Raw genomic sequence first — 57,671 nt, forward strand, 5'->3', positions numbered from 1 at the left:
CAGGGCGCGAGCACACTTTGTTCAATTTATAACCCAAAGAAGACTCGTGCCCGATAATCATCGTTCCAAGCAGCCTTCTTCAACTTCACTTTTTGGCTTGGTGCACCACATTCGCATTGCTTCAGCATGTTCATCACAAAGCGTCTAAACAACGCTATATTTTCTACAGCACCATCTAGCGTGATCCGTGAGTAATCCTCTTTAAAAACAACATCTAATACGTAATGCTGGCTGTTTTCAATACGCCAATGCTGACGAATGTAGTGGCCTAGCATTTTGTGATTCGGCGACATAGAGCTTATGTAATATGAGGTGTCTACACTTCCTTTTCCGTTGATCACTCGATGCCGCTCCACCGCAATGATGCTTCGTACTGTCGGCCATTTCTCCGCAAGCTCTTTAGGTAACTTAGCCTTTAACTGAAATACATATCTTTCTTCACTGCGGCCATGGTGCTTCTCTTTGATTTCGGTAACTATTTTCTCTTTACCTGCTTCAAAGACAGCTTGAAATTGCTCCACAATAGCCACTCTCAATTTGGGCTGGTTGTTCTTCACTTGAACAACAACGTGAGCCTTTTTCTCTGCAATTTTCTCGAGCGTATCGCGCTGACAATGCAGGGCATCAATGGTGATGACACTGCCTTTTACGTTAATAACATCAAGCATTTGGCGTACAACGTTGATCTCGCCATTTTTGCTCTCAGTCGGCTTTTGACTCAAAACGAGGCCACGTTCAGTGTCGTAGGCGGTAACCAATTGTAACGCTGTTTTTTTGTCATTTCGGTATGAGCCACGCAGCACTTTTCCATCGAATGCGATTATCGGCTTGTGTTGACTAGTGCGTTGCTCGTTAATCCACAGGGCTAATGCCTCTAGCAAAGATTCTGCGACAACTGAACGTAAAATACGGGCTATTGTATGCCGACGTGGAATACCATGTTCAAATGTTCTGTATTTTCTCAGCCAATCTAGTTTGTCTTTCCCAAACAATTCAATATCTTGCCATCCTTCACATCCAGATGCGATGGCGCTAATTACAAGGAACATGACATCGATAAGATCATGCTTCTGATTAATGTCTGACCGAGTGTCTTGGACGACTGATAAGTGTTCGATTAAGTTCAAAATGGCTGTTTGATTGTGGATTTAGCACTATTAGATCATATTTGTTAACAAAGTGCGATCCCGCCCTGTACTCGGCAGCAAGCCGATTAATGCACGTCCAAGGGTCGATTTACCTGACCCTGATTCACCCACAATGCCTAGCGTTTCGCCTTGTTTAAGATTCAACGAAATGCCTTTTACGGCTTCGAAATACTGACTTTTACTCTTGATGAAATGTGATTTAACCAAGAATTGAACTCGGATATCGTCAGCACATAATAGTTCTGGAGCTGACGCCTCAACAGGAACCTTAGCGCCTTTAGGAATCGAGTTAATCAGCATGCGTGTGTAATCGTGTCTTGGATTCTCGAATAAGGCTTGAGTCATCCCTTCTTCAACTAGCTCACCTTTGCACATCACCAGAACACGGTCGGCAAAATGTTTTACTACGCCAAGGTCATGGGTGATGAACAAAATTGCCATGCCCATTTTGTTTTGGATTTCTTTGATAAGAGAAAGCACTTCCGCTTGTACGGTCACATCCAATGCGGTGGTAGGTTCGTCGGCAATCAAAATATCGGGCTCGTTGATCAAAGCCATCGCAATCATGATGCGCTGTAATTGACCACCCGAAAATTCGTAAGGGTACTTGGTGTACGACTTTTCTGGCATTGGCAAGTGCACAAGATTAAACAGCTCAATCACTCGCTGTTTGGCTTGAGACTTTGACACTTTACGATGCCACATAATAGCTTCTGCCACTTGAATGCCGACGCGCAGGTATGGGTTCAAAGATGTCATCGGCTCTTGAAAGATCATGCCGATTCTGTCGCCACGAATCGACTGCATTTCACGCTCTGATTTTTCGAGAACAGACTCGCCTTCAAACTCAATTTGAGACTGCGGATCAATAATGGCGTTGTCTGGAAGTAGACGCATCAGTGCGTTGGAAGAGACAGATTTACCAGAACCTGATTCACCAACAATGGCCAAGGTTTCGCTGGATTTAAGGGTAAAGTTAACCTTTTTCACCGCATCAACGATTCCATCGTTGGTTTTGAAGCTAACGGAGAGGTTATTGACTTTAAGAAGAGCCCGGTCCGACATGATATATCCTTATCAATTTAAGACATTAGGTGAAGATTGAACTTCTGACGTTGTTTTAAGTTGCCCAAAATGGTGATGAGCACGTTGAATTTGTTCTAGTTCGAGCATCCAATGCGAACTGCGCTGAGCGCTGCAAAAAGCGATCAGGTGATTGAGCAAACCTTCGCTCTGCTTTTCCAATAATCCAAAGGTACGTTGAATCAGCTCAGTGTTCTCCAGAGAGATAAATTGCATCAGAGCGTAAGATTGATTCAAGGTATCGAAGGCTTGTTGGTGCTGACCTAATTGGTTGAGTATCTCTGATTGAGCGACGCTCGCGTCTCTTAACCCGGCAAGCAAGCAGGCCAATTGGCAAGGCTTGATATCGCTTTGGTATGCTGCATCTTGGATGTGATGAGGAAGTGAGGTTAGAACATCACCATAAAGGCGTTGTGCTTCTGGCCAGTGACCTTGTTCCATTAACTGTTCAGCTTTTAGGTAGTGCATCCAGCATCGTTCAATTTCCATATCCACATCCTCAATTTATAATATCAGAAAATGTTAATGATATTTATTATCAATTGCAAATTGAAATCATTCACATGTTAAGTTGGTGAATTAAATGACGAGCTATTCCTAAAAATGGCTTAAATTGTGTGTTATTTGTTCAGTTGAACAGCTGTGTAGCGTAAGTCACTAAATTTGTAGGAAATTACATCTACACTGATTTTATCTACACCCAAGTAATGAAGGACTAAGGAGGCGGCGATGGCGATGCAAAGACTCAATACAGAACAGCTGTATCAGGTAGCGGATTTAGATAAGCTACCATGTAAGTCGACCAAAGAACTGGCTCCAATTGACGAAATCGTCGGGCAGGAACGGGCACAAAAAGCCGTTGAGTTCGCGATGTCAATCAAGGAAAAGGGTTACAACATTTATGCGATAGGGCGAAATGGTCTGGGTAAACGCACCATGATCTTGCGCTATCTGAACCGTCACCCTCAAGAAGTGCAGGAGCTTTTTGATTGGTGTTATATCGCGAACTTTGAAGATATTCGTACACCTAAGGTACTGAAATTACCTCGTGGCGTTGGCAGCAGCTTAAAGCAAGATATTGAAAAGCTAATGCGTAAATTGCTGAAAGGTATGCCTCTAGCGTTTGATAACGAGATGTACTTTAGCCGTGCTGATAGGCTTAAAAACCAATTAGCAGCTAAGCAACAAGCCGCGTTAGAAAGCATTAGCCAAGAAGCGAAAGACAAGGGCATTAACCTGACGATCACCACTCAGGGTGATTACCAGTTTGTGGCCATGAATGGGGATGATCTTCATACCGAAGAGAGCTTCGATCTGCTTTCGCCAGAAGAGCAAGACCAGTTCGATAAAACCATTGATGGATTGGAAGTCGGTCTGCGAACCATTTCTCGTGAGTTGACGGAACTTGAAGAAACGTACACTGAGAAAATTCAAAAACTGAATGATGATACGGCGCGAGACGTGATCACGCACTTCATCAAGCAATTGAAGAAGGATTACAGCCAATATCCAGACATTAAAAAGTACCTAACGGCACTGCGTAAAGACATTGTCGACAACGCTGACATCTTCTTAGAAGAGAGCACTGAGCAAGCCGAAGTTGCAACCGCTTCTTTGGATAAGAAAATGCCGCGTCGCTACAAGGTTAACGTGATTGTGAGCCAAAAGGAGGAGACTCTGCCGATCGTGGTGGAAGAGAATCCAAATTATCACTCTCTGTTTGGCTATGTAGAAACGGCAACGTTCAAGGGCACTGTCTTTACAGACTTCTCATTGATTCGTGCAGGTAGCTTACACAGAGCTAACGGTGGCGTATTGCTGATGGATGCGGTGAAGGTACTTGAGCAGCCGTACGTTTGGGAAGGCTTGAAACGAGCGCTGCGTTCACGTCAATTGAGCTTCACTTCATTAGAGAAAGAGGTGACCTTAACGGGCGCGGTATCGCTTGATCCAGAGCCGATTCCATTGGACGTCAAGATCATCCTGTTTGGCGACTACCGAACTTACCAACTGCTGCAACACTACGATGCAGAGTTTGGTGAATTGTTCCGTGTGACGGCCGATTTTGAAGATGAGATGAAGCGTACTCCCGATTCTGAAATGCACTACGCGCGCTTTATTTCGAGTATCGTGCACGACAACAACATGCTGCATTGTGACCGTAAAGCGATCGCTCGCATCATTGAGCACAGCTCTCGTCAGGCGGGTGACCAAGGTAAGTTGTCGCTGCACTCGGCACACATTGCTAATCTGCTTCGTGAGTCAAACTACGTGGCGAGAGGTTCAAAGTCGAACCTGATTCGAGCAACACACGTCGACCAAGCGTTATCTAACCAACAGATGCGTGTCGGACGACTGCAAGACAGTGTGATGGAGACGTTTACCAACGGCACAACACTGATCCATGTTGATGGTCAGGCGGTTGGGCAAGTGAATGCTCTGTCTGTATTAAGCACCACCGATCACATGTTCGGTGCGCCAAACCGAATTACTGCCACCACCGCTTACGGCGATGGTGAAGTGATTGATATCGAAAGAAACGTAGACTTAGGTGGCAGCATTCACTCAAAAGGCGTGATGATCTTGTCGGCTTACCTTTCTTCCGTATTTGGCAAGACAGCCAAAGTCCCGCTCACCACTAACATCACCTTCGAACAATCGTATGGTGGCGTCGATGGTGACAGTGCGAGTATGGCTGAGTTCTGTGCGGTGGTGTCAGCGTTTTCTAAGCAGCCAAACCGTCAAGACATCGCGATTACAGGCTCGATGAACCAGTTTGGTGAGTCTCAGCCTATTGGTGGTGTGAACGAGAAAATTGAAGGTTTCTTTGATGTGTGTGAAATCAAAGGGCGTTCAAACGAACAAGGGGTGATCATCCCGCGTTCAAATGTTCACAACCTGATGCTGCGTAGCGATATCGTGAAAGCGGTTGAAAAGGGCGAGTTTAATATCTGGGCGATTGACCATGTAACAGAGGCGATTGAGCTGTTCACAGGCAAAGCCGCTGGTGAAGCAAGTGATGAGGGTAGCTATCCAATTGATACTATCTTTGGTATCGCCCAAGCTAAACTGAACGCACTGCGCAAATAGTTTGAATATCTAGATAGCTAAACAAATAAACAAACAGCTAAAACGCAAAAGCCATCGATTCTAGAGTCGATGGCTTTTTTGTTGGTTACGATTTGGTTTACCAGTGAGCTATTTGTAGTTGGTCAGCTTGCTGTATTCGGTGAAAGTCGCGTGTTAAAAGGCGTTACCCATTTCGTAAGCAAAGCTTGGTGCCATCGAACTTCAGTTTTGCCAACAAGTGTTTGGCGTTAGCTCGGCCAATATCATCAAATTCGACACCGTATCGAGCGTAGTGTGTCGATTTCTGTAGATTGCAGACGATGCCTCGCAATGGCGGAATCAGTGGTCCGTTGTAGTTCTCAGGGGTTATCTCAATAGACACGCGATCGGCAATCTGAATCGCACGAGAGGTTGGTGAGGTAACGAAACGACAACCACTTTTCGATAAGTCTCTTATCTCACAGTTTGCTCGCTGGTCGTTGAAGATGATTCTTGAAGCCAGATTCACTTCATAGCGTGTTTCTTTACGCAGCTGAGTCACTTGCATCGTGCTTGGTGTTGAAAGTACAAGAATAGGGAAGGGTTCACCAATCTTATGGTGAATTTGGCTTCTAAAGTGGATAAGCGCGCCTTCACCTCGTAGAGAATACGCACGAGCGGTCATCCAAAAACCTTCTTGAAAGAAAAAGTTCAGATCTTCATTGGATACCTCGGGAACCTCAACCACAATACAGTTATCACTGTGCGTTCCGATAAACCTGGTGGTGGCGAGAAACTTCGTGCCAACGGGAGTCGAGACATTTAATGTCAGCTCACTGCCGTGCTCAATCATGGCCAGCGCATCAGTGCTATTGATGGTGGAAACGGTTCGATTACGAGGGTCTTGAAGTGCCTGATTATGCTCCAAAGGCTTCTTCAGGGGTGCGTTCATTATATGTTCTCCATGCGCCAACATGCGTCTGTTAGTTATATTGGTAACTTGCTAACAAGGGGTTATTACGTGCTAGATTTAGTAGGTGTACTAACGCAATTTATAGAGTGCTTTTAATTGGTTTGAATTTTATTTATAACCACACGCTATAATAATATTTTCTTTGATTGTAAGTACTTAGTTTTATTTATATGCACTTGCGTTAGTCTATTACAAGGAATTCATACTTCAAACTTTAATTGTTTGTCGTATCCATTATTTGCAGGAGTTGAGAATGCAGGCAGTTAAATGGGATCAAGATGTGAACCAGATCACGGTTGAGTTAGAACCAGATCAGTTTGCGGTAGTTAAGTATAAAAAGGATGGCGATGTACTGCATATCACCTCAACTCGAATCCCTGATGAACTGCAAGGCAAGGGCTTTGGTAAGGCGATGATGGAGTCGGTATTGCCTGAAATTGAACAAGCGGGCTTCAAAATTGTGCCGGTTTGTAGCTATGTGGTTCACTACATGAATAGGCAGCCACAGTGGTCACACCTTCTATCCGATAAAGCATAACAACGAGTAATATGTCTCAATCAATATCGTCGAATAATCGAGCTCAACCTGAAGCGGGTTCAAGTCAAAATCAGCCAGAGCTTTATCAACAAGAGTTTTATCAAAATGAGCTTTATCAAAAAATAGCGACCTCGCTGGGTTGTCATGAAGGGTTTGATGTCCAAGTGATTCAACGCCTATGGGGTGGATATGGCGAGTTAGTTCGCTTAGTCTTTTCTCAAGAAAGCAGTGCGGAACTCAAGAGTGTGATTGTTAAACATGTCGCGTTGCCAGATAAAGCTGAACACCCAAAGGGTTGGAATACCAAACTCTCTCACCAACGAAAGGTACACTCTTACCAAGTGGAAACAGCTTGGTATCAGTCATTCACCCAACAATGGGACGAGCGCTGCCCTGTACCTGTTGGGCTGCAATGTGAACTAGAAGAGAATGAGTGGCTGATAGTGATGCAAGACTTAGCGGATATTGGCTTCCCGTTGATCTCTCAGTTTGATGTGCTTGCTGCTTCTGACTATCAGGCATCTAGTTACACAAGAGAAGAGCAAAAACAACGTAATGCTTGCCTTAAATGGCTTGCTAACTTTCACGCAAAGCACATCAATATCAATCAAGAGCAGTTGTCATCATTGTGGCAAGTCGGTACTTATTGGCATCTAGATACACGCCCTGATGAACTCAATGCCTTGGCTGATTTACCATTGAAGAACCAAGCCAAGCACATCGACCGTTTATTAAAAGAATGTCCATATCAAACCTTAGTCCATGGTGATGCTAAGCTCGCCAATTTTTGCTTTGATTCGAAAAGCGAACGCGCGGCTGCGGTCGATTTCCAATATGTGGGTCACGGCTGTGCGATGAAAGATGTCGCCTTGTTCATGAGCAGCGCGATTAGGCCACAAGATTGCGCAGAGCTTGAATCAGAAGTACTAGGTGCTTACTTCCAGCACTTGAAAGAAGCATTAGCGCACTATCAACCACAGCTTTCATTTGATGAAGTCGAAGCCGCATGGCGACCAATGTTTTACGTGGCATGGTCCGATTTCCAACGCTTCGTAAAAGGTTGGAGCCCAGAGCACTGGAAGATCAACCCTTATACTGAGCAGTTGACCTTACGAGTGCTCACTCAATTAGACGAACAGGAGTCCGTCAATGTTCGATAGAACCGCGAGCTGGAAAACGCCGCAAAACTTCTTATTACTGATTTCGATTGTTGTCCCTATCGCGTTTTCGAGCTGGATGGCTCTGCTTAATAACTTCGTGATTGAGAAAGCGAACTTTGATGGCGCCGATATTGGTTTGTTGCAAAGTGTTCGTGAGATCCCAGGCTTCTTAGCGTTTACCGTGGTGTTTGTTTTAGCCTTCATTCGAGAGCAACGCTTTATGTTGATATCGCTGGCGATGCTGACCGTGGGCACGGCGATAACCGGTTTATTCCCTTCACTCACAGGCTTGTTGCTGACTACGGTTTTGATGTCGACGGGTTTTCACTATTTTGAAACGCTGAAGCAGTCTCTGTCACTGCAATGGTTGAGTAAAGAAGAAGCGCCCGAGATGCTGGGTAAAATGATCTCCGTTGGCGCGTTGGCATCCTTAATCACTTACGGATCTATCTGGGTGATGCTAGAACAGCTGAAGCTCGACTTTGCTTGGGTGTACGGTATTACTGGCGGTATTGGTTTTATTCTGGTTTTGGTGATGACCTTTGGTTTCCCTGAATTTCAAACCAAGACGCCACAGAATAAGAAGTTGGTGCTGCGAAAGCGTTACTGGCTCTACTACGCGCTAACGTTTATGAGCGGTGCGAGAAGACAAATCTTCACTGTGTTTGCAGGCTTCTTGATGGTAGAGAAGTTTGGTTACTCGGCTGCCGACGTCACATTGTTGTTCTTGGTTAATTACCTATTTAACTTCTTGTTTGCGAAGCGCATTGGTCGATTTATCGGTGTGGTTGGCGAGCGTAAAGCGTTGATCTTCGAGTATGTTGGCTTGATTGGTGTGTTTGTCGGTTATGGTTTGGTGCAAAGCGCGGAATGGGCGGCGGCACTTTACGTGATCGATCACCTGTTCTTTGCATTGGCGCTGGCGATCAAAACTTACTTCCAGAAAATCGCAGACCCGGCAGACATGGCATCAACTGCTGGTGTCTCTTTCACCATCAATCATATTGCAGCGGTCGTTATTCCAGTGGTGTTTGGTGTGATTTGGTTGTCTTCTCCTGCAACGGTTTTCTATATTGGTGCAGTGATGGCCGTGGTTTCTCTAGCGCTATCTTTAAACATTCCGAAGAAACCTGAAGAGGGCAACGAAGTGCGAATGTTTAGCTGGCGCTAATGTTGGTCTCGATATTATGAAATAAGCAAAAAGCTCCAATAGTGATATTGGAGCTTTTTGTTTATGTGGGATATGTATATCTAATCCGCAAAATAGGTTTCACGCGGATCAGTTTCTTACGGTTTTTAATTCGGTACGCAGCTTGAAGATTCCTTTAGGTGCCTTGGTCAGCAAAATGCCACAAAGTAGAGGGATCATCATAAGGAGAGACTGTTCAGATAGAACCTCACCATTGATGTAGCAAGAGATCAGTAGCGCAACCACTGGGAAAATCAGGAAGCAGATAGATGCTTGGAAAGGCGTCGAAACTTGTCCTAATTTAAAGTAAGCCACAATGCCGCCAACACTCGCTACAAAGCCTAGATAAACCACGGCTGAGATTGAATCCCAAGTGAAGGATTCAACATTCACGCTTTCACCCATCGCTGAAACTGCGAACAAGAATAGAGAAGCAATTAAGCTCGGAACGGCGTTGTAGGTAAGTACTTCGATGCCTTTACAGTGCTTTTGAACTAAAACATACATCACTGCGTGAATGGCAACAGCAAGGCCTAAACAAACCGTGCCAATAAGGTAGTCATCACCACCCATTTGCATTTCATTGCCAAGGATTAAACATAGGCTCACAACAGCTGTGACTAAACCAAAGATTTGATGTTTCGCCAATCGTAGGCCTAAGAATAAACCCGACATCAGCATGACAGCGACTGGCATGTTGGCGAAGATGATCGATGCTAGACCAGAAGAGATGTATTGCTCACCATAGATCATCAAAGTGAACGGAATAGCAAAATACATCAGTGCCACAATGAGCAACCATTGACGCTTACCCTTTGGAAATAGCAAAGGTTGTTTAAAGACTTTCGCTAATACCGCGAGCAACGGTGCTGCAAGTAAAAAGCGTAACGCAGTGGCAAAAATAGGTGGGATAGAATGCAATGCCACTTCCATAGCGAACCAAGTGGTTCCCCAAATTAAGCAAACAGAGACAAAAAGCAAGATAGTTAGCGACTTCGAATTCATGGTGACTACTCATTAATAATTATTTAAATCATAGGCTTGTGGCGCCTTAATGACGTGGCACAGTATAGAAAGGTAGTCGGAGAAAAGTTTTGCCTTTTTATCTCTAATTTGAGTTTTTTGTAGGAATAAAATCTCTAATATAATTATTTTATAGGAAATAAACTCACTATAGATAGTCTAAGTAAAGTCATCATTCTTTGTGAGGTCTAATTTTGCTCAGGAAGTAATCAACTCGCGAGCATGGCTGTTGGGTTATTGCTATCAGCATAGCAACAAAAAACACGCCTACAATTAGGCGCGTTTTTGCTCAATACGTTTAAGAGACGGTATCTACTGCGTAACAGGCTTAACTTGTTTGGACTGTCTTACTGCCAGAATAAGTTGTGGTAGCAGCGACATCACTATCATACCGGTCATTAGTGAATACTGGACTGCAGTGAATGATTCCCCCATCAACACCATACCGGTCACGATGCCCGCAACTGGGTTTGCAATGCCACCGAAGGTGAAATCAACCACCGACATACGTTGCAGTAACCATACGTACATGCCGTAACCCAGTGCTGTATTTAGACCAATAACCCAAACCAAGCCCATCGCATTGCGAGTATCGAAATGAGTCACAGCGTTAACATAAGGCTGCGGGTCGATGAATGCATGAACGCCAGACGCGACAGACAAAATAGTACCGCCCAGAATCAGTTGCCACGTTAATACCTTCCACCAGTGCATGCGGTTACCCAGTGACTTGGTAATGCTGCTGCCGATAACGATACACATGATCGCAGCGAACATTGCGCCTAAACCTATTGGGTTCAGAGCAATTTGGCTTGGGTTAAAGAGCACCCACGCCAACGTGATCAAGCCAATACCTGAAAGGGCTTGAATCAGATGTGGGCGCTGTTTTTTCACTACCCAGTGGAAGATCATCGCGAACACCGGCACAGAGATCATACCCACGCCAGAGATCGCCGAAGGTAGCGTTAGCGCCATTACGAAGATCAAGCCAAAGAAGGTCGCAATATTGATAAGGCCCAATGTGAAAATGATCTGCCACTCGCCTTTTTTAGGCAGCGTTGGTTTTACCGCTAGCAATAACAAACCAGCAGGTAATGCACGCAAAGCACCCAATAATAATGGTGGCCACTCCTGTAGCGTAAATTGCGTCACTGCATAGGTTGTTCCCCAAAAGAACGCGGGGATCATTGCTAATAATATGTTCATCTGAAATATCTTTACGTTAAGATAACTATTGTGTGAACTGTATACTGAGAACTAGTGGTTGTAAAGTATCTTTATGTTAAACTAGTTTGAAGTAATCAGACTAATAACGGAGCGAGATCGCAAATGGATGCTATCGACCGCGTAGTAGAGCAATGGGCAAAGGAAAAGCCTGAGCTAGAAACTGAGCCTATGGCAATGATGGGCCGGATTATGCGTATTGCCAAGTATATGGAGACGCAAGTTGCCGAGCTTCATAAAAAATACGACATGAAGCTGGGTGAGTTTGATGTGCTGGCGACGTTGCGACGTTCTGGAAAGCCTTACCGACTGACTCCGTCAGAACTGATCGGGTCGATGATGCTGACATCAGGCGCGATGACCAATCGCCTTGATAAGCTAGAAGCCAAAGGGCTGATCAGTCGTGAGCACAGTAAAGAAGATAGACGTAGCGTGAGTGTTCAGTTAACCAAAGATGGTCTCATTCTGATTGATCAAATGATGACAGAGCATGTCGAAACGCAAAAAAAGCTCGTTAAATCACTGTCTACTAGTCAAAAGAAGAATACTAACCAGTTGCTTAAAACATGGCTGAGTGCTTACGAGTAATTGACTGGCTGGATCGGCTTGCTGAATTTATTGAACTGAGCTAACTCAAACTGATTTGAAAACCGAAGTGATGAGCTTCGGTTTTTTTGTGTTTGTTAAACGGGGTTATTTCTCTGACTCATTTAGATGGCTTAGGCTGAGCCGAGGCTCTCCAGCACTTCTCTAACTTTTTCAAAGCAAGTGCTTCAATGAATTTAAGGCAATGGTAACAGCATTGAGGTTGTTCAATCTTCGGATTTAGTCAGTAATTTGTATGCGAGTATGTCTACTAAAATTTCAAACAAGTTGTTCTATTTTTCTCGTTATCATCTTAATGCTAAGTCGAATAACCTATCGGCAATGAAACTTATCAAGGCTTAGAACTATGAACACTAGATTGAACGACACACTGACTTTTTTCGCTCGTATTTTATTGGCTTACTTGTTTATTCAAGCGGGTTGGGGAAAGCTATTTAGCTATGAAGGAACGGCGGGATACATGGCATCTCAAGGCGTCAGCGCTTACTTGTTGCCTTTGGTTATCTTGCTTGAACTCGGTGGTGGACTTGCGATTCTAGCTGGATTTATGACTCGCTTTACTGCGTTGTCGATTGCGTTTTTCTCTTTGGTTTCCGGTGTTATGTTTCACTTCGACCCAAGTTCGTCGGGTCAAATGATTCATTTCTATAAAAACGTCTCAGTTGCTGGTGGATATCTGGCGTTAGCGGTACTTGGCGCAGGATCGTTTAGTGTTGATTACTGGCTGTCTAACAAGTTGAAGGAAGACGCTAAATGGACGCGCTTAATGGTTCTTGTACGTTAGCGTTCTTTGTCTAATCACACGTTATTCGTTAGTGTTGTTGGCGCAACTTATGAATAAAAAACCGAAGCCTAATCGCTTCGGTTTTTTTGTTCCTGTCTAAGAATTTCAAGTACAGCGAATTGGCGAGTTAAGCTTGTAGCATCTCGTCACTGAATAGCTCAGCACAGCCAATACCATTAATGGCGCAGCTTTCATCAATGTCTGAAATGTCACCGCTCACGCCGATAGCACCTAATACCGTTTTATCCTTGTCTCGAATCAGTAGCCCCCCTGGCACTGGCACCATGTTTCCGTGTGCCAGCACGTTTACGGCGGAGATGAATGCTGGTCGGTTGTCAGCATCTTGGGCGAGTTTTCTAGAGGAACAACCCAGTGCGAGTGCCCCCCACGCTTTAGCAATCGCGATGTCTGGTCGCATCATGCTAGAGCCGTCTTGACGTTGCAGAGAAATCAGCTTGCCACCGCTGTCTAAGACGGCGACCGTCAAAGGATCAGTGTGGATCTTGTTTCCTGCTTGTAAGGTGCCATCAATGATGGTTAACGCTTGTTGTAGAGTCAAACTTCCCATGTTATCTCCTAGTTTTTCAAGGGGCCGTGTACCAAGCTAAGTCAGCCAATCATGACTCTTGTTGGTGAGCATCATTGACTGATTCAGTTCGGTACAAGAGTCCTAACTGGACTCTTGTAATAGCCCATAGCTGGGTAAAGTTAGGAAGGCAGCGAACTCTTCGGCTGTAGAAAGTTGATAGAAAAGATCGGCTGTCTCTTCAAATCGACCTGCTGCATAGCGCGAGTCTCCGACTTCATGTTTTATGGTGTCTAGCTCTTGGTAAAGCCAAGAGTGGAATAGTGATTTGGTAAAGGTTTGGCCGTCATCAAGCGTGACGCCGTGGTGGATCCATTGCCAGATATTGGCTCTCGAGATCTCAGCGGTGGCGGCATCTTCCATTAGTCCGTAGATAGGCACACAACCGTAGCCTTGGATCCAAGCTTCGATGTAATACAGCGCGATGCGTATATTCTTACGTACTCCTGCTTCGTCGCGGCTGCCTTCACAAGGTTTTAGCAGAGAGTCTGCATTGATCACATGCTCTGGGCTTTGGAAGTCCATTTGGTTTACTTTGCCATCGAGGTGCTTATCAAAGATCGACATTGCCAAATCAACCAGTGCAGGGTGCGCGACCCATGTGCCATCGTGTCCGTTTTGAGATTCTCTCTGCTTATCTTCGATAACCTTGGCGGTGACACGCGCCATCTCTTGCGGATCTTTCGCTGGAATAAAGGCAGACATACCACCCATCGCCAGTGCGCCACGAGCGTGACAAGTGCGAACCAACAGTTGGCTATAGGCGTTGAGGAATTCTTGATCCATGCCGATGCCGTGACGATCTGGCAGGATACGATCTTGATGGTTCTTCAGCGTTTTGATGTAGCTGAAGATGTAATCCCAACGACCACAGTTCATCGCAACGATGTGATCACGCATGGCGTACAAGATCTCTTCCATTTGGAATACGGCTGGTAGTGTTTCGATCAATACTGTCGCGCGAATGGTGCCTTTTGGTACATGGAAATAGTTTTCGGTGAAGCTGAAAATATCGTCCCACCACTGTGCTTCTTCCATGCTCTCAAGTTTTGGAATGTAGTAGTAAACCCCTAAACCTTGTTGTGCTCGTGATTGATAGTTATGGAAAAAGTACAAAGCGAAGTCCATCAAGCAACCGCCGATAGGCTGATTGTTGAATTGGATGGATTGCTCAGGAAGGTGGATCCCTCGTGGGCGAGCGATCAGCAGTGCAGGATCGTCGTTTAATTGGTAACGCTTCTGCTTCTTCTCATCGAAATGGCTAATGGTGCCAAGGTTGGCGTCTCTTAGGTTGATTTGCCCTTCGACCATATTGGCCCAAGTCGGGGAAGACGCATCTTCAAAGCAGCACATGAAGACTTTCGCGCCTGAGTTTAGCGCGTTGATCACCATCTTTCTTTCGATAGGCCCGGTGATCTCTACTCGGCGATCGAGTAGCTCTGGTGGCGGTGTCGCCACTTTCCACTCTTTATTCTGGCGAATGGAAATGGTGTCCTTTCTGAAATTGGGTAACTCACCCTCGTCATATTGAGCTTGTTTTACGTCGCGGTCACTTAGCAGGGCATGACGGCGATCTCCAAACTTATTGACGAGAGCTTCTAAGAATTTTAATGCATCTTTAGACAAGATCTCTTTGTACTCGGAGTTGTCCATCTTCCCAAGTACCTGCATACATTGTACTTCTTCTCTCTCTTTTATGTCATTCATCATTGTTGTCTCCTTTAAACAATACGATGCCACTTTGTATACAAAATGCTCTTTTTAAGGATATTTATATTGTAGAAATTGTAAACAAGCAAACGGTATTTAACATTTATTTATCATTTGATCTTTTTGTAATTTATTTTCACGTAAAGATATTTTATGTAAAGCAATGAATTGTAAGCTTTTCAGGATGAGTGCGTACTTAATGTGATGGGTTGATGTAACGAAATTGTTTCATTCTGGGGTTGATAAATAGCGAGGATGGTTCATAGTACACAAAAGTTAGTTTAATTGTATACAATCTGAACTGGAGGTTCGAATGGCAATTATGAAAGCGATTGAAGCAGCGGTAGAAGTGCTTAAACGTGAAGGTGTAGACATCGCATTTGGTGTTCCCGGCGCAGCAATAAACCCTATGTATGCGGCTATGAAAAAGCTCGGAGGAATCGACCACGTCTTAGCTCGTCACGTAGAGGGTGCATCCCATATGGCTGAAGGGTACACGCGTACTAATCAAGGCAATATAGGTGTGTGTATTGGTACTTCTGGTCCTGCGGGAACGGACATGATCACGGGTCTTTATTCTGCGTCTGCTGATTCGATTCCAATTCTATGTATCACAGGCCAAGCGCCCCGTGCTCGTCTTCATAAAGAAGATTTCCAAGCGGTCGACATTGAATCTATCGCTAAACCAGTCACTAAATGGGCAACCACGGTGCTGGAACCTGCACAAGTGCCACGCGCATTTCAAAAAGCCTTTCATTTGATGCGTTCGGGTCGCCCGGGGCCAATCCTGATAGATCTACCGATTGATGTTCAGCTGGCTGAGATTGAGTTTGATATCGATACCTATGAACCGCTAGAACCTTACAAACCGCAAGCAACTCGCGCGCAGGTTGAGAAAGCATTAACCATGATGTCTCAATCGGAGAAACCGCTGATTGTATCGGGCGGTGGCGTGATTAATGCTGGTGCGTCTGAATTGTTGCAACAGTTTGCCGAGATCACTGGAGTTCCTGTGATTCCAACCTTGATGGGTTGGGGCTCGATCCCAGATGATCATGAATTAATGGCAGGCATGGTAGGGCTACAAACGTCTCACCGTTACGGCAACGAAACCATGCTCAACTCTGACTTTGTGTTTGGTGTCGGTAACCGATGGGCAAACCGTCATACCGGCTCTGTCGATGTTTACACCGAAGGCCGAAAGTTTGTTCACGTTGATATTGAACCGACCCAGATCGGTCGCGTGTTCTGCCCAGATTTAGGCATTGTCTCTGATGCGAAAGCAGCGCTAGAGCTAATGGTTGAAGTGGCGCAAGAGTGGCGTGACGCTGGCAAATTGCCGAACCGAAATGCTTGGGCAAGCGAGTGTCAGGAACGCAAATCGACCATGCTGCGTAAAACCAATTTCGATGAAGCACCAATGAAACCGATGCGTGTTTATGAAGAGATGAACAAGGCGTTTGGTCGTGATACTTGCTATGTGAGCACCATTGGTTTGTCGCAAATCGCTGCGGCTCAGTTCCTGCATGTTTATAAGCCGCGTAACTGGATCAACTGTGGTCAAGCTGGCCCATTGGGTTGGACAACGCCAGCCGCATTAGGCGTACGAGCTGCTGATCCAGATCGCGATATCGTTGCTATCTCTGGAGATTACGATTTCCAATTTATGATCGAAGAACTGGCGGTAGGTGCGCAGTTCAACTTGCCATACATTCATGTGTTAGTGAACAACTCGTACTTAGGTTTGATTCGCCAAGCGCAGCGCCAATTTGATATCGATTATTGTGTACAACTGGCGTTTGATAACCAGAACGCGCCAGAGCTTGAAGGCTACGGTGTTGACCATGTCGCGGTTGTTGAAGGTTTAGGCTGTAAGGCGATTCGAGTTCGTGAACCAGAGCAAATTGCCGCTGCGTTTGAACAAGCCAAAGAGTTGATGAATAAGCATAAAGTACCGGTTGTTGTTGAGCTAATTCTTGAGCGAGTAACCAACATTGCGATGGGCGTTGAGATCAATGCTATTAATGAATTTGAGCCACTTGCCGAAAGCCGCGGCGATGCCCCAACGGCGCTGGCGTACAAGTAATCATTAAGTCATGTGTATCCGTAGAGCTGAGGCTTAGCTCTACGGAAAAGCCTCCAATAGAGCGAGGCTCTACTACAAATAACTAGATTTTCAAAAATAAAGAATAAGGACAGAGTCATGGCAAAATTTGCAGCAAACTTGTCAATGTTATTCACGGAAGTTGATTTTATGGACCGCTTTGAAGCTGCCGCAGAAGCGGGCTTTCAAGGTGTGGAATACCTTTTCCCTTACGCCTTTGATGCTCAGGCAATCAAAGCAAAGCTCGATGCTAACAACTTAGAGCAAGTGCTATTCAACCTGCCTGCGGGTGATTGGGATGCTGGCGATCGTGGTATCGCGGTCGACCCAGCACGAGTTGAAGAATTTCAAGCGGGTGTACCTAAAGCCATCGCTTACGCAAAAGCGCTCGGTTGTACTCAAGTGAATTGCTTGGCGGGGATTGTTCCGCAAGGTGTGACCCAACAAGACGCGCAATCGGCGTTTGTGATTAACCTGCATTACGCGGCGAACGCGCTAGCAGCAGAAGGCATCAGCTTAGTGATAGAAGCGATCAATACACGCGATATTCCGGGCTTCTTCTTAAACACCACAGAGCAAGCTAAAGCGATCATCAAAGAGGTAGGGAGCGATAACCTTTCTATCCAATACGATATTTATCACATGCAAATTATGGAAGGCGATCTTACGCCGACCATGCAACAAAATATTGGCCAAATCGCACACGTGCAACTGGCGGATAATCCAGGCCGACACGAACCGGGTACTGGCGAAATCAACTACCCATTCGTGCTCAATTATCTTGATGAGCTTGGCTATCAAGGCTGGGTTGGCTGCGAATACAAGCCAAAAACAACAACGACAGAAGGCCTTGGTTGGCTGCACCAGTACCGTTAATTGAGTCTGGTAACCCTCAAACGTTAAGGAGAACAACATGTCTAAAATTGCATTTATCGGAACTGGCATCATGGGTAAACCTATGGCGAGTAACCTTCAAAAAGCAGGTCACGATTTGATTCTGTCGGATCACTTTAATGCAGCACCTGCCGACCTTGTGGCAGCGGGCGCAACGGTCTGTCATTCACCAGCGGAAGCGGCTGAAGCAGCAGATATCGTTATCTTAATGGTGCCGAATACACCACAAGTTGAAGATGTCCTGTTTGGTGACAACGGCGTCGAGAAAGGCCTAACGGCGGGTGGCGCAACGGGGAAACTGGTTATCGACATGAGTTCGATCTCGCCAATCGCGACCAAAGCAATTGCAGCGCGAATCAATGAAGGTGGTGCTTCATACCTTGATGCACCGGTATCAGGTGGCGAAGTAGGCGCTATTAATGCAGCGCTGACTATCATGGTGGGCGGTGAGCAAGACGCCTTTGACAAAGCACGTCCGCTATTTGAAATCATGGGTAAGAACATCACGCTGGTGGGTGATAACGGTGCAGGTCAAACCTGTAAGGTCGCAAACCAAATCATCGTTGCTCTGAATATCGAAGCCGTGTCTGAGGCGTTAGTCTTTGCTTCAAAAGCTGGTGCTGATCCAGCACGAGTTCGTCAAGCGCTATTAGGTGGCTTTGCTAACTCTAAGATATTGGAAGTGCACGGTGAGCGTATGGTTGAAGGCACATTCGACCCGGGCTTTAGAATCTCACTTCACCAAAAAGACCTCAACTTAGCGCTAACGGGCGCACAAGAGCTAGGGGTTGCACTACCTAATACGGCTAACGCTCAAGAGTTGTTTGGCGAGTGTGCCGAAATGGGCGGTGAAGGTTGGGACCACTCTGCGCTTATCCAAGCGATTGAGAAACGTTCTGACCACTCGATTCGCTAATTAATTAAGGCTGCTATCGATTCGTAGCCCAACAGTTTGTTTATAAATCGCGTAGTTTCGTCTCCTTTTATACGCGTTCCTGATACGAGGCAGAGGTTGAAGTTGTTCCTTTCCAACTTGATCTTAGCAGGCACCCTTTGGCCTTGTATCGGGGTTCTTTTTTTCTCCGTCAACTAAGGAGTGGCTGATGGACATTGATGCTAAGCAGTTTCTGCAAACCCTTTTCTCAAGTGCTGTTAATCAGGCGCTACCTAAAAATCACATCGAACCTTTTCTTCCTAAAGACATTTTTTATCGCTCTGCTAACCAAGCTGGGCGAACTGTCGTTATAGGAGCAGGTAAAGCAGCCGCGTCGATGGCCGCTGAGCTCGAAGCCGTCTGGCAAGTTAAACAACAGCAAGATCTCGCACTGCGTGATCTTGAAGGCTTAGTCGTGACCCGCTACGAACACACCGCCCCTTGCGAACATATCGAAGTGATTGAAGCTGCGCACCCCGTGCCAGATGCGATGGGCTTAGAAGTGAGCCAACGTATGCTGCAATTGGTGAGTGGCTTGAGCGCTGACGACACGGTTATTTGCCTACTGTCGGGTGGCGGCTCTGCACTATTAAGCTTACCCGGTGGTGACATCAGCCTAGCAGAGAAGCAACAAATCAATAAGGCGCTGCTTAAATCAGGCGCCGCCATTGATGAGATGAACTGTGTGCGCAAACATCTATCTTCGATAAAAGGTGGTCGACTCGCCAAAGCTGCGTATCCTGCAAGGGTAGTGTCACTGGCGATTTCTGATGTGCCGGGCGATGACATCAGTGTGATTGCATCGGGCCCAACCGTACCCGACACCACCACGCGTTTTGATGCGATGGCCATTTTAGAACGTTATCAAATAGAAACACCACGCTCGGCATTTGAATGGCTAAATAATCCAGAGTCAGAGACCATTAAGCCAGATGATGCCTGTTGGAAGAACGCGGAGCACCATATTATCGCTACCCCGATGTCGGCATTGGAATCCGCTGCTGCAGAAGCTGAAGGCTTGGGTATTCCCGCTTATGTGTTGAGTGATTGCATAGAGGGAGAAGCGCGAGATGTCGCGAAGGTGCATGCTGCGCTAGCCAAACAAGTGGCTAATAACAAGCACCCATTCGAGACGCCTTGCGTGATACTTTCCGGCGGGGAAACCACAGTAACCGTTAAAGGCAATGGTCGCGGTGGGCGTAACTGTGAGTTCTTGTTGAGCTTGTATAACGAGCTTAAGGGACAAGACAACATATTTGCATTAGCTGCCGATACCGACGGGATTGATGGCGTGGAAGACAATGCGGGCGCATGGATCACGCCTCAAACATGGCAACAAGGTTCGAGCCTGTCGCTTAAAGCGCAAGACTATCTCGATGCCAACAACAGCTACGATTTCTTCAAGCAAGTCGATGTGCTTCTTACCACGGGGCCGACGCTGACCAATGTGAATGACTTTCGCGCAATATTGATTCTTTAACTTGAACAGTTCAAAAACACGGTATGGAATGGTCGCTTCTTAACAAATAGAGCGGCCATTTTATTGTTATCAATGCGGTGACCTTGAGTTCTGAGATTATCTTCTGGACTAATGAAGCACGTTGATTACTATGATTTTAGTAACGAGCTGTAAAGGATGCAATATGTCTAGGATCAGACAAAAGAATCAAGATTTAATCATCGAAGTCGCGTGTGAACAATTCGCCACTCATGGTTATGCCGCAACAAAAATGGCCGATATCGCAAAAGCGGCCGACATTCCCAAACCCAACGTATTCTACTATTTCAGCTCTAAAGATAAGCTCTACAACGCTGTGCTTGAAACCGTCACTCAGCCTTTACTAGAAGCGTCTCGTCCGATTGAAGAGCTCAGCGATCCTGTTGAAGCCTTGTCCCAATATATTCAAACCAAACTGCTCATTTCTCGCGACCATCCACATGCCTCTAAAGTGTTTGCCAATGAAGTGATGTCTGGCGCGAAAGTGCTGCCGAAAGAGATTGGTGACGAGCTGTATAAGCAATCACAGATGATCCTTGATAAGTTCTCGACATGGTCGGCGCAGGGCCTAATGGACGATGTTCCCGCTCATCACCTGATGTTTACCATCTGGGCGGCAACTCAAACCTACGCCGATTTTGGCTGGCAGATTTGCAGCGTGATGCAGAAGGACCAACTCGATGATAAAGACTATGCCGATGCCGCTGAGTTCATCACTCAGCTAGTGATTAAAGGCTGTGGTGTGAAAGGGAGCACTTGAAAGCTGGAGAGTCTTGCTGAGAGTTGCTTTAAGCTTGCTCTTCAGGAAATTGAAATGCCTTATCGTAGAATAAGGCATTTTTTACGCTTGTATTTTAGCTGTATGAGGCTTAGCCAACTAACAAGAAGAAGAGAGCTGTTGCGACAATACCTATCAATGCGTAGGGGAATTGAGTGGTTGCGTGTTGCATTGAGGTACACCCGGAACCTTGAGCTGACAATACCGTTGAGTCACTAAAGAAACATGAGTGACTGCCCGCTGCTGATGCCGAAAGCAGAGCCGCAATAGTTAAATGTAGAGGTACGCCAAGTTGTTCGCCTAGAGGCAATACGATTGGCATAGCAACTGCAAAAGTTCCCCAAGAAGATGCGGTAGCAAACACCAATGCACCGGTGATCATAAAGATAATTGCTGGGAAGTAAGACGCCGATAGATAAGGGCTTACTGTCTCGATGACATATTGTGTCACTCCTAGAGAATCATTCACAGACTTCAGCATGAATCCACCAATCACCGTTGCCAATGGCAGCAGCATAACTTTGATTCCGTCGTAGACAGCTTCAAACATATCATTCATTGAGATTAGACGTTGAACACCATAGAAGCAGATAGTAAAGATAATTGCGACAAATACGCCTGCTAATAGATCAATACCGAAGTACCAGCTTGCACCAACTAACACCACCATAGGCAATAGGAAGTTGATTAATCCCATCGTTGGGTTGGTGTGCGCTGTAATATCTGCGCCAAAGTCGATGTCTGTTGCACCGTCAGGACGTACTTGACCTTTCTTCGCTCGTTCCTCAGCCTGCTTCATTGCGCCTAAATCCGGCATCTTTTCTAACGCAACGAGAAGGACGATTATCAGCGTAACCCAGCCATAAGCCATGTATGGAATCGCTTCAATATATGCTTTGATACCCTCACCAGCTTCAGCCACTCCATTCGCTTCAAGCAGTGAGCTAAAGAAAATAGCCCATGTTGATATTGGCACCAGAATACAAATCGGCGCAGCGGTGGAATCGACTAGATAAGATAGTTTTTCACGGGAGATGTTGTATCCGTCAGTAATCTTCTTCATCGATGATGAGATAGCGATCGCGTTCAGATAGTCATCAATAAAGATCATGATGCCGAGGAAAAAGGTCATCAGCATAGATTGTTTACGGCTCTTAACCTTTGTGACCAACATATCTGAAAAGCTTAAAATACTGCCGCCTTTTTCGAGAATTGCGATTAATCCCCCCATCAGTCCGCAAACTAGAACGATCCATGCAATGGTTTCGTTCATCATTACATCCATCGATATGCCGACAATTTGCTCAACGGCTTGCGCAGGATTGAGTAGTAGTACACCAGCGATGGTACCACTAAAAAGCGCCTCTACGGTGCGGTGTGTAGTTAGGGCGAATACCAAAACAAGTGCGGTAGGGAGAAGGCTCATCCATCCATAGGCCTCTCCTTCTTGGTGGTTCAATCCAATTGATGTGAAGAAAATGAAAGTCGCGACAACCAATAGAGATACCATGATGTGTTGACTGTTGATCTTCAGCGGCGCGTCCAACGCCTTAGTTTGCGTAGTCATACGTGTAGTTCCTTTGTTTATGCTGAGTGCAACATCCAGTCGATTTCTAATGGAGTGATGGCGCGTTCAAACTCCGCCAGTTCACTTCGTTTACAAGCTAAATATAGATCGACAAACTCTTTAGAGATGTACGGGGTCAGCTCACTGCGTTCTAGCTGATCGAGAGCTTCAGACATACGCAGAGGTAAGTCTATTGCATCATCACTGAGGGAGTTAGGACATTGGTCTTTGGTATAGTTTTCACTCGCTAATACTGCGGATAGTACTACTGCAGCGAGAATGTAAGGGTTAACGTCAGCTCCCGCAATGCGGTGTTCAATTCGGCGATTGTTGCTGTCGCTGATAGGAACACGCAGTGCGACACCACGATGGTTCTCGCCCCAGTCTGCTTTCGTTGGCACGTAAGCTCCTGGAACAAAGCGGCGGTAAGAGTTAACGTTAGGGCAAATCAAGGCCATGGAATCGGATGTTTGAGCAAGCATCGCGGCCATGGTTTGATAAAAGAGATTACTGGGTTCACCATCTTGTTGGCTGAAGTGGTTATTGTCGTTGGAATCCACCAAGCTAAGGTGGATGTGCATACCGTTACCAGCTTGCTCACTAAATGGCTTAGCCATGAAGGTAGCATCGAAATCATGTTGATTAGCAATTTGACGAATTAGGCGTTTGACGATGATGATTTCATCACACACTCGTAGTACATCTTTAGAGTGGTTGAAGTTAATTTCGAATTGTCCTGGGGCGGATTCAGATAGTGCCCCCGAAGTATTTAACCCTTGTTCTTGAGCGACTTTGTTAAGATCGGCCAAAAAGTCTGCGTAATCATCCAAACCATCTAAGTCATAGACTTCGGTATCTTTTTCTCGTGATTTTTTGTTTGGGTTGATGGCTGTTTGTAGTGCTCCCATCTCACCCCGCTTCCTGTCTATTAAGTAAAACTCTAGCTCTAAGGCAACACATGGATGTTGATCTTTGGTGTGTAACTTTTCGAGAATTTCACTGACGATATTACGAATAAAGAGCGGGTTTGGGGTGTGGGCTGACTCATCCATCATACTCAACATTATTTGGCCCACTTGCTCTTTAGCGGTAGGCATCAATGTATCCGCAATTGGGAAACACATGTTGTCTGGTTCTCCCAATTCTTCACCTAACCCTGCTGTTTCAACCACATTACCTTTGGTATCTAAAGTAATTGTCGAGAGGGGAAGAGCTACTCCTTTATGCAGCTTGTGTAGTGCACTTACTGGGATGCGCTTGCCTCTTGGTGTGGCATTGATGTCGGTAAAAATCAGATCAACAAACTCGATGTTGGGCCATTTTTGTCGAAAATTTTTAACTTCCTGTAGATACGATTCCATTGTGTTCTCCAACTAGCCTCTATTTGGTAAATTAAAAGTAATAAAAAAGAAACAAGTCAATTGTACTAATTAGACTAAAGTCTAGTTTTAAAGGTTATTTCCTTTTAATACATAAGCTTGCGTTGATTACTTTGAAATTTACAATTTTATTGAAAGATGTTTCTGTTAACTATTTTGTAACAGTTGATTGTGTTTTGCTCAATATAATGTCCAAAATTAGTCGTTTTTTTGACCAAAAAGGTGGGTTTGGTCACGCTTTGGTCATAATATCGAACATCGGTGTTGATAATTTTGTACATGATTTGTAGTGTAAGTGTTAAATAAATCGAGCACGGAAGTAACATGTCTAGAACAAGCAAACCCATTATTGGAATTGTTAGTTGCGCTAAAGAATTGGGTGGCTATCAAATACAGGCAGTGAATAATTTTTACCTCACGGCTGTGAAAGACTTTGGTGGGTTGCCACTGATATTGGCTCCGGATATGGCAAGTGAAGACGTTGAGCGTCTTCTTAACATCTGCGACGGTTTTTTATTTCCGGGGAGTCACTCAAATGTGGCACCACATCATTACAACGGCACTCATGAAGAGTCTAAGAAAGATGAAGCTCGAGATGAGCTTTCCTTTACTTTGATTCGTCAAGCGATAGACAAAGACATTCCGTGTTTTGGTGTTTGCCGTGGATTTCAAGAGATGAATGTTGCTCTGGGAGGCTCACTGAACCCAGCAGTTCATGATTCAGGTTTCAACGACCATAGAGAGAGTGAGGTCGAAGACTTTGAGGAAAAGTACGCTCCATCACACGCGGTGTTGGTGCAAAAACAAAGTTTGTTTGAGAAATGGCTGACTGAAAATCATTGGGAAAACACTATCTTTTTTGAGGTTAATACTCTTCATAACCAAGGGGTTGACCAATTAGCTCCCCAACTGACTGTGGAAGCTAAAGCACCGGATGGTTTAGTGGAAGCGTTTAGTCTTCCAGGGCAAAAATTCTTTGTTGGCGTGCAGTGGCACCCAGAATGGAAAGCAAAAACGAATCATTTCTCTCAAATTTTGTTTAAAGAATTTATGATGGCGGCCTCTCTATAAGTTAGGAGCCACCTACATGGACAACCAAGAGATTGGTAAAAATATTGTTCGATTAAGAAAAGAACATGGATTGTCACAACGAGAATTAGCCGAACGAGCAGGTATTACACATAGCGCGATCTCTTCGATTGAGAATGCGAAGGTAAGCCCTTCAGTAAGTTCGTTGCAAAAAATAGTGAATGTTTTTTCTTTATCTCTTTCGGAGTTTTTCACACTTGAACAACCCAAAAGCGATGAAGTGAAGGTTGTCGTTGCACCTGAAGAGTTGGTTGAAATGGGCAGTGAGTCGGTTTCAATGAAATTGGTAACCAACGGCAGCAAAGAACAGGTAATTGGATTTTTGATTGAAGAGTATGCCCCCCACGGCACAACGGGTGCGGCGGAAATTAAACATGAAGGCGAAGAGATCGGCACTATTTTAGAGGGCGAAATCACTCTGGAATACAAAGAGCAATCTTTTGTCCTTAAACAAGGTGAATCGTACATTATTGATACGACGCAGCCGCACAAGTTCACAAATCACACAGACAAGGCTTGTCGAATGATAAGCGCGCATACGCCAACCACATTCTAAGTGGGCCTTGCCTTGTTGTGATAACAAGGAGAGCGTATGAAAACCCAAGAACAATGGATTGAACTGAGAAACAATCTAAACATCGAAAATCGTGCCTTTATTAATGGCGAATATAGCGCAGCTATCAGTGGAGAAACTCTAGATGTTGTTAACCCGGCTACCGACGAGACACTGACCCAGATAGCTCGTTGCCAAGAAGAAGATGTTGAGCTTGCGGTAACATGTGCTCGTCAAGCTTTCCTTTCTGGTGAATGGAGCAACAGCGCTCCGTCATATCGCAAAGCGGTACTCAGCCAATTTGCAACGCTGATTGACCAACATCGTGAAGAACTTGCGTTGCTGGAAACCCTAGATACGGGTAAGCCAATCAGCCATAGCTTTTCAACCGATATCCCTGGTGCTGCAAGTGCACTGCGTTGGTATGCAGAAGCCATCGATAAAGTGTATGGGGAAGTCGCGCCAACGGAACAAGATGTACACGCCTTTGTTTCTCATCAAGCTATCGGTGTTGTTGCAGCGGTAGTTCCATGGAACTTTCCATTATGGTTAGCTTGCTGGAAACTTGGCCCTGCATTAGCAGCAGGTAATAGCGTTATTCTTAAACCCTCTGAAAAATCTTCTCTCACTGCTATTTATATTGGTCAACTCGCCAATCAAGCAGGCTTACCACGTGGCGTTTTTCAAGTCGTTACAGGCTTTGGCCATGAAGCCGGTGATGCTTTAGCGAAACACCATGACGTCGACTGTATTGCATTTACGGGTTCCACTCGTATTGCTGGTCAATTAATGGTTCGTTCTGGTGAAACCAATCTTAAGCGTGTGTTTGCTGAGGCTGGTGGTAAGAATGCCAATATCGTATTTGAAGACTGCGAAGACCTCGATCGTGCAGCCGCAGAAACCGCTGGTGGTTGCTTCTATAACCAAGGCGAAGTCTGTGTCGCTGCAACTCGTTTATTAGTGCACGAAAGCATCAAAGATCGCTTTGTTGATAAAGTCATTTCTGCGGCTCAATCCTTTATGCCGAAAGACCCAATGGACACCTCATCTTCGATGGGAGCGCTCATCGATCAAGGTCACAAATCAAAAGTGCTTGAATATATAGAGCTTGGCCAAGCGGAAGGTGCAGTTCTTCGTTGCGGGGGTGATGTTGAAGGCAAAGGTGCATTTGTTGAGCCGACCATTCTTGATAACGTTGACAATAAAATGCGTGTCGCCCAGGAAGAGATCTTTGGTCCTGTACTTTGTGTTATCTCATTTAAAGATGAAGCTGAAGCCGTCGCAATCGCCAATGACTCAAAATACGGTTTAGGTGCGGCGCTTTGGAGCAATAACATTAACCGCGTACACCGTGTAGCTAAACAGCTTCAGGCAGGTTCTGTTTGGGTGAACAACTACAACGAAGGTGATATGACCGTCCCTTTTGGTGGGTTCAAAATGAGTGGTAACGGCCGTGATAAATCACTGCACGCCATCGAAAAATTCACAGAAACCAAAACCACTTGGATTCGCCTTCACCCTTAGCCTGCTGATGATTAATAAAGGAATATCACTATGAATAAGCATACGGATTCGTTTTACGCCCACTCTATCCCGAACATGCCAGAGTTCCCACAACTGCAAGACAACATTGAGTGTGATGTGTGTGTGGTTGGGGCTGGGTTTTCAGGTTTATCTTCGGCTCTTCATTTAGCCGAGAAAGGTTTTAAGGTAGTGGTACTAGAGAGTGCCAAAGTTGGTTTTGGAGCAACTGGTCGTAATGGTGGACAGATCGTCAATAGCTACAGCCGAGATGTTGATGTAATAGAAAGCCGTTACGACCAACCCCAGGCTAAAGCCCTGTGTGACATGATTTTCGAAGGCGGAGATGTCATTCGTGGCCTAATCGAAAAATACGATATTGAGTGTGACCACAAACGCGGTGGCCTATTTACCGCGCTAAACAAAAAGCAGTTAATAGGTTTAGAGCATCATAAGAAAAACTGGGAGCGATATGGTAATGACCAGCTCACCATGTTGGATGCTAGCCAAGTAGAAGAGGCGGTTGGTACTCAAGCTTACACCGGTGGCTTGCTTGATATGCGAGGTGGGCACATTCATCCGCTTAAACTCGCATTGGGGGAAGCCGCAGCATTTGTTTCTCTTGGTGGCCAAATTTTTGAACAATCAGCGGTAACGTCCATTGAAAAAGGTGCGAATCCTGTTGCAAGAACAGCGAGCGGTAGCGTGAAGAGTAAATACTTGGTGTTAGCTGGCAACGCCTACTTAGGTGGGTTGGCTCCGAATATCAGTAACAAAGCCATCCCATGTGGAACTCAAGTCGTGGCGACAGAGCCGCTTACCGATGAGCAACTAAAACAGGTTTTACCAAGTGACTACTGCGTTGAAGACTGTAATTACTTACTGGACTATTTCCGATTGAGTGCCGACAAACGCTTGTTGTTTGGGGGCGGGGTGGTTTATGGCGCTCGTGACCCTCAAGACATTGAGTCTCTGATTCGTCCTAAGTTAGAAGGTATTTTCCCTCAACTTAAAGGTATCAAGATTGATTACACATGGACTGGTAACTTCTTACTTACCTACTCACGTATGCCGCAGTTCGGCGCATTCGACGACAATATTTATTATTTGCAAGGCTACAGTGGTCATGGAGTTACCTGTACTCACTTGGCTGGCAAGTTATTGGCAGAAGCCTTAACAGGGCATGCCGAACGATTTGATGCCTTCGCACAACTCAAGCACTACGCCTTCCCTGGTGGACGTCACTTCCAAATACCATTCACAGCAGTTGGCGCAGCGTATTACAACCTAAGAGATAAACTGGCTATCTAACCGGACGATAAGGAACATCCAATGAGTAGAGTAGTAAAATTCGCGGCCCTGCAACTGACCAAAAGCTGGGATCTGGAAGATAACCTAAATAAAGCTAAGCAAGCGATTCGTGAAGCTGCGAGTAACGGTGCCAATGTGGTTTTGCCGCAGGAATTGTTCGCTGCTCCTTATTTTTGTAAGAAGCAAGAAGCTAAGTATTTTGAGTTGGCTGAGGAAGTAGACAATTGTCTGTTGATAACAGAGATGAGTGCATTGGCAAAAGAACTCGGGGTCGTGATTCCAGTTAGTTATTTTGAAAAAGCGGGCAATACCTTCTTTAACTCATTAGTGATGATTGATGCCGATGGCACTGTGCTAGATAACTACCGCAAATCACACATCCCGGATGGTCCGGGTTATAGCGAAAAATACTATTTTAGTCCTGGAGATACTGGTTTCAAAGTATGGCAAACCCAGTTTGGTAAGTTCGGCGCTGGTATTTGCTGGGATCAATGGTTTCCCGAGCTTGCTCGTAGCTTAGCGTTACATGGTGCAGAAGCCATTTTTTACCCAACCGCTATTGGCAGCGAACCACAAGATCCAACTTTAGATTCTCGTGATCACTGGCAACGCACTATGCAAGGCCATTCCGCTGCAAACTTGGTTCCTGTGATTGCGTCTAATCGCGTAGGCACAGAATGTGATGATGGCATTGAAACCACATTCTACGGTTCTTCTTTTATTACCGATCATACTGGTGGCAAGTTGGCAGAAGCGCCACGTGATGAGGAAGCTATCATTTACGCGGAGATTGATTTAGCCGCAACGGCTCAAGCGCGTCACTCGTGGGGGCTGTTCCGTGACCGCCGCCCAGATCTATATGGCTCTGTGGGCAAACTAGCAGTTTAAAGGGGCAGACTATGCAGTTATCGACAACACCACTGCAAGATGGGTTCTACTTTCCAGCTGAGTTTCATCCTATTGAAGAAGTTTGGTTGGCTTGGCCAGAAAGACGAGACAATTGGCGTGATAACGCCCTTCCTGCCCAGCAAACATTCGCTAGCATTGCGAATGCAATAGCAGAAGTGACTAAGGTTTGTGTCGCCGTGAGTGCGAAGCAATTTGATAAGGCGAGAACATTGCTTCATTCAGATATTCGGCTTGTTGAAATCCCATTCAATGATGCGTGGATGCGTGATATTGGGCCCACAGTGTTGGTGAATCAAGACGGCGAGCGTCGTGGAATCAACTGGCAGTTTAACGCTTGGGGTGGTGACTATAATGGCCTCTATGAAAACTGGCAGCAGGACGACCTAGTGGCTAGCTCAGTATGTGACATTATCGGAATTGATCACTACAACGCCCCATTCGTTTTAGAGGGGGGCTCAATTCATACTGATGGCGAAGGTACGCTCTATACAACAGAAGAGTGTTTGCTTAGTCCGGGACGCAACCCTGAGTTGAATCAACAACAGATAGAAACACATCTCAAAGAATATCTAGGTATTGAAAAGGTCATTTGGCTGCCTAAAGGACTATTCGATGATGAAACTGACGGACATGTTGATAATTTGATGCATGTAATTGCCCCGGGGAAAGTGGTATTGAGTTGGACAGATGATCCATCAGACCCACAATTCGCATTATCTCGTCAGGCGGAACAAGTGTTAAAAGATCAATCTGATGCTAAAGGTCGAGAGATTGAAATCATCCGTTTACCGTTGCCAGGGCCTTTGCACTATAGCGAAGCAGAAGCAAGCGGAATTGATAAAAGTGATGGAATGACACGTGATGCAGGGGAAAGGTTAAGTGCTTCTTATGCCAACTTTCTTATCGCGAATGGTTATGTGTTTTTGCCATTGCTCGATGATAGAACTGACGAGCAGGCAATAAAAATATTGCGGCAAGCGATGCCTGAACATCAAGTCGTTGGTATACCAACGCGTGAGGTTTTGCTGGGTGGAGGTAACATCCACTGCATTACTCAGCAGATCCCTGCTTAGGAAAACCATTATTAAAACAATGAACTATTGGTTTTCTGCTTGGTAGGGTAACTATCAGTAGACGCCAAGGTAAAGCTGTCAAAAGGAATCCCCATGCAACAAATTACAAATCAATCATTGCTGTCGTTTATGGTGCTAAATCAAGACCAAGGTATTGCTGTAAGTAACCCCGCGACGGGTGAAATACTTGGTTATGCACCAGTGTCGTCTGAACATGACATTTTAGATGGGGTCGAGCGTGCAAGCTTCGCGCAAAAAGAGTGGGCTTTGCTGCCAGCCAAAACCCGTTCTGGTTTACTACAAAAATGGTATCAGTTGTTACTTGATAACAAGGAAGATCTCGGTCGCCTGATGACGTTAGAGCAAGGCAAGCCATGGGCAGAAGCACAAGGTGAGGTGTTGTACGGCGCAAGCTTTATCGAGTGGTTTGCTGAAGAAGCGAAGCGTACCTATGGTGAGACAATTCCAGCGCCAAGTAGCGACAAACGCCTTGTAACTATGAAACAACCTATTGGAGTAGCTTGTGCGATTACTCCGTGGAATTTTCCTATTGCAATGATAACTCGTAAGGCAGGTCCAGCACTTGCGGCTGGCTGTAGTTTTATTGTGAAGCCGTCTGAATCCACACCTTTATCTGCTTTTGCTGTAGCTGAGCTAGCATATCAAGCGGGCATTCCTCGTGATGTACTGCAAGTGGTATTGGGCGCGAATTCTCGTCAAGTTGGCGGTATTTTTACCTCACATCCTCTGATTCGTAAGCTCTCTTTCACGGGCTCTACGCAAGTTGGAAGAGTGCTGATGCAGCAAAGTGCAAACGACATCAAGCGAACGTCAATGGAGCTCGGTGGAAATGCACCATTTATCGTATTTGATGATGCAGATATTGATGCGGCTGTGCTTGGTGCAATGGCGTCTAAGTTTCGTAATGCCGGTCAAACTTGCGTCTGCGCTAACCGTTTTTATGTACATAACAAGGTGTACGATGATTTTGTTGAAAAATTCGATGCAGCAGTGCAGCAGCTTAAAGTAGGCAATGGTCTAGAAGAGGGTGTAAATGTTGGTCCGGTAATCAGCGAATCAGCAAAACAAGGTATTCAGTCCCTCATTGACGGCGCAATCGAACAGGGCGCGAAACCAGTTACTGAGCCGAAAACTCTTGATGGTCTATTCATGCAACCTGTCGTTCTCAAAAACGTTACGCATGATATGGATATTATCTCGCAAGAGATCTTTGGCCCCGTCGCTCCTGTGATCAAATTTGATGATGACCAACAGCTTATCGAAATGGCTAACGACACTATCTATGGCTTAGCGTCTTACTTCTATAGCCAAAATATCCACCGTGTATGGAAGATAGCAGAAGCACTGGAGTACGGCATGGTAGGAATTAACGAAGGCATGATCTCTACCGAGGTAGCCCCTTTCGGTGGAGTTAAGCAGTCCGGTATCGGGCGTGAAGGGGCAAAACAAGGTATCGATGAATACATGAGCATCAAATATCTCTGCTTTGGCGGCAACTAATCAAAGGACATGACAATGACAAATCAACAACTACATCAAAGAAGAAGCGAAGTTATCGCTCAAGGCATGGGCGCACTGTACCCACTTTATGTCGAAAAAGCAGAGAATGCTCACGTGTGGGATGTGGATGGAAATAAATATATCGACTTTGCTGCTGGTATCGCGGTAACGAATACAGGGCATGCAAATAAGCGTATCAACGAAGCGGTAAAGGCTCAACTGGATAACTTTTCACACACTTGTGCTATGGTGACGCCTTATGCCTCCTTTGTTGAACTGGCAGAAAAGCTCACAGAACTCGCCCCCGGTGACAGTGATAAAAAAGCGATTTTCCTGACAACAGGAGCTGAAGCGGTTGAGAATGCTGTGAAAGTAGCGAGAGCTCATACTGGCCGCACTGGTGTGATTGCTTTTAAAGGTGGCTTCCACGGCCGTACTAATATGACCATGGGGCTAACTGGTAAAGTCGCGCCTTACAAAGCGGGCTTTGGCCCATTTCCAAATGAAATATTTCATGCACCTTACCCAAATGCTTTTCATGGCGTAAGCACAGAACAAAGCCTGCAAGCGCTCGATGATTTGTTTGCGTGTGATATTGAGCCATCACGCGTGGCGGCGATAATCTTTGAGCCTGTGCAAGGTGAAGGCGGTTTCTATCAAGCCCCCGCGGAGTTTGCTCAAGGCCTGCGTGAGTTGTGTGACAAATACGGCATTATGCTTATCGCGGATGAAATTCAAACGGGCTTTGCGCGCACGGGTAAAATGTTTGCCACTGAATATCTGGGCATTGAACCCGACATGATAACAATGGCAAAAGGTATTGCGGGTGGTTTCCCTATCTCAGCAGTAGTGGGAAAAGCCGGTGTTATGGATTCGGCACTACCAGGTGGCTTAGGTGGTACTTACGCTGGCTCTCCGTTGGGGTGTGTGGCTGGTTTAGAAGTCCTAAAAATTATCGAAGAAGAGCAATTGTGTGCTAAAGCAATGGGCATTGGTGAGGTTGTGAATGCCCGTATGAGCAAGCTACAGGAATCGGTTCCAGCTATTGGTGAAATACGTACCACTGGAGCGATGATGGCTATTGAGTTTACTGATCCAGAGTCAGGCAAGCCATTGCAGGACTTAACTAAAGCGGTGATAGCGAAAGCACAAGAAAATGGTCTTATTCTGCTTTCGTGTGGTGTAAAAGCGAATGTAATTCGTCTGCTTCCACCATTAACTATTGAATCTGAAGTACTCAGCGAAGGCTTAGATAAGCTTGAGAAAATTATTCTGGAAGTTGTTTAGGATTTGAGTTAAGACATTGTATTTTAATATAAAGGTCATTGTAGATATTCTTTTCGTGCTTATAATGTCCCTTCCTGAAATGTATTTACACATTGAGGACGGGGCTGTGAATGAATAAGTAAGGCCGACATCATGTCGGCCTTTTTGTTTTCGCTTTTCTAGTTGGCGTGTACCTAGTTATTCATCGCCAGTTTACCTAGCTTCATTGCAGCTGCATGGTGGCGGTGCATTAGTTGTTCCATGTCTACGCCAATCACAGCGCCATCGTTCACTCGCCACTTACCTGCAACCATCACTTTATCCGCTTGTTGAGCACCACAAAGTAGTAATGCGGCCAGTGGGTCGTGGCTGCCAGAAAAACGAATATCATCGAGCTTGAACATCGCGATATCGGCTTGTTTGCCAACCTCTAGTGTACCAATGTCGGTTCTGCCCATTGCCGCGGCAGAACCGGATGTCGCCCAGCGCAATGCATCAAAGTGTGAAACGTTGGCGGAACCATATTGCAGGCGTTGTAGATACATCGCCATGCGCACTTCGGCAATCATATTAGAGCCGTCGTTTGAGGCCGAACCATCCACACCTAGCCCGACTTTTACGCCTGCTGCTTCTAGATCGTTGTTTTTACAAATACCGGAAGCCAACATCATATTGGAAGTTGGGCAGTGACTGATACCAATGCCTGCTTTACCCAAACGTTTGATCTCTTCTGGATTGAAGTGAATACCATGAGCGAGCCAAGTGCGCTCGTTCAGCCAACCCACATCTTCTAGGTAATCAACTGGGCGCAAGCCAAACTTCTCTATACAGAAGTCTTCTTCATCGAGCGTTTCGCATAGGTGCGTGTGCATCATGACGTTTTCACGCTCACTGATCTTGGCGGTCTCTTTCATCAGGTCGGTAGTGACTGAGAACGGCGAACAAGGCGCGAGTGCGATTTGAATCATCGCGCCTTCATCACGCTGGTGGTAATCGCGAATCAAGCGTTGGCTGTCATCTATAATGGTCTGTTCGGTTTGAATGGTGTGTCGTGGAGGTAATCCACCTTCATCTTCCCCTAGGCTCATGGAACCTCGGGTAAATATCGCTCTAACGCCCAGTTTCTCTGCGGCCTCGACTTGCAAATCAATAGCGTGCTCAAGCCCGTCTGGTAGCAAGTAATGGTGATCGGAAGCAGTGGTACAGCCCGACATCATCAGCTCAACCAGAGCAAGCTCTGTTGCGAGGCTCATCATCTCCGAATCGAGGTTGGCCCAAACTGGGTAGAGGCTTTGTAGCCAATGGAAGAGTTCTTTATTGAGTGCGCCGGGGTAGGCTCGCGTTAGGGTTTGATAGAAGTGGTGGTGCGCATTGATAAGCCCAGGAGTCACAACATGACGAGAGGCGTCGACGCTGTAATCTACGGGTAAGGTCGGCTCTTTGTGTTTGCCAACCAGTTCAATGATTTTATTACCTTTTATGACGATTCCGCCTTCTGCATCAGCCTGCGAGCCAGTGTAGATTGCGAGAGGATTCTTAATCCAGATGGTTTCCATTCATAGTAGTCCTTAGCCATCTCAGCCTTTTCAGGGAAGAGGGTCTTTATTTGGTATTTGTTGTTGAAAGATAAATTCAAATCAAGGGCGATGAGACATTCACTGTTATCGTTACGCCCGTGATTCTTCGGAAATCGGTTTTACGCTCGTTAGCGATTTATCTAGTTCGTTTTTGGCTCAGGGTTATCTGATGCCGTTTGAACTTCAGTTTCTGTTGTTGCTTGTTGAATTTCTAATTGCTCGTTTGAGTGTAGTTCTTCTTCTGCTTGTTCTTTCATTTCTAGCTCAACTTGCGCTTGGCTTTCGGCTAACGCTTCTTGTTCTTCTGCGCGTGAAGATTTAGGCAATACAAGGTTAAGAACAACCGTCATGATGGTGCCAGTCGTAATGCCAGAGTGAAGGAAATTGGCCAAATCGTGTGGCAAATGTTGAAGCAATCTTGGTTCGAAGGTGACGGCTAAGCCAGACGCTAAACCTACACAGATTACTAAGGCATTTCGCTTGGTGTCTGCGGCCTTGAACAACATGCGGATACCCGCGTAAGCAATCATCCCGAACATCACAAAGCCCACACCACCCAAAACAGGTTTCGGAATCGTGACGGCAATAGCGGCTAATTTCGGGAATAAACCACCTAAAATTAACAAACCACCGGTTGCAGCTACTACATAGCGACTTGCTACACCTGTGATACCCACAATACCGACGTTTTGGCTGAATGACGCCAGTGGCATCGCTGTTAAAATCGAAGACAAGGTACTACCAAGACCATCGCCTAGCAGTCCACGTTTTAGATCTTTACCGCTGACTTGGGTTTGGCAGTTGTTGCCAAGCGCCATGAAGTCACCGGTTGCTTCAGCGATAACCACGATGTACACCAAGCTCATGCTGATGATGGCACTAGCAGAAAACGTAAAGCCATACTTAAATGGTTCTGGGCCACCGACCCAAGCAGCAGAGCTGATCTGCTCAAGATCGACCATGCCGAGTGACAGAGCCACAATGTAACCACCTGCTAGGCCAATCACGATAGCGGAGGCCGCAACCGCGCCTTTACAGTAAACCGATACGCCAATCACTATCCCCAAAGAGACCAGTGCGAGAAACAGTTTTGGTAGCGTGGCGAATTGTTCCGTGTTGGCAGGAGAATCGCCAACCCAGTTCATGGCAACCGGTAAAATGGTTAAGCCGATTAGGGTAACCACCACACCACTTACCACGGTCGGGAACAGCTTGCGAACCTTGTCCATGTAGAAGCTGGCACCAATTACCACGAATGAGCCGATAAGTGCTGAGCCCATGATAGCGGCGACACCACCTTCGTTACCGATGGAAATAGCCACACCTAAAAAGGCAAAGCTTGAGCCCATTACAACAGGCAGTCGAATACCAACAGGGCCAAAACCGAGACATTGCGCGACAGTCACAATACCAGAAGCCAATAGCGCCGCATTGATCAGTGAAACGATCTCGGTGTTGGGCAGGCCGATAGAGGCGCCGACAATAAGAGGCACAGCAACGATGCCACCAATCGAGGCGAGCATATGCTGTAAAGCGAGTAGAAGGGTTAGCCCATGGGGCGGTCTTTCATTAAGGGTGTACAGAAGTTTCATTTGATATTCCTCTGCCTGCGTTTCCGTTTACAGGCGATTGGCGGTCAAATAATGACTTCTACAAACTGCGTAGGGTCATAAAAAAGTGCACTGAATCGGTAGGGTTTCTGCTCTCTCGTCATCAATGCAATTAGCTTTCTTAAAAATCATGTTGTTGCTTGGCTTGCGAACCAGCCAAGCAACGTTGTGAGCAATCAAGAAATGACTGCTCAGGAGCTTTAGGGTTAACCGATGAACACTAGCTTGGCGATGAAGATAGCCGCTAGGAAGTACATCGAGATAGACACATCTTTGGTTTTACCTGTCGCCAACTTAAGCACTGTGTAGGTAATGAAACCCAATGCGATACCGTTCGCGATAGAGAAGGTCAGTGGCATCATTAGTGCGGTAATCGCGGCTGGAGCACCGTTAGTGAAGTCTTTCCAATCGACGTGCTGCATGCTGCTCATCATCACGAATGCGACGTAAATAAGAGCACCAGACGTTGCGTAAGCGGGGATCATGCCTGCAAGCGGTGATAGGAAAATTGCCGCTAAGAACAACACACCAACCACGATTGCTGAAAGACCTGTACGTGCGCCTGCTGCAACACCGGCTGCACTCTCTACATAACTGGTTACTGGCGGACAGCCTACACACGCACCTGCCACGCTTGAAATACTGTCGGCTTTCAGTGCTTTGCTTAGGCCTTCAATCTTGCCCGTTTCAGGGTTGGTCAGGTTTGCACGCTCAGCTACGCCCATCAAGGTACCAGCTGTATCAAACATGTTTACAAAAAGGAAAGCCAAGATAACGCTGATCATCGATACGTTTAGTGCACCGGCGATATCCATTGCCATAAAGGTAGGCGCTAAGCTTGGTGGTGCAGCGAAGAAGCCATCGTAGTGAACTAGGCCAAGCATCATGCCGACTAGCGTTACACTCAAAATACCGATAAGCACCGCGCCAAACACTTTACGCTCACTCAGAACCGCAATGATCAAGAATGCAATCGCAGCAAGCAGAGCTTCTGGTTTCGTGAAGTCACCCAATGAAACCAAAGTTGCTGGGTTTTCGACGACGATACCCGCTGTTTTTAAGCCAATCAGACCTAAGAACAAACCAACACCTGCAGTCATGGAATAGCGCAAGCTCTCAGGAATACTCTCGATAATCCATTGGCGGACTTTGTAGAAACTCATCCCGACAAACAAGATACCTGAGATAAACACCGCACCCAGTGCCACTTCCCAGCTGTAACCCATTTCGCTTACTACTGTGAATGAGAAGAATGCATTCAAACCCATGCCCGGTGCTAGGCCGACAGGCCAGTTCGCGAATAAGCCCATTAACAAGCAACCAATCGCGGCACCAATACAGGTCGCGACAAATACTGCCCCTGCATCCATGCCTGAAGCGGCCATGATTTGTGGGTTAACGAAGATGATATAAGCCATGGTTGCGAAGGTAGTGACACCACCGACTAACTCATTTTTTACGCTGCTTCCATGTGCCTTAATCTTAAAGAGTTTCTCTAAAATTCCGTTGTTCGCATCTTGGTTGAGTATTTCTGTTTTACTCTCACTCATGTCTGCAAGTCCTTTTATGTTGTGATCCATTTATTGAATACAGCGAGATTTCAATATTAAGTTTTAAGGTTTTTTCCTAGCCGCTATTTCTTTAGCTATCAGTAGATTAGTCATCAACTCTCTAACTAATAACGTTATTAGTATTTTTATATGAGCGTGCTTAATGAGCGCGCATCTTTTTAGATGCACGCATGAATCTGTTTATTATTGGGTGATAGAGCCTAGATCGGGATTCTAAGCATCGGGACTAACTGCCCCGATAAGTCGAGAAACTGTATGGTGAGACTAAAAGCGGAACGTGGTAGTGCGCATCGGGATCATCCAAGCCGAAGCGAATAACCACATCGTCTAGGAAAGGCACGCCATCCAATTCCACACCTTTGTTTTTGTAGTAGTCGGCTACATAGAATACCAATTGATATTTTCCCGGTCGGAATTCATTCCCAGCCAGAATCGGCGCATCGGTTCGGCCATCGGAGTTAGTGATTACCGTCGCCAACTTTTCTGTTGAGTCTTCATTGACCTTATAAAGCTCTACCTTGATCTCTGCACCCGGTAAGCCGTGAGTCGTATCTAATACGTGTGTTGTTAGTCTTCCCATAGTCCTTTAATAGCGCTTTTGGCGCTCCTCTGTTCCGTGGTTTATCTGTCTGTTTCGACCTTGCAAAGAATGCAACTGGTCACTTTGTTATCACTAACTATGTACGAACTGTACACAATTAGTAAAGCAAATTGTTGGAAAAATGTTAACCATTGTGTCGTTTTTTATGATTTTATAGATCTTGATTATCGTTTTTTGGTGAGTTTTGTCTTCATTAAGTTATTGTTTTTAAGTGATAATGGCACGTAAATTTGACTTGAATAACAAAATCTTTACATTGAGATAAATAATTGTATACAATAAATGTACAGGGGTAAGGTTGCTCTGTTTATCGAGAATCCATTTGGTTGAATCATTTGGTGACTTACTTAAAGAGCGGCTAAGCCAACCACTTATGTTAGGAGTACTTGGATGAATAAGGATTATTCAAGAAATTTGATCGGTTACGGAGCTAACCCTCCAAACCCTCAATGGCCAGGTAATGCGCGCGTCGCGGTTTCTTTTGTATTGAACTATGAAGAGGGCGGTGAGCGTTGTTTGTTACATGGAGACGACGAGTCTGAAGCCTTTCTCTCAGAGATCCCGTCAGCACAGCCGATCAAAGGCGAACGTCACATCAGCATGGAATCCATCTATGAGTATGGTAGCCGTGTAGGTGTGTGGCGTGTTCTTCGCTTGTTCGATGAATATGAAATCCCACTGACTGTGTTTGCGGTTGCCATGGCCATTGAGCGTCACCCAGACGTAGCGAAAGCCATGGTAGAAGCAGGTCACGAAATCTGTAGCCACGGTTATCGCTGGATAGACTATCAATACATTGATGAGTCAGAAGAGCGTGATCATATGACCAAGGCGATTGAGATTATCCAACAAGTGACGGGTCAACGACCACAAGGTTGGTATACCGGTCGAACGGGGCCAAATACGCGTCGCTTGGTAGCAGAAGAGGGCGGCTTCCTTTACGACTCCGATGCCTACGATGATGACCTGCCTTATTGGCACACCGAAACCGGTGATCCACAACTGGTGATCCCTTACACACTCGATGTAAACGATATGCGCTTTTCAACAGCGCAAGGCTTCAACTCTGGTGAGCAGTTCTTCCAGTATTTAAAAGACACTTTTGACACCCTTTATATGGAAGGCGAAACCGCACCGAAAATGATGTCGGTAGGACTGCATTGTCGTCTTATTGGTCGTCCCGGTCGTATTGCTGCATTAAGACGTTTCTTAGATTACGTAAAACAGCATGACAGCGTGTGGCTATGTCGTCGAATCGATATCGCCAACCACTGGCACCAACATCACCCATACAACGAACAACAAAATTAGAACGAACAGCAAGGAGGCTTAACGTGACTGAATTTCGATCTTGCCAACCAACAACCATGAACCGCGATACCTTTGTCGCGCACTTTGCTGATGTGTACGAACACAGCCCATGGGTTGCTGAAGCGGTTTATGACCAAGGTTTGAATGCCGAAGACGACCATATCGAGAATCTTCACCTGAAAATGGCATCGACCTTGTTAAGTGCAGACCAAGGCAAACAGTTGGCTTTGATCAACGCTCACCCGGATTTAGCCGGTCGAGCAGCAGTAAACGGCGAACTCACAGAGTCGTCGACCAAAGAACAAGCGGGGGCAGGCATCGACCAGTGCAACGCCGAAGAATTTGAAAAATTCACTTCTTACAACAACAGCTACAAAAGTCGCTTCAATTTCCCTTTTATCATGGCGGTGAAGGGAGCCAATCGTTACCAAATTCTTGAGTCGTTCGAGATGCGATTAGGAAATGATAGTGAAACTGAGTTTGCTACGGCGATTCAAGAGATCAACAAGATCGCGATGTTTCGTCTCTGGGATATGTAAGTTAACGGAGTTAACAGCTATCTCAGCCCAGTCTTAGTGCGCTAAGAACTTGATTTATCAAAGCCTTATTGAATAAAGCATAAGCCACTGAGTTCTCATTTTATTATTACTTGATTAATTGGATAGGATTACACGGACATGACCCAAACATTTGAACAATACATAAACCTTGCAGACGAAAAACTCGGTGCAGAAGCTATTTTCGCAACAGACGATTTTTTCGCGGATAAAAGCCGTCTACTCAGCCACGCAGCGGCAGAGTGGAAAGACGACTTATACGACGATAACGGCAAGTGGATGGACGGTTGGGAAAGCAGACGCAAACGCGGCGAAGGTTACGACTACTGTGTCGTTCGCCTTGGCCTAGCTGGCACCATTGCTGGCGTTGATATTGATACCTCATTCTTCACAGGTAACTTCCCACCTTCGGCATCAATTGACGCGTGTTATTCACCACAAGGTGAGCCAACTGACTCAACAGAGTGGCAAGAAATTCTGCCTTCAATGGCACTACAGGGTGATCATCATCATCTTGAAGACATCGAAAGTGACCAAGTATTTACGCACCTACGTTTGAACATCTACCCAGACGGCGGTGTCGCACGTCTACGTGTTTATGGCCGACCAAGCGTGGATTGGGACGCAATAGATTCTCAGCAACAAGTTGACCTAGCAGCCGTTGAACACGGTGGCCGAGCACTCGCATGTAGCGACGAGCACTACGGCAACAAAGCCAACATCTTAGGCCCAGGCCGCGGTGAAAACATGGGTGATGGCTGGGAAACAGCACGTCGTCGTACACCGGGTAACGACTGGGTTATCGTGGCACTAGGCCACCCAGGTAACATCGAACGCATCGTTGTTGATACAGCCCACTTCAAAGGTAATTACCCAGACAGTTGTTCAATTCAAGCGGCTTACGTGAAGGGCGGTACCGACGACCAAGTAGAAACACAAAGCCTATTCTGGCGTGAACTGTTGCCTGCACAAAAGCTGCAAGCGCATGAGATTCACGAATTTATTTCTGAGGTAAACGACCTTGGTGCGATTACCCACGTACGTGCAAACATATTCCCAGATGGTGGTATCAGCCGTTTGCGTCTGTTTGGTACGAAAGCGAAATAGGTAAGGAAATGAGTATGAGTAATGGAATACGTCGTTTATCCATCGAACCGTTAACCAAGCAGGCTTTTGCAGAGTTTGGCGATGTTATCGAGTCCGATAATAGTGATTTCTTCATGATCAATAGTGGATCAACACGTCGCTACCACAAGCTAGCGACAACGGATGTGCAAGACCAAGACGGAGAAGCGATCATTAGCATCTTCCAAGCCACACCGTTGAGCTACCCACTGACCATCAAAATGTTAGAGCGTCATCCACTTGGCTCTCAGGCATTCATTCCATTACTTGGTCAACCCTATTTAATTGTTGTTGCGCCAAAAGGCGACGATCCAACATTAGCCAATAGCCGAGCTTTCTTGAGCAACGGTCGTCAAGGAGTGAACTATCACAAAGGGGTGTGGCATCACCCAGTGCTCGCCCTCACCGATCAAGACCAGTTCTTGATCGTCGATAGAGGCGGAGAAGGACATAACTGTGATGAAGTTTATTTTGAGAACGACCTAGTGGCATTGCATTTGGAAGATATGCCAACGGAAGACAACAAGGAAGAGCAACGCTTAGCTAAAGCGTTGTGATACAGGAGTTTATTATGGATCCGCATATTACAGAATGGTTGAACTTAGCAATACGCTGGGCTCACATGATTGTTGGTGTTGCATGGATAGGCGCATCATTTTACTTTGTTTGGTTAGAGAACAACCTTAACCGAGTAAACCCAAAAACTGGCCTTTCAGGCGACTTATGGGCAATTCACGGCGGTGGTATTTATCACCTAGAGAAGTACAAACTTGCGCCACCAGAGATGCCAGAGCACCTGCACTGGTTCAAATGGGAAGCCTACTTCACGTGGATCACCGGTGTGTGTCTACTAGGTGTGGTTTACTACCTTAACGCTGAGATTTACCTGATTGCACCGGGCTCTGGCCTTGATTCAACAACGGCAATCGCGATTGGTATTGGTTCATTCGTTGCTGGTTGGTTTATCTACGACTTACTGTGTGACTCGCCTTTAGGTAAAACCCCCGTGTTGCTTGGCGTTGTGCTGTTTTTGCTGCTCGTCGCTGCGACGTACGGCCTAACTCAAGTGTTCAGTGGCCGTGGTGCTTACATTCATGTGGGTGCAATCATTGGTACCATCATGGTGGGTAACGTATTCCGCGTTATCATGCCTGCACAACGTAACTTGGTGAAAGCGATTGAAGAGAAGCGCGAACCGGATCCGGCATTGCCAGCGAAAGGTCTACTGCGTTCTCGTCACAACAACTACATGACCCTGCCAGTGCTGTTCATCATGATCAGTAACCACTTCCCAAGCACTTATGGCTCGGAATACAACTGGCTGATCCTTGCTGGGCTAGCGATTTTCAGTATCTTGGTGCGCCATTACTTCAATACCCGTCACGGTAGTCAGAAGTTTGCATGGACAGTGCCAGTCGCGGCATTGGGTATGATCACGCTTGCGTTTGTGACCTCACCTTACGCGAAAAAACAGATGACTCCGGTTGTGCAAGCACCTGTGGTTCAAGAAGTGCAAGTCAGCGCGACTGAATCAGCGACAGAAGAGCTTGCTGGAAACGACACAGCGTCAACGACGACTAGTTCTCAAGCTGTACCTGCAGACCACGCAATGCAAACGGCTAGCGCAGGTGTAAGCTTTGAAACCATTAACAAAGTCATTCAAGAGCGCTGTTCTGTGTGTCATTCATCAACCCCGAGCCATGCCGCTTTTGCTGCTGCGCCAGCCGGTGTGATGTTTGATACCCCAGAAGAGATTAAAGCCAATGTACCAAGGATTGTTGCTCAAACCGTAACAACCAAGGTGATGCCGCTTGGTAACATGACTCAAATGACCGACGCAGAGCGCGCACTCATCGGTACTTGGGTAGAGCAAGGCGCTACGCTTCAATAATGATGTGAATCCTTTACCTAAGAGCATGAGTCTTAGGTGAGGCTTGGGGAGAGTTTGGTTTCGGGCACGCACCAAACTCATCCCACCCTGTTTCCCCGGTTCCTATAACCGGGGCTTTTTGTTTTTGGGCAGATAAAAGTAGGTACATTATTTAGCCCGATTATAGATGGGTTTTTCAGTAAGAACGCTCTGTAAGCTTCTGTTATTTTTGATTTAAAAGAGTTGTTTTAAACTTTAGGAGTTCTGTGTAACACTTCATTTGTTGAGTACGTCTAGCAGCAATTAGGGAATTATGAACAAAGAAACTGAAAAAATACTAAATGATTTGAAACTGTCTATTGATGAAGCTGCGAGGCACAGAGAAATATGGTGGGAGTTAGGTGTTTCTGAAAATAGGACAAAATTTAAAAAGGAGTTCGAGTCAGAGGAGTACAATTATTATCTACATGCGTCATACGAAGCACATAGTTTGGCTATGCTATTGGCTTTGGGACGAATTTTCGATAACGACAGTAGGTCTTCAAGTATTCGAAGCTTAAAAGATAATTTAACAGCTAATGGGCATACTAGAATAGTAGATATAATCTCTCAAAGTCTCCACTCGTATTCTACTTCAGTGCAGAAAGTACTAGATATTCGGAGTAAAATTATCGCTCATACAGATATGAGGTATGATGACAGATCTGTACTAAGGGATAATTCATTGAGTCCGGATGAGATTAAGGATCTAATCTTTGCAGTTAGAGAGACTTATTATGTCGTATTGCGTCACTTTTTTTTGAATACTAAGCAGCATCCAGATGGATCGTTTGGTGAGTCTGCGATTAAAGTGTTAACTAAGCTACAAGCTTGAGAAACCTTTTTTGAGATGTATTTTAAATGTGTAGTTTGCTTTGCAATGCTTACTATTATTGGTGATGCCGTGAGTTTGGACTCGTGACACTGACCAACCCAGCCAATTTAAGTTAATTTCTTTCTCGATTATCTAGCGAATATTGCTTTTGCGTTATTCAAGTATATGAATGTCGTTCTATATTTAGCACTTGATATGAATACCTACCCATGGCGTTTTTAGTCCAAATTGACTTTAGTTAGGACAAAAAATGGAAGACTTAATAGTCGCGTATTTCAGGGCATTGAGCTCATTCTTTAGGTATCTGTTTCAGTCGATATTGATTGATTTCATTGGTTACGGAGCTGGCTGGATAGTCTGTAAAGTCTTCACATTAGGGCGTTTCCCCCCATTGATTCCAACTGAAAAAGAGCGAACCAGAATCTCTTATATCGGAGCTATTAGCATCGTGTTGCTTCTGTTAGCAATTGGTGTGTTCAATAGTTTGTGATTCGGAGTAAGGATATATGAAATTTTACCCCGCGGAACAATACCAAGCGGCTTGCAACGAGCTGTTTATCCGATACGAACGTGACATCAAAAAGCTAATCCCTAACGCGAGAGTTGAGCACGTAGGCGCATCTTCTATTCCTTTTGCCGTGTCTAAGGGCGATTTGGATATCTTCGTAGGTGTTGATCTTGGCGAACTTGAGGATGTCATTGGGAGACTCACAACACTCGGCTTTAATGAGAAACTCGATACCTTAAGAACACCCGAACTGTGTATGTTGGAATCTACATCCGCTGATGATGTGGCCTTGCAAGTGGTCGCCAATGGTTCCGAGTTCGAATGCTTTCTAAGGTTTCGTGACAAGCTACGTGCGAATCCGGCATTAGTTCAGCAATACAACACCCTCAAAATGGCTTGTGAAGGTTGGTCTCAAGAAAAGTACCGTGCAAAGAAGTCGGCTTTTATCGAGCATGTGTTGGCTTTGAAATAACCACAAGTTTCAATTGGATATTATTCATCCAAACTCTAACTTTTAGTGCTGTTTTTACTTTCCCCTTACACTCCTTTCAAATATCGAATTTAGTATCAAATTTCTCTTTGTTATACAGGCAAGTCTCTCATTATGAAGAACTTCTTTGATAGCGAACTCATGCTCTCTAGCTCTTTGAATTTCGTTTTGCTATCGCTTGGGCTAACGCTCCTTTTTCATCTTCCGATTTGGTGTGGGTTCAACTTGAGCCGACGCAAATGGAAGCTTATGGATTATCTATGGCCGTTCTTGGCGGGTATCGGGATGCTGGGTGCAGTGTCTGAGATTCGTGCGAAAGTAGCGGGTGATTGGGTTGAAACCGAACAAACCAGAGCAGTTGCGATTTTAGAATCGGTTCAGCAGTTTTCTTTGGATAAATTAAGAAGTGATACCTGCACCGGTCAGCCATCTTTAGATAGTCACGCTCAGCACCACGAAGCGTGTTTGTGGTATTTGAATACGGCAATCACGTTCAAAGATGTCGATTTCACCTTGTTACCCAACGCATCGGATTTTACAGTTCCTGCGCCTAGTGTATCGCTGGTGGAAAGTGATGCCGTGTGGGTGGATGGTATGCTGAGTCAGTATGAGATGCAGAAAAACCAATACATAAAAACCAGAGAAGCGCAGGTGAAGCAGCCATTAGAAAGCCTCTTCTGGTATGTGAGTCCTTACTTAGTCTGTTTCGCAATAGCTCTGCGCCTTACTAAAGTGACGGCAGAGCTTAAACTGGATAAGTGCGTAAACAATTAACTCGACATAGACAGCGCGAATGACAGCAAGATAGGCAAGGTGACCACGCTTAGGAAGTTGCCGAACAACACCATAGATGCGACTTTAGGCGGCTCGACATTGAACCGTTCAGCGAACAGGTAGTTCATCACGGCAGGTGGCAGCATGGTGAACAGCACCATCATTTGTAGGTGCAGCGTTGGCAGCGGGATAAAGAAGTAGATGATGGCGAAGGCGATGGCACCAGTAAACAGCGATTGAGCCGTACACAGCAAGCCAACTTTGAGTCCGCTTAGCTTCAAGTTCACCATTTGCGAACCCAACGACAACAGCATAATTGGGACAGCAGCTTGTCCAAGCAGTGAAGTGGCTTCGTAGATTGGATTCCATACTGCAATGCCAGACAGGTTGAGCGTCATCGCTAATGCTGCGGCTAAGAATATCGGCATCTTGAGGATCTGTTTGATCGGATTACCTTCGCTTAGTAGCGCTAAACCGACACTAATGTGCACGCATGCCGATACCACAAACAGCAATACCGCAGGGGCTAATGCACTCTCACCAAAGGTATAGGTGAACAGGGGAATGGCCAGGTTGCCACTGTTGCGGAACATATGTGGCGGCGCCCAAGCTTTGAAGTTGAGCTTAAAGATCTTACAGATTGGTATCATCAATAAAGCGGGCACCAACACCGCGACCAAAGAGGCGGTGATGAGTGGCAGTTGTTCGGTGTCGAGAGGCATGGTGGTCAGCGAGGCAAACACTAGCGCAGGAATACACACATCCATGTTGATGCGATTGATCGGTTTGAAATCGGGCTTGAGCCAACGACCCACCGCAAAGCCAGCACTGGCTAAAGCAAAAACGGGAAACAGAATGCTGACGACCTGTTCGAACATAGAATTCCTTTCTAGATTGAGTGCTTCCATTTAGCTGAGAAACGAATGTTTTAGAGAGACGCTAAAGTGAAGTATGAAGTCGATATGTATAAACATTAACCTATCAATATAATGACTTGGCGTCACCGAAGATCGTTGTTTGTGAACGGTTAATTTATATTTCTTTGAATGAAGCACAAAAAAGACCAGTGGCATCAGCAACTGGTCTTTCAAGGCTAGATAAATCTGGACGGATTTTTAATTAACGACGGCTATCGCTGTCTAGCGATTGTTACTCGGTTTTCAGTCTAGCTAACGAGCTTTTGATAATCTTTGAAATTCACATCGTAGGCTTTCTCGCCGTAGATGTAAGTCTCGCTGACGGTTCTGTCGTCACCCAGGCTCATCAATACAAATAGCTTCTCTTCAAGCTTGGTCGCTTGTTCCATTCTAAAGCGCATCAGCTGAGTTGCGTGTAGATCCAACACCACGAAATCCGCTTCTTTGCCGACTTCCAAGTTACCAATCTTGTCTTCTAAATGCAGCGAACGTGCGCCGCCTAGTGTTGCCAAGAACAGCGACTTAGCTGGGTGCAGCTTCTTATGCTGTAACTGCATGATCTTGTACGCTTCACTCATTGTTTGCAGGATTGAGAAGCTGGTGCCTGCGCCTACATCAGTACCCACGCCGACACGAATACCGTGTTCTTCCATCTCTGGTAATCGGAACAAACCGGAGCCTAAGAACAAGTTCGAAGTAGGGCAAAAGGCGATGGCAGATTCAGTATCAGCAAGGCGCTTACATTCGCAGTCAGACAAGTGAATACCATGAGCAAATACCGAACGCTTGTGAAGGAGTCCGTAATGGTCATAGACATCTAGGTAACTGTCGCGCTCTGGGAACAGCGATTTCACCCACTCGATCTCTTTCTCGTTTTCAGAAAGGTGAGTGTGCATGTACACGTCTGGATATTCTTCTAGCAGTTTACCGACAGTAGCCAGTTGCTCTGGTGTGCTGGTTGGCGCAAAACGAGGTGTCACCGCGTAAAGCAAACGGCTGCGGTTGTGCCATTTCTCAATCAGTTCCTTGGAGTCTGCATAGCCAGATTCTGGTGTGTCGGTGAGGTAGTCTGGCGCATTGCGATCCATTAAGACCTTTCCCGCAATCATACGTAGATTACGCTTCTCAGCTTCTTCAAAGAATACGTTGACCGACTCTTTGTGTACCGTGCCAAAAACCAGAGCCGTAGTGGTGCCGTTGCTTGCCAATTCGTCTAAGAATAGCTTTGCCACTTTGTGTGCGTAAACTGGGTTTTTGAAGCGTTTTTCTTCTGGGAAGGTGTAGTTCTCTAACCAATCTAGTAGCTGCTCACCGTAAGACGCGATCATCCCTGTTTGAGGGTAGTGGATGTGCGTATCAATAAAGCCAGAGGTGATCAGTTTGTCTTTGTATTCTTTTACTTCGATTGTTTTAGGTTGGCGAGCTAATACCTCGTCGGCATGGCCTAAGTCGACGACATGGCCGTTCTCAACCACTAAAACACCGTCTTCAAAATAGTCGTAAGACTCATCGATACCGACGTCTTTTGGGTCGGCGACGCTGTGTAAAATACTGGCGCGATAAGCTTTGCGTTGCGTTGTCATGTTTACTTCCTTTTAATGACTTCAGCGACGTTATGGCCACTGAAGCTTTGCGACTTGTGTTAGGCGATCTTCTCTTCCAATGGTGGTTCGCCTACGTCGCTTGGTTGACTGTGTTGATCGGTCAAATCCTGATTTCGATATTGTTTGGTTGGGCGCTTTTGTTCAAGGGCTTGGCCTTGATAGTGTGCGATCAGTTCACCCGCAACCGACACCGCAATTTCGGCAGGGTGTTTGCCATTCACTGCACTAATGCCAATCGGGCAAAGCATAGTTTCGATTTGCTCTTGGCTATAGCCGCGTTGCTCTAAGCGGAAGTCGAACTTCTTGCGCTTAGTGAGTGACCCAATCATGCCAAAGTAACGGCTGTCTTCACGGTCGATAATGGCTTTGGTTAAATCGAAATCAAGCTGGTGGTTGTGGGTCATCACAAGGTAATAGCTGTTCGGTGGCATGTGTTTAACTTCACCGACTGGATCGTCGCTTACTAGCTTTTTCACACCGTGTGGCAGCGTTTCAGGAAATACTTCTTCACGTTCATCAATCCAGGTCACGCGGAAGGGCAGGGTCGCAACAATATGGAGCAGCGCTTTGGCAACATGTCCTGCGCCAAACAGCACAAGGTGGTTCTGCTGAGTGCCAATCGGTTCAAAGCTTAGCGTTGCCATTCCGCCACAACACTGGCCTAAGCGAGCGCCTAGGTTGAAGCGTTCCACTTTGAGTGACTTTTCACTGGCAATCAGCATTTCACGCGCCATTTTAGTGGCCACATGTTCAAGGTGACCACCACCAATCGTAGCGATGATTCGGTCACGAGTGACAAGCATTTTGGTGCCCGCATCGCGTGGAACGGAACCTCTGTCTTCGAGCACCGTCACCATCACACACGGTTCGTAGTTCTCTTCCAGTTTTGCCAGTTCGTGAATCCAATTATCCTTAAACATATGTCCTCCTAAATCCCTTTTTGTGCTTCCTAAGCTAAACGAACGATATAAGTCCTAAGCCGTTTCTGATTGAGCATCGACCGAGGTCGGAGCCGTTTCAGTGACTTCCTGAATCGCCATCAGAATACGTTCTGGCGTTGCAGGTGTGTTGAGCTTAGGAATCGCGCCATCAACGGCGACATAGCTAATCGCATCTTTCAGTGCGCTCCAAACCGACATACCTAACATGAAAGGGGGCTCGCCCACGGCTTTCGAATTAAAGACGGTGTCTTCTGGGTTGCTGCGGTTTTCCAAAAGGTGTGTTCTGAAATCAATTGGCATATCGGCAATTGCTGGGATCTTGTAACTCGCCGGGCCATTGGTCATCAAGCGGCCTTGTTGGTTCCAAACCAACTCTTCCGTGGTTAACCAACCGACACCTTGCACAAAGCCTCCTTCGACTTGGCCGATATCAATCGCAGGGTTCAGTGAAGCGCCTACGTCATGCAAAATATCGACACGTAGAATCTTGTTTTCGCCAGTTAGGGTATCGACGATAACCTCTGAACAAGATGCGCCATACGCGTAGTAGTAGAACGGGCGACCGCGTGCTTTTTCGTGATCGTAATAGATCTTTGGAGTGCGGTAGAAGCCAGTGCTAGATAGTGAAATCTGGTTAAACCAAGCCAGCTCAACAAACGAGTTGAAGGTCATGATTTCATCGCGGATCTGCACCATGCCGTTCTTAAACACCACTTCTTCAGGCCACACTTTGAAGTGCGAAGAAGCGAAGTCGATCAGGCGCTGCTTAATGGTTATTGCTGCGTTTTGCGCGGCCTTACCGTTGAGGTCGGCGCCCGATGAGGCTGCGGTTGGTGATGTGTTCGGAACTTTGTCTGTGTTTGTAGCGGTGATCTGGATACGTTCGACATCGACTTGGAACTCCTGTGCAACGATTTGTGCCACTTTGATGTTCAAGCCTTGCCCCATTTCCGTACCACCGTGATTCAAATGAATACTGCCATCGGTGTAGATATGGATGAGCGCACCTGCTTGGTTCAAGAAAGTCGCAGTAAACGAGATGCCGAATTTCACTGGTGTGATCGCAAGGCCTTTCTTTAAGATAGGGCTCTGCTTGTTGAACTCAGCGATGTCTTTACGACGTGCGTGATAGTCACTGCTGCGCTCAAGCTGTTCGGTTATCTCAGGTAAAAAGTTGTCTTCAACGGTTTGGTAGTAATGGGTCACGTTACGGCCTTCTTCGCCGTAGTAGTTCGCCTTACGTACTTCCAAAGGATCTTTTTTCAGGTAACGCGCAATCTCGTCCATAATGTGTTCAATGGTCATCATGCCTTGCGGACCACCAAAGCCACGGTAAGCGGTGTTCGATGCTGTATTGGTTTTGCATCGATGACCAACCACAGTTGCATCACCTAGGTAATAGGCGTTGTCTGAGTGGAACATTGCGCGGTCGACGATAGAACTTGATAAGTCTGGAGAGTAACCACAGTTACCTGCAACGGTAATATTGGCACCTTGAATCACACCATTGTCGTCAAAACCGACCGTATATTGATTGTAGAACGGGTGGCGTTTACCAGTTTGCTGCATGTCTTCGTTACGTAGCAGACGCATTTTGGTTGGTCGTCCGGTGAGGTGAGCAATCACCGCGGCCATACACGCTGGAGAGGCTGCTTGAGTCTCTTTACCACCGAAACCACCACCCATACGACGCATATCAATCACGACTTTGTGCATTGGTACGCCAATCACTTCCGCAACCAGTTTTTGAACTTCGGTCGGGTTTTGAGTCGAGGTGTACACGATCATGCCGCCGTCTTCGGTTGGCATCACGCTACTGATTTGCGTTTCTAGGTAGAAGTGTTCTTGGCCGCCGATCTCTAGATCACCAGAGATCACGTGCTTTGCTTTTGCGAGTGCGGCTTTCGAGTCACCACGTTGTTGAGTGTGGCTCTCTGTGACGAAGTGTTCTTTCTTTAGCGCTTCTTTTACATCAAGAATCGCAGGCAGTTCTTCATATTCAATGATTGCAGCGTGTGCGGCTTTACGTGCGGTTTCTAAATCGTTAGCTGCCACGGCAATCACAGGTTGACCGTAGTATTCTACTTTGCCATCAGCAAGCAGTGGGTCACCCGGAAGAATTGCACCGATATCCAGTTCACCCGGTACGTCTTTGGCTTGAATGGCAATCGCCACACCTTCAAATTCGTAACACGGTGACAGGTCTATTTTGGTGATGTTGGCGTGTGCTTGCGTGCTCAGGCGTGCGTATACGTGCAGCTGATTTGGGAACTCTAGGCGGTCGTCAATGTATACCGCTTCGCCCGTGACTTGCTTGGCTGCACTGTCGTGTTTTACGCTTTTACCTACGCCAGTTTTTAGGTCTTGTTTTGCAATGGTAACCATCTCTTCGTGGGTCATCGCATTGCTCTTGTGAACAGAGGAATTTGATTTAGACATAAGACGTTACCCTTGTTTCGATTTGGTTGTTTTTGTTCTGCTGTTCAATGAAGTAACGACGCAACATATTGGCTGCCGACAATGAACGGTATTCTTGGCTGGCACGGAAATCAGATAGCGGCTCAAAGTCGTTATACAGTTCCAGCATCGCTAACTTAATATTAGCGTCTGTCCATGGTTTGCCTAATAACGTATTTTCACAACGCGCCGCGCGCTTAGGTGTTGCAGCCATACCGCCGAAAGCGATACGAGCGTAAGAAACCTTGCCGTCTTCGATTTGAATATCAAACGCACCACACACCGCAGAGATGTCGTCGTCTAAACGTTTAGACAGTTTGTAAGCTCGGAAGCTGTCGTTAGTTGGCTTAGGAATGATGATCTGTTCAATGAACTCACTCTCTTTTTGCGCCGTCACTTTGTAGCTGATGAAGTAATCTTCAATCGGCATGGTGCGTGACTCGTCACCGCAACGAAGTTTGATCTTTGCGTTAAGGGCAATCAGCAGAGGAGGGGTGTCACCGATAGGCGAAGCATTCGCTACATTACCGCCGATGGTGCCTTGGTTACGCACTTGCAGTGAAGCAAAGCGATGCAGCAGTTCACCAAAATCTGGGTAGTGTTTTTTCAATAGTGAGTAAGAATCACTGATAGGCAGGTTGGCACCAATGATTAGATCGGTGTCGGTCTCTTCACATACCTTCATGTCTTCAACAAGGTTCACGCTGATCAGTGTTTCAATCTCACGATGGAATTGCGTCACTTCCAGCGCTAAATCCGTACCGCCAGCAACCAGCTTAGCGTTCGGGTGGGCTTGAAAAAGCTTGGCCAACTCATCGGTGCTTTTTGGGGAAAAAGCGGTGAGGTGACCAAGGCGTAAGTTGGCCTCAGTGTCTTGAATGCTTTCTAGCTTCTTGATGGTGTTGCGTTCAAGTTCAGCAAATTGGTCGATCAAAGGTTGGTCTGTTGAAAGTGACATCGCAGCATCAACAATTGGTCGGTAGCCTGTACAACGACATAGGTTACCCGCCAGTGATTCCATGACGTCTTCTTTGCTCGCATCGGGTTTGTTTTTGCCTAGCGCAAACATCGACATGATGAAGCCCGGCGTGCAGTAACCACACTGTGAACCGTGAAAATCAACCACCGCTTTTTGTACTGGGTGCAATGAGCGATCTCGATTTTGCAGATCTTCTACTGTGATCAGTTGCTTGCCATGCAGCGCTGAAACGAACGTAAGGCAAGAGTTCACCGAGCGGTATTGCAGCTGTCCATCAACCACCTCACCCAGAACTACCGTACATGCACCACAGTCACCCGACCCACAACCTTCTTTGGTACCGGTTTTATTAACCTTGGTACGAAGGTAGTTGAGCACTGTCATATTTGGCGACAGATTATCTTCGCGTCTTATTTCCTGATTGAGCAAAAAAGTAATCAAGAGACCTCCTTGTAAATCGACATATTTCCATGTGTATTCTTTTTGACTTCTAGGTCAATAATTATCCATCCTGACCCTGTGGTCAACTATTTATTTACAAAAATGCAACAAATAGTCTTTTGTGAAGATTGTATACAATTTAATGTTGACTTTAGTTGTCTGTTTTATAAGGAGTTTAATTGAAGGTGAACAGTTTTATGGTGTGAATGAATGGATAGCTATGTATACAAGATAAAGGCAAGATTTATGGCACTGTGGGAAGTGATTCTGTAGAGGCTAAGATCGTTGTTGAGGGCAGAATAGACAGTATTTTTAGATGGATGTGAGTCGATCGTCGTCTTTATTTTTAGGGGAGAGGGCATAAAAAAGAGAAGTAAACACTAAGGCTTACTTCTCTCCAATTTTGTTAACGAAAAGCTGTTAACAAAAAGCTGTTAACAAAAAGTTGTTGAATGATGGTTATTAATCATATGTTGAATCTTCTATGACTTACTCTTAAGCAGATCTGAGAACACGACATGCAGATCACTAGAAGCTGTGCTGCTGTCTAGGTTGAGCTTCGAACGAATATGGCTTAGGTGTTCTTGCATCAACTCTACGGCTTGTTGTTCATTGCCTGACTCTATCGCATCCAGTAAGCCTGAGTGTTCGTCTAGAGAACAGTTCGAGTGGTTGCCCGTTTCGTACTGAGCGATCAGCAGTGAAGTTTGCGATACCAAGCTGCGTTGGAAAGCCAGCAGTGGCGCGTTCTCTGCCATTTCAGCCAATTTGATGTGGAACTCACCAGATAAACGTAAGCCAGAACCATAGTCACCTTGGTCAAAGGCGCAGTTCTCTTTCGCGACCAGTTTTCTACACTCGTCGATTTGGGCTTTGGTTGCGTTTTTCACCGCCAGCTCAGTGATAGCAATTTCCATCACTTCACGTGCTTTAAAGATTTGTTTGGCTTCGTCAACCGTTGGCGCAGCAATCACGGCTCCTCGGTTAGGACGGATCACCACAACTTGTTCTAAAGAAAGACGCAGTAAGGCACGGCGGATAATAGTACGGCTAACGCCAAAGATTTCTGCTAGTGCTTCTTCGCTTAATTTGGTGGCTGGTGGCAGCCTTTGTTCTAGTATCGCGTCGAAGATATGGCAGTAAACAACATCGTCTTGAGTCTGGCCTGTTACTTTCGTTTTTACACCTTTGGAGACAGAGTTTTTGAGAGCTGTCATAGAGATAAGGGCCCTTGTTTAGTCGAGTTGGGTTGGTCGAGAATAATTCATGAGTATTACTCTATATTGTATACATTTATCTATACAATGCCACTGGATGAAAGTGCGATGCACGCTTATTTGTTAATGACTTATAACATTTAGTTTGCAGGGAACTGTGTGCAATCTTGAGCTTTAAGTCATTCGCCCTAAAACTAGACGCGATTATCGCCGCAGCTGTACGCCACGATCTGGCTGATTTCGCTCAGGCTACGACCTGACTGTTGCTGCCATTCGTTGAAGGCTTTACCCGCTGCCAGTTGTGCTCGCTTGGTGTTACGACCGCTATCAACCACGTCTGTGCTGCGTAGGTGTGCTTCAACATCTGATGACAAGATGAAGGTATCTTTACCCATTTGGCGCAGAGTGTAGGCACCAGTGTTACCGCCTAATCGCTTGCCGTGTTTCTTCAGATAATCCCAAAGTTCAGTGATACGTTCTGATGGCCAGTCGGCAACCATTTGTGAGAAGGAATCCGCCTCACGCTTAGCATTGTGGATCATGGTGGCATTGGCAGGGATAGTCATTACCTTAGTCAGGTGACGAATAATGCGCGGGTCTTGCGCTTTTTGTTCCCACATTTCATTCGGCAGCATCAGCATTTTTTCGATATTGAATTCAAAGAACACTTCTTCAAATTGCGGCCATTTCTTCCTCACTACATTCCATGAAATACCACACTGGAATACTTTTTCAGTAAAGGCGGCTAGCCAACGATCGTCGGTGATTTGTGATAGCTCGGCTTGTGAAAGGGGCGCACGAATAATTTTTTCGAGTTCGGCCGCTCCGCCTTTGCGGTGAGCTGCACGTTGGTAAATAGTATCGAATTTTTCTTGGGTCATGAAGGTTCCAAATTACATCTGTGTATCTTGAGTATGTAGCCAATGCTTAATGATATGGGGTCAAATCTAGTAATTAAAACGAACTAGCTAAGCTTTAATTCCATTTGATATAGAGGCCATGTTTTACCATTAAATTCTTTAACGCTTGGCTCTTTGTCGACCACCTCAAAGCCCGCTTTGTCGTAGCAGCGTTTTGCGCCGTGGTTTAGCTTGAATACGGCCAAGGTGATGGTGGTGACATTCGGTATTTCTTTCGCCGCCTTTAAGGCCGTTTCAAGCATCGATTGTCCTAACCCTTTGCCTCGTTGGTTTGGGTGAATAGCAACTCGGCAGAAACGAAGTTCACTGTCTGACATACGCTGAAATTCCATAAAGCCAAGTAAGTCATTACTTTTGGTGTCTGAGTTCGGTTCAGGTAATGAATGAGTTTCAGAGAAGGTATATAACTCGACATGTGGCTCTTGAGAACGTTCGATGATTGAAGCCGCTTCTAACGGCCAACCAAATGTTCTCCCTCCCCATAGAACGTAGTCTTCTAAGGATGTAAACCAAGTGACGATCTCTTCGGCGTCGGATGCTTTAAAGCGGTTTATTTCCATATCCTTGTCTCTTCCTTATCGCGTGTCTCTTTTTCTAAACCGCTAAACTTCCGTGCCCAACTGCTCAAGAAAGCCACGCATGTAATCGGTGCGCTTGTTGGCTTCTAACTTGGCTGATTCTGTATTCATGGTTTCTGCTAGCTTAAACAGCTTCACGTAGAAGTGGTCGACGCTGTAATGCTTGTCATCTAAGTCACGATGTTCAGCGAACGGGTCTTCGTGGTTATACAGCTCGGCATTAAAGCTCTGACCCACATACAAGCAGCGAGCGATGCCAATTGCTCCGAGCGAATCAAGGCGATCGGCATCTTGGACTATCTGAGCTTCTAAGGTTTCAGGTGTGATGTTGGCGCTGTAGCTGTGCGTGACAATGGCATGATGGATCTCATCAAGATAGGACGCGGGATAGTCGATAGATTTGAGGAAAGAGATCGCCTTGTCTGCTGCCATTTGCGAGCTTTTGGCTCTGTCTGGATGGTTCTTAGGAAAGGTGAAACAATCATGAAGGTAAGCGGCGGGTAAAACGACTTCAAGCTTAGCCTGTTCTTGAGCACACAAAGCCTTAGCGGTTTTGACTACGCGCTTAATGTGGCTAATGTCGTGTGCTGCATCTTGTGTCATTTCTCGTTGTGCAAAATCAAGCAGTTGGTCTTCAAACTTTTCCTTCACGCGTCTCTTTCTCCCTATGTAGACGTTAGCAATCTTGTTGATCACCTAGCATTTATTTCACATCGACTTTAACAGTTTCAAGCGCGAGTTTTTATCTTTTATAAAAGGAATACCAACAAAAAAACCGACTCTGTGAGTCGGCTTAATAGAGGGGCTTGTCTACGTTGATAAAAGCATTATCAACGGCAGTCAGAGCTTAAGCTGCAGCTTGTTGAAGCTGTGCTAGCACATCATGCAGAGAAGGGCTGATGGTGTGTCCAAGCGCTTTCACTTCGTCACATGGCTCTACTAAATCAGGGATCTGGAAGCTGATCATGTTGGCTGCCATAGAAGCGCGAATTCCGTTGTTCGAATCTTCGAACGCTAGGCAGGTTTCAGGCGCAACACCTAGGCGTTCAGCCGCCAGCAAGTAAATCTCTGGGTGAGGCTTGCCGTGAGTCACTTCGCAGCCTGTGCTTAATGAGGCGAAGTACGAATCTAGGCCAGCTAGCTCAAGCTTCTTCTTTGCGATATCAAGCTGAGTGGAGGTCGCTACCGCGATTGGAATGTCATTCGATTTTAGCCATTCAAGCAGCTCAATCACGCCATCTTTTACCGGGATTGCTTGGTTTTTAACAATTGCACTGTAG

At 45.9% G+C, this 57,671-nt stretch carries 51 protein-coding genes and 1 pseudogene (1 of these 52 running past the window's edge); 28 read left to right on the forward strand and 24 right to left on the reverse strand.

The annotated features are described in order from the left end of the window. Nucleotides 1-26: 26 nt before the first annotated feature. The 3 genes and pseudogenes from AB4329_RS13445 to AB4329_RS13455 form a co-directional block, all read right to left on the reverse strand. Nucleotides 27-1,127, reverse strand: a complete 1,101-nt coding sequence (locus tag AB4329_RS13445) for an ISAs1 family transposase (RefSeq protein WP_102319868.1) — start codon at nt 1,125-1,127, stop codon at nt 27-29. Between the two features lie 39 nt (nt 1,128-1,166). Beyond that, nucleotides 1,167-2,213 (reverse strand): annotated as a pseudogene (locus tag AB4329_RS13450) (ATP-binding cassette domain-containing protein); the annotation flags it as partial. A gap of 12 nt (nt 2,214-2,225) precedes the next feature. After that, the gene (locus tag AB4329_RS13455) at nt 2,226-2,720 is read right to left on the reverse strand and encodes a hypothetical protein (protein WP_372138528.1); all 495 of its coding nucleotides are present in this window, start codon (nt 2,718-2,720) and stop codon (nt 2,226-2,228) included. A 240-nt stretch (nt 2,721-2,960) separates the two neighbouring features. Between AB4329_RS13455 and AB4329_RS13460 the strand changes: the two genes are divergently transcribed. After that, nucleotides 2,961-5,321, forward strand: a complete 2,361-nt coding sequence (locus AB4329_RS13460; protein ID WP_017061577.1) for a Lon protease family protein — start codon at nt 2,961-2,963, stop codon at nt 5,319-5,321. 163 nt (nt 5,322-5,484) lie between these two features. Here AB4329_RS13460 and AB4329_RS13465 read toward each other — a convergent pair whose 3' ends face one another. After that, the gene (locus AB4329_RS13465) at nt 5,485-6,231 is read right to left on the reverse strand and encodes a flagellar brake protein (RefSeq protein WP_017067648.1); all 747 of its coding nucleotides are present in this window, start codon (nt 6,229-6,231) and stop codon (nt 5,485-5,487) included. A 274-nt stretch (nt 6,232-6,505) separates the two neighbouring features. Between AB4329_RS13465 and AB4329_RS13470 the strand changes: the two genes are divergently transcribed. Genes AB4329_RS13470 through AB4329_RS13480 form a run of 3 tightly spaced genes read left to right on the forward strand, consistent with a single transcriptional unit; the run spans nt 6,506 to nt 9,121 of the window. After that, nucleotides 6,506-6,790 (forward strand): GNAT family N-acetyltransferase, encoded by a 285-nt coding sequence (locus AB4329_RS13470; RefSeq protein WP_017065024.1) that lies wholly within the window; start codon nt 6,506-6,508, stop codon nt 6,788-6,790. Nucleotides 6,791-6,801: 11 nt separating this feature from the next. After that, complete coding sequence (locus AB4329_RS13475; RefSeq protein WP_372138530.1) at nt 6,802-7,950, forward strand: phosphotransferase; 1,149 nt, start codon at nt 6,802-6,804, stop codon at nt 7,948-7,950. Further along, nucleotides 7,940-9,121 (forward strand): MFS transporter, encoded by a 1,182-nt coding sequence (locus AB4329_RS13480; RefSeq protein ID WP_102320832.1) that lies wholly within the window; start codon nt 7,940-7,942, stop codon nt 9,119-9,121. Before AB4329_RS13475 ends, AB4329_RS13480 begins: the two co-directional genes overlap by 11 nt. A 108-nt stretch (nt 9,122-9,229) precedes the next feature. On the opposite strand, the gene AB4329_RS13485 is transcribed toward AB4329_RS13480, so the two are convergent. Together AB4329_RS13485 and AB4329_RS13490 are read right to left on the reverse strand one after the other, a co-directional pair. Further along, complete coding sequence (locus tag AB4329_RS13485; RefSeq protein ID WP_372073914.1) at nt 9,230-10,144, reverse strand: DMT family transporter; 915 nt, start codon at nt 10,142-10,144, stop codon at nt 9,230-9,232. 330 nt (nt 10,145-10,474) lie between these two features. Further along, entirely contained in the window at nt 10,475-11,368 is an 894-nt protein-coding gene (locus AB4329_RS13490) for a DMT family transporter (protein ID WP_048611858.1), read from the reverse strand. A 123-nt stretch (nt 11,369-11,491) separates the two neighbouring features. On the opposite strand from AB4329_RS13490, the gene AB4329_RS13495 reads away from it, so the two are divergent. Beyond that, nucleotides 11,492-11,974, forward strand: a complete 483-nt coding sequence (locus AB4329_RS13495; RefSeq protein ID WP_004732835.1) for a MarR family winged helix-turn-helix transcriptional regulator — start codon at nt 11,492-11,494, stop codon at nt 11,972-11,974. Between the two features lie 364 nt (nt 11,975-12,338). After that, nucleotides 12,339-12,776: a DoxX family protein gene (locus AB4329_RS13500; protein ID WP_102561877.1), complete on the forward strand. Its 438-nt coding sequence runs from the start codon at nt 12,339-12,341 to the stop codon at nt 12,774-12,776. A 127-nt stretch (nt 12,777-12,903) separates the two neighbouring features. Here the strand turns inward: AB4329_RS13500 and AB4329_RS13505 are convergent, their stop codons facing one another. Both AB4329_RS13505 and aceB read right to left on the reverse strand, forming a co-directional pair. Continuing rightward, a complete protein-coding gene (locus AB4329_RS13505; RefSeq protein ID WP_372073911.1) occupies nt 12,904-13,344 on the reverse strand; it encodes a heme-binding protein in 441 nt (146 codons plus the stop codon). A gap of 102 nt (nt 13,345-13,446) precedes the next feature. Continuing rightward, nucleotides 13,447-15,072, reverse strand: a complete 1,626-nt coding sequence (gene aceB, locus AB4329_RS13510) for a malate synthase A (protein WP_372073909.1) — start codon at nt 15,070-15,072, stop codon at nt 13,447-13,449. 313 nt (nt 15,073-15,385) lie between these two features. On the opposite strand from aceB, the gene gcl reads away from it, so the two are divergent. The 5 genes from gcl to AB4329_RS13535 all read left to right on the forward strand — a co-directional run bounded on the left by gcl (nt 15,386) and on the right by AB4329_RS13535 (nt 21,262). After that, on the forward strand, nt 15,386-17,158 hold the full coding sequence (gcl, locus tag AB4329_RS13515; RefSeq protein WP_086714505.1) for a glyoxylate carboligase: 1,773 nt from the start codon (nt 15,386-15,388) through the stop codon (nt 17,156-17,158). A gap of 117 nt (nt 17,159-17,275) precedes the next feature. Further along, the gene (gene hyi, locus AB4329_RS13520; protein WP_017075254.1) at nt 17,276-18,052 is read left to right on the forward strand and encodes a hydroxypyruvate isomerase; all 777 of its coding nucleotides are present in this window, start codon (nt 17,276-17,278) and stop codon (nt 18,050-18,052) included. A 37-nt stretch (nt 18,053-18,089) separates the two neighbouring features. Next, on the forward strand, nt 18,090-18,986 hold the full coding sequence (locus AB4329_RS13525) for a 2-hydroxy-3-oxopropionate reductase (RefSeq protein WP_102556181.1): 897 nt from the start codon (nt 18,090-18,092) through the stop codon (nt 18,984-18,986). Nucleotides 18,987-19,173: 187 nt separating this feature from the next. Continuing rightward, complete coding sequence (locus tag AB4329_RS13530) at nt 19,174-20,484, forward strand: glycerate kinase (protein WP_108099394.1); 1,311 nt, start codon at nt 19,174-19,176, stop codon at nt 20,482-20,484. 163 nt (nt 20,485-20,647) lie between these two features. Continuing rightward, nucleotides 20,648-21,262, forward strand: coding sequence for a TetR/AcrR family transcriptional regulator (locus tag AB4329_RS13535; RefSeq protein ID WP_372138532.1), 615 nt, complete (start codon nt 20,648-20,650; stop codon nt 21,260-21,262). 109 nt (nt 21,263-21,371) lie between these two features. Here AB4329_RS13535 and AB4329_RS13540 read toward each other — a convergent pair whose 3' ends face one another. Both AB4329_RS13540 and AB4329_RS13545 read right to left on the reverse strand, forming a co-directional pair. Beyond that, nucleotides 21,372-22,847 (reverse strand): Na+/H+ antiporter NhaC family protein, encoded by a 1,476-nt coding sequence (locus AB4329_RS13540; RefSeq protein WP_017067343.1) that lies wholly within the window; start codon nt 22,845-22,847, stop codon nt 21,372-21,374. Nucleotides 22,848-22,864: 17 nt separating this feature from the next. Beyond that, a complete protein-coding gene (locus AB4329_RS13545) occupies nt 22,865-24,208 on the reverse strand; it encodes a glutamine synthetase family protein (protein WP_017065013.1) in 1,344 nt (447 codons plus the stop codon). Between the two features lie 342 nt (nt 24,209-24,550). On the opposite strand from AB4329_RS13545, the gene AB4329_RS13550 reads away from it, so the two are divergent. The 8 genes from AB4329_RS13550 (at nt 24,551) to gabT (ending at nt 33,490) form a co-directional block, all read left to right on the forward strand. After that, a complete protein-coding gene (locus AB4329_RS13550; protein ID WP_017065012.1) occupies nt 24,551-25,297 on the forward strand; it encodes a gamma-glutamyl-gamma-aminobutyrate hydrolase family protein in 747 nt (248 codons plus the stop codon). 16 nt (nt 25,298-25,313) lie between these two features. Continuing rightward, entirely contained in the window at nt 25,314-25,871 is a 558-nt protein-coding gene (puuR, locus tag AB4329_RS13555; RefSeq protein WP_017065011.1) for an HTH-type transcriptional regulator PuuR, read from the forward strand. Nucleotides 25,872-25,907: 36 nt separating this feature from the next. After that, complete coding sequence (locus AB4329_RS13560; protein ID WP_017065010.1) at nt 25,908-27,392, forward strand: aldehyde dehydrogenase; 1,485 nt, start codon at nt 25,908-25,910, stop codon at nt 27,390-27,392. A gap of 30 nt (nt 27,393-27,422) precedes the next feature. Continuing rightward, nucleotides 27,423-28,700: an FAD-binding oxidoreductase gene (locus AB4329_RS13565; RefSeq protein WP_017065009.1), complete on the forward strand. Its 1,278-nt coding sequence runs from the start codon at nt 27,423-27,425 to the stop codon at nt 28,698-28,700. A gap of 21 nt (nt 28,701-28,721) precedes the next feature. Next, on the forward strand, nt 28,722-29,588 hold the full coding sequence (aguB, locus tag AB4329_RS13570) for an N-carbamoylputrescine amidase (RefSeq protein WP_017067340.1): 867 nt from the start codon (nt 28,722-28,724) through the stop codon (nt 29,586-29,588). Between the two features lie 11 nt (nt 29,589-29,599). Beyond that, entirely contained in the window at nt 29,600-30,682 is a 1,083-nt protein-coding gene (gene aguA / locus AB4329_RS13575; RefSeq protein ID WP_017065007.1) for an agmatine deiminase, read from the forward strand. Nucleotides 30,683-30,775: 93 nt separating this feature from the next. After that, a complete protein-coding gene (locus tag AB4329_RS13580; RefSeq protein WP_170967988.1) occupies nt 30,776-32,203 on the forward strand; it encodes an NAD-dependent succinate-semialdehyde dehydrogenase in 1,428 nt (475 codons plus the stop codon). A gap of 15 nt (nt 32,204-32,218) precedes the next feature. Further along, nucleotides 32,219-33,490: a 4-aminobutyrate--2-oxoglutarate transaminase gene (gene gabT / locus AB4329_RS13585; protein ID WP_137001372.1), complete on the forward strand. Its 1,272-nt coding sequence runs from the start codon at nt 32,219-32,221 to the stop codon at nt 33,488-33,490. Between the two features lie 173 nt (nt 33,491-33,663). Here the strand turns inward: gabT and AB4329_RS13590 are convergent, their stop codons facing one another. From AB4329_RS13590 to uraH, 4 genes are all read right to left on the reverse strand, one after another. After that, complete coding sequence (locus AB4329_RS13590) at nt 33,664-35,025, reverse strand: 8-oxoguanine deaminase (protein ID WP_017067339.1); 1,362 nt, start codon at nt 35,023-35,025, stop codon at nt 33,664-33,666. A gap of 161 nt (nt 35,026-35,186) precedes the next feature. Continuing rightward, nucleotides 35,187-36,638 carry a nucleobase:cation symporter-2 family protein gene (locus AB4329_RS13595; protein WP_372138535.1) on the reverse strand — a complete coding sequence of 484 codons (1,452 nt, stop codon included), beginning with the start codon at nt 36,636-36,638 and terminating at the stop codon, nt 35,187-35,189. Nucleotides 36,639-36,862: 224 nt separating this feature from the next. Beyond that, nucleotides 36,863-38,206 carry an NCS2 family permease gene (locus AB4329_RS13600; RefSeq protein ID WP_017065002.1) on the reverse strand — a complete coding sequence of 448 codons (1,344 nt, stop codon included), beginning with the start codon at nt 38,204-38,206 and terminating at the stop codon, nt 36,863-36,865. Between the two features lie 247 nt (nt 38,207-38,453). Further along, on the reverse strand, nt 38,454-38,807 hold the full coding sequence (gene uraH, locus AB4329_RS13605; RefSeq protein ID WP_102393993.1) for a hydroxyisourate hydrolase: 354 nt from the start codon (nt 38,805-38,807) through the stop codon (nt 38,454-38,456). A gap of 411 nt (nt 38,808-39,218) precedes the next feature. On the opposite strand from uraH, the gene puuE reads away from it, so the two are divergent. The 9 genes from puuE to AB4329_RS13650 all read left to right on the forward strand — a co-directional run bounded on the left by puuE (nt 39,219) and on the right by AB4329_RS13650 (nt 46,337). Next, on the forward strand, nt 39,219-40,139 hold the full coding sequence (puuE, locus tag AB4329_RS13610; protein WP_136974058.1) for an allantoinase PuuE: 921 nt from the start codon (nt 39,219-39,221) through the stop codon (nt 40,137-40,139). 23 nt (nt 40,140-40,162) lie between these two features. Continuing rightward, complete coding sequence (gene uraD / locus AB4329_RS13615) at nt 40,163-40,678, forward strand: 2-oxo-4-hydroxy-4-carboxy-5-ureidoimidazoline decarboxylase (protein ID WP_102383811.1); 516 nt, start codon at nt 40,163-40,165, stop codon at nt 40,676-40,678. 138 nt (nt 40,679-40,816) lie between these two features. After that, a complete protein-coding gene (gene alc / locus AB4329_RS13620; RefSeq protein ID WP_372138536.1) occupies nt 40,817-41,803 on the forward strand; it encodes an allantoicase in 987 nt (328 codons plus the stop codon). A 14-nt stretch (nt 41,804-41,817) separates the two neighbouring features. Beyond that, a complete protein-coding gene (locus AB4329_RS13625) occupies nt 41,818-42,378 on the forward strand; it encodes an ureidoglycolate lyase (protein WP_017061598.1) in 561 nt (186 codons plus the stop codon). 14 nt (nt 42,379-42,392) lie between these two features. After that, complete coding sequence (locus tag AB4329_RS13630; RefSeq protein ID WP_372138538.1) at nt 42,393-43,712, forward strand: urate hydroxylase PuuD; 1,320 nt, start codon at nt 42,393-42,395, stop codon at nt 43,710-43,712. A gap of 292 nt (nt 43,713-44,004) precedes the next feature. Beyond that, on the forward strand, nt 44,005-44,565 hold the full coding sequence (locus tag AB4329_RS13635; RefSeq protein ID WP_017071670.1) for a hypothetical protein: 561 nt from the start codon (nt 44,005-44,007) through the stop codon (nt 44,563-44,565). A gap of 250 nt (nt 44,566-44,815) precedes the next feature. Continuing rightward, nucleotides 44,816-45,055 (forward strand): hypothetical protein, encoded by a 240-nt coding sequence (locus tag AB4329_RS13640; RefSeq protein ID WP_372138539.1) that lies wholly within the window; start codon nt 44,816-44,818, stop codon nt 45,053-45,055. A gap of 16 nt (nt 45,056-45,071) precedes the next feature. Continuing rightward, complete coding sequence (locus AB4329_RS13645) at nt 45,072-45,545, forward strand: GrpB family protein (protein WP_372138541.1); 474 nt, start codon at nt 45,072-45,074, stop codon at nt 45,543-45,545. Between the two features lie 267 nt (nt 45,546-45,812). Further along, the gene (locus AB4329_RS13650) at nt 45,813-46,337 is read left to right on the forward strand and encodes a hypothetical protein (RefSeq protein WP_372138542.1); all 525 of its coding nucleotides are present in this window, start codon (nt 45,813-45,815) and stop codon (nt 46,335-46,337) included. Here the strand turns inward: AB4329_RS13650 and AB4329_RS13655 are convergent. From AB4329_RS13655 to AB4329_RS13700, 10 genes are all read right to left on the reverse strand, one after another. Further along, complete coding sequence (locus AB4329_RS13655; RefSeq protein WP_004732869.1) at nt 46,334-47,215, reverse strand: AEC family transporter; 882 nt, start codon at nt 47,213-47,215, stop codon at nt 46,334-46,336. The genes AB4329_RS13650 and AB4329_RS13655 overlap by 4 nt on opposite strands. A gap of 287 nt (nt 47,216-47,502) precedes the next feature. Then, nucleotides 47,503-48,837 (reverse strand): guanine deaminase, encoded by a 1,335-nt coding sequence (guaD, locus tag AB4329_RS13660; RefSeq protein ID WP_372138544.1) that lies wholly within the window; start codon nt 48,835-48,837, stop codon nt 47,503-47,505. Nucleotides 48,838-48,896: 59 nt separating this feature from the next. After that, nucleotides 48,897-49,778 carry a xanthine dehydrogenase accessory protein XdhC gene (xdhC, locus tag AB4329_RS13665; protein WP_004732871.1) on the reverse strand — a complete coding sequence of 294 codons (882 nt, stop codon included), beginning with the start codon at nt 49,776-49,778 and terminating at the stop codon, nt 48,897-48,899. Between the two features lie 54 nt (nt 49,779-49,832). Then, the gene (gene xdhB / locus AB4329_RS13670) at nt 49,833-52,238 is read right to left on the reverse strand and encodes a xanthine dehydrogenase molybdopterin binding subunit (RefSeq protein ID WP_372138545.1); all 2,406 of its coding nucleotides are present in this window, start codon (nt 52,236-52,238) and stop codon (nt 49,833-49,835) included. Continuing rightward, nucleotides 52,231-53,676, reverse strand: coding sequence for a xanthine dehydrogenase small subunit (gene xdhA / locus AB4329_RS13675; RefSeq protein ID WP_372138546.1), 1,446 nt, complete (start codon nt 53,674-53,676; stop codon nt 52,231-52,233). Before xdhA ends, xdhB begins: the two co-directional genes overlap by 8 nt. Nucleotides 53,677-54,158: 482 nt before the next feature. After that, entirely contained in the window at nt 54,159-54,893 is a 735-nt protein-coding gene (locus AB4329_RS13680; RefSeq protein WP_108185319.1) for a GntR family transcriptional regulator, read from the reverse strand. A gap of 194 nt (nt 54,894-55,087) precedes the next feature. Then, nucleotides 55,088-55,774 (reverse strand): DNA-3-methyladenine glycosylase I, encoded by a 687-nt coding sequence (locus AB4329_RS13685; protein ID WP_108185318.1) that lies wholly within the window; start codon nt 55,772-55,774, stop codon nt 55,088-55,090. Nucleotides 55,775-55,857: 83 nt separating this feature from the next. Beyond that, nucleotides 55,858-56,373, reverse strand: coding sequence for a GNAT family N-acetyltransferase (locus AB4329_RS13690; protein ID WP_372138548.1), 516 nt, complete (start codon nt 56,371-56,373; stop codon nt 55,858-55,860). Between the two features lie 42 nt (nt 56,374-56,415). Further along, complete coding sequence (locus AB4329_RS13695; protein WP_017069080.1) at nt 56,416-57,042, reverse strand: HD domain-containing protein; 627 nt, start codon at nt 57,040-57,042, stop codon at nt 56,416-56,418. A 196-nt stretch (nt 57,043-57,238) separates the two neighbouring features. Beyond that, nucleotides 57,239-57,671, reverse strand: partial view of an HAD family phosphatase gene (locus AB4329_RS13700; protein ID WP_136974166.1) — the 3' portion only. The gene runs 227 nt beyond the window's last position; 433 of the gene's 660 nt are visible here — the last part of the coding sequence; its start codon lies off the right edge, out of view; its stop codon occupies nt 57,239-57,241.

The organism is Vibrio sp. 10N.261.54.A5 (assembly GCF_041471145.1).
Lineage (GTDB): Bacteria > Pseudomonadota > Gammaproteobacteria > Enterobacterales > Vibrionaceae > Vibrio > Vibrio crassostreae_C.

Bases quoted from the DNA above. Each gene is read 5' to 3' on its own strand.
- AB4329_RS13630 (WP_372138538.1), top strand. From the start codon at position 42,393: ATGGATCCGCATATTACAGAATGGTTGAACTTAGCAATACGCTGGGCT.
- xdhB (WP_372138545.1), bottom strand. From the start codon at position 52,238: ATGTCTAAATCAAATTCCTCTGTTCACAAGAGCAATGCGATGACCCAC.
- AB4329_RS13465 (WP_017067648.1), bottom strand. From the start codon at position 6,231: ATGAACGCACCCCTGAAGAAGCCTTTGGAGCATAATCAGGCACTTCAA.
- AB4329_RS13655 (WP_004732869.1), bottom strand. From the start codon at position 47,215: ATGTTCGAACAGGTCGTCAGCATTCTGTTTCCCGTTTTTGCTTTAGCC.
- AB4329_RS13485 (WP_372073914.1), bottom strand. From the start codon at position 10,144: ATGAATTCGAAGTCGCTAACTATCTTGCTTTTTGTCTCTGTTTGCTTA.
- AB4329_RS13545 (WP_017065013.1), bottom strand. From the start codon at position 24,208: ATGGAATCGTATCTACAGGAAGTTAAAAATTTTCGACAAAAATGGCCC.
- AB4329_RS13560 (WP_017065010.1), top strand. From the start codon at position 25,908: ATGAAAACCCAAGAACAATGGATTGAACTGAGAAACAATCTAAACATC.
- AB4329_RS13470 (WP_017065024.1), top strand. From the start codon at position 6,506: ATGCAGGCAGTTAAATGGGATCAAGATGTGAACCAGATCACGGTTGAG.
- AB4329_RS13645 (WP_372138541.1), top strand. From the start codon at position 45,072: ATGAAATTTTACCCCGCGGAACAATACCAAGCGGCTTGCAACGAGCTG.
- aceB (WP_372073909.1), bottom strand. From the start codon at position 15,072: ATGATGAATGACATAAAAGAGAGAGAAGAAGTACAATGTATGCAGGTA.
- alc (WP_372138536.1), top strand. From the start codon at position 40,817: ATGACCCAAACATTTGAACAATACATAAACCTTGCAGACGAAAAACTC.
- AB4329_RS13525 (WP_102556181.1), top strand. From the start codon at position 18,090: ATGTCTAAAATTGCATTTATCGGAACTGGCATCATGGGTAAACCTATG.
- puuR (WP_017065011.1), top strand. From the start codon at position 25,314: ATGGACAACCAAGAGATTGGTAAAAATATTGTTCGATTAAGAAAAGAA.
- aguB (WP_017067340.1), top strand. From the start codon at position 28,722: ATGAGTAGAGTAGTAAAATTCGCGGCCCTGCAACTGACCAAAAGCTGG.
- AB4329_RS13635 (WP_017071670.1), top strand. From the start codon at position 44,005: ATGAACAAAGAAACTGAAAAAATACTAAATGATTTGAAACTGTCTATT.
- AB4329_RS13640 (WP_372138539.1), top strand. From the start codon at position 44,816: ATGGAAGACTTAATAGTCGCGTATTTCAGGGCATTGAGCTCATTCTTT.
- xdhC (WP_004732871.1), bottom strand. From the start codon at position 49,778: ATGTTTAAGGATAATTGGATTCACGAACTGGCAAAACTGGAAGAGAAC.
- aguA (WP_017065007.1), top strand. From the start codon at position 29,600: ATGCAGTTATCGACAACACCACTGCAAGATGGGTTCTACTTTCCAGCT.
- AB4329_RS13540 (WP_017067343.1), bottom strand. From the start codon at position 22,847: ATGACTACGCAAACTAAGGCGTTGGACGCGCCGCTGAAGATCAACAGT.
- puuE (WP_136974058.1), top strand. From the start codon at position 39,219: ATGAATAAGGATTATTCAAGAAATTTGATCGGTTACGGAGCTAACCCT.
- AB4329_RS13590 (WP_017067339.1), bottom strand. From the start codon at position 35,025: ATGGAAACCATCTGGATTAAGAATCCTCTCGCAATCTACACTGGCTCG.
- AB4329_RS13650 (WP_372138542.1), top strand. From the start codon at position 45,813: ATGGATTATCTATGGCCGTTCTTGGCGGGTATCGGGATGCTGGGTGCA.
- AB4329_RS13535 (WP_372138532.1), top strand. From the start codon at position 20,648: ATGTCTAGGATCAGACAAAAGAATCAAGATTTAATCATCGAAGTCGCG.
- AB4329_RS13495 (WP_004732835.1), top strand. From the start codon at position 11,492: ATGGATGCTATCGACCGCGTAGTAGAGCAATGGGCAAAGGAAAAGCCT.
- AB4329_RS13490 (WP_048611858.1), bottom strand. From the start codon at position 11,368: ATGAACATATTATTAGCAATGATCCCCGCGTTCTTTTGGGGAACAACC.
- AB4329_RS13460 (WP_017061577.1), top strand. From the start codon at position 2,961: ATGGCGATGCAAAGACTCAATACAGAACAGCTGTATCAGGTAGCGGAT.
- AB4329_RS13690 (WP_372138548.1), bottom strand. From the start codon at position 56,373: ATGGAAATAAACCGCTTTAAAGCATCCGACGCCGAAGAGATCGTCACT.
- AB4329_RS13625 (WP_017061598.1), top strand. From the start codon at position 41,818: ATGAGTAATGGAATACGTCGTTTATCCATCGAACCGTTAACCAAGCAG.
- AB4329_RS13685 (WP_108185318.1), bottom strand. From the start codon at position 55,774: ATGACCCAAGAAAAATTCGATACTATTTACCAACGTGCAGCTCACCGC.
- AB4329_RS13595 (WP_372138535.1), bottom strand. From the start codon at position 36,638: ATGAAACTTCTGTACACCCTTAATGAAAGACCGCCCCATGGGCTAACC.
- gcl (WP_086714505.1), top strand. From the start codon at position 15,386: ATGGCAATTATGAAAGCGATTGAAGCAGCGGTAGAAGTGCTTAAACGT.
- AB4329_RS13475 (WP_372138530.1), top strand. From the start codon at position 6,802: ATGTCTCAATCAATATCGTCGAATAATCGAGCTCAACCTGAAGCGGGT.
- AB4329_RS13550 (WP_017065012.1), top strand. From the start codon at position 24,551: ATGTCTAGAACAAGCAAACCCATTATTGGAATTGTTAGTTGCGCTAAA.
- AB4329_RS13455 (WP_372138528.1), bottom strand. From the start codon at position 2,720: ATGGAAATTGAACGATGCTGGATGCACTACCTAAAAGCTGAACAGTTA.
- AB4329_RS13680 (WP_108185319.1), bottom strand. From the start codon at position 54,893: ATGACAGCTCTCAAAAACTCTGTCTCCAAAGGTGTAAAAACGAAAGTA.
- hyi (WP_017075254.1), top strand. From the start codon at position 17,276: ATGGCAAAATTTGCAGCAAACTTGTCAATGTTATTCACGGAAGTTGAT.
- AB4329_RS13505 (WP_372073911.1), bottom strand. From the start codon at position 13,344: ATGGGAAGTTTGACTCTACAACAAGCGTTAACCATCATTGATGGCACC.
- uraH (WP_102393993.1), bottom strand. From the start codon at position 38,807: ATGGGAAGACTAACAACACACGTATTAGATACGACTCACGGCTTACCG.
- AB4329_RS13500 (WP_102561877.1), top strand. From the start codon at position 12,339: ATGAACACTAGATTGAACGACACACTGACTTTTTTCGCTCGTATTTTA.
- AB4329_RS13600 (WP_017065002.1), bottom strand. From the start codon at position 38,206: ATGAGTGAGAGTAAAACAGAAATACTCAACCAAGATGCGAACAACGGA.
- AB4329_RS13565 (WP_017065009.1), top strand. From the start codon at position 27,423: ATGAATAAGCATACGGATTCGTTTTACGCCCACTCTATCCCGAACATG.
- AB4329_RS13530 (WP_108099394.1), top strand. From the start codon at position 19,174: ATGGACATTGATGCTAAGCAGTTTCTGCAAACCCTTTTCTCAAGTGCT.
- AB4329_RS13580 (WP_170967988.1), top strand. From the start codon at position 30,776: ATGCAACAAATTACAAATCAATCATTGCTGTCGTTTATGGTGCTAAAT.
- AB4329_RS13480 (WP_102320832.1), top strand. From the start codon at position 7,940: ATGTTCGATAGAACCGCGAGCTGGAAAACGCCGCAAAACTTCTTATTA.
- guaD (WP_372138544.1), bottom strand. From the start codon at position 48,837: ATGACAACGCAACGCAAAGCTTATCGCGCCAGTATTTTACACAGCGTC.
- gabT (WP_137001372.1), top strand. From the start codon at position 32,219: ATGACAAATCAACAACTACATCAAAGAAGAAGCGAAGTTATCGCTCAA.